Below are 57,671 nucleotides of genomic sequence, written 5' to 3' on the forward strand. Positions count from 1 at the left end.
CAGGGATGGTAAGGATTGGCGATTGGATCTCTTCATCCATGATCCGCTTGATGGCTGCTTCGATCTCATCAATCTCAGCCGTTAATTCCTGGATGAGTTTAATGGTATGTTTGAGTTCCAAAGACTTGGCAGGCATATGGGAACCGATGGAACTTCTTGCAGCGTCACGAAACATGACGGCAGTATCTTTCCCGTATCTGCCCTTAGAACTCTCAGAGAGCAGGTTGGAAAGTCGTGTGAGGTGTGCATTTGCAACAGCATCTGCACTTGGAAATTCAGAAAGCAAAGCATAAACGGATGCTATATGAAGTGTAGGAACGAGTTTTTCCAGTTCAGGAAAGAGAATACAGATTAGTCTTGAAACGGAACTTTTCAGTTTTGCCCGTTCCTTTACCTTATCAAAACGATAACGAGTAAGTGACTTTAATTCCTCGTTGTGGTAAGATGTATCTGAGTAGGACTTTAAATTCATATCAGACATCATCATAGTGGCAATGATACGGGAATCAACTTTATCCGTTTTCGTCTTTCTAAGGCTGAGACTTTTTCTGTAAAGATTGGTATGTAACGGATTGATAACGTAGGTGGTCAGACCTTTATCAAGAAGAAATCCCAGAAGATTGTAACTGTAGTGTCCGGTGGCTTCTAGTCCTACTTTTACTTTGGTTAAATCATCTGAAACGGATTCGACTCTTTGAAATAAGGCTTCAAACCCCTCACGATTGTTAAGTATGGTAAAAGATTTGAATAATACTTCACCATCTGAATTTGTGATAAAGCAGTCGTGCTTATCTTTGGCAACATCAATTCCAACGTAAATCATAAGAAATCTCCTTTGAATAAAATTGATACTGTTTAGAGCCACAGGTACTCTTTGCGATTGTAACCTCGTTCTAAATAAACCGTCATGCGGTATCTAACTGATAAACAACTATACAAAGAGACTGTGGTTGTAGCCTTTCGTAAACCATCGAATGGTAGGAGGTTTTAAACAATCCACAGTATCTCCAACAGTATAGCATATAGACCTTGGAGAGGGTCTATAAACACTACTACTTTATAATACGAGGAGAATTTAAAGATGGAAGAGTCAAAAAAGATGGCGAAAATAGCCTGTGCAGCATTAGCTGATAAAAAAGGAGAAGATATCAAAGTCATTGATATCTCAAACGTATCAGTTTTGGCAGATTATTTTATTATCGCAAACGGAACCAATGACAGCCAAGTACATGCTATGGTAGACAGTGTAGAAGAAGAGCTTGAGAAAGCTGGATTCGCGTTAAAACAAAGAGAAGGCTATGGACTTGGAAGCTGGGTATTATTGGACTTCGGCGAAGTGATTGTACATGTCTTTGATAAAGAAAATCGTCTTTTCTATGATTTGGAAAGAATCTGGAGTGATGGAAAGATGATAGATATTGAGGAATTGTAATTTATAAACGGCATCTGAGAAAACATCTGCTCAGATGCCGTTTATTTTTAATTAATATTGATTACAGTCACTTTTTCACGTGTCATAGATTCAATACTGCGACGAACACCTTGTGTTCCCATACCAGAGCCTTTTGTTCCAATGAATGGGAAGTGGTCTGGTCCGCGTTCAGTTCGACCGTTAATCTGTACAGAACCTGCTTGTATCTTTTCTGCAATTGTGAATGCCTGATCAATATCTTGAGAAAAGATACTTGCCTGCAATCCATATTCCGATTGATTGCTCATCTCAATGGCTTCATCGACTGTTTTTACACGGATGATCGGTAATACTGGACCAAATGGTTCCTCCCAGGCTAAACGCATATTTGGTGTCACATGGTCAAGTAGTGTAGGATAGATCAAATTCCCTTCTCGCTGATTTCCGGTAATTAATGTTGCATTTTTCTCAAGTGCATCATCAATCAAACTCTGCACAAAATCAGCTGATTTCTGATCAATTAATGGTACAATCATTTTATTTTCTTCTGGAGAACCAATTGTTACATTTTTTAATTCTTCAGATAATTTGTCAATTAATTCATCTGCGATCATCTCATCAGCGAAAACACGTTTAATAGCAGTACAGCGCTGACCAGAGTAAGAAAATGCGCCGGATATAATTTGTTTTACCGCCAAATCTAAATTTGCATCTTTTACAACAATTGCAGGATCCTTTCCGCCCAATTCCATGACAAGTGGAATCATGTTTGCCAGCTTTGCGATACGTTTTCCTGTATCACTTCCACCTGTGAAAGAAATCATATCAATTCCTTGATGTTCAATTAAATAATTTCCTATCACAGAACCATGGCCTGTCACTACATTTAAAACACCTTTTGGCAGACCAGCCCGATCTAGCGCTTCAATCATTTTGATTCCGCTGATCGCACCTTGTGTTGCCGGCTTGAATACAACGGCATTTCCACTGATCAGAGCTGGGGCAATTTTTGCTGCTGATAGGTTAACAGGGTAGTTAAACGGAGAAATGGCAAGCACAACACCTAGTGGAACGCGATGACTAATGGCAATTTTAGAGCGGTTTCCCCCAGGGAAATTTTCTCCCAGCATACTTTCACCATATAAATGAATTGCTTCTTCAATTGTAAAACGAATCAAATCGATTGTACGCTCCACTTCTTTGACGGCATCTTGAAATCCTTTACCGACTTCTTGCATGATCGTTGTTGCAATATCTTCTTTTGACTTTTCAAGCTCTTCAATCCAATGATATAAATAGTTACCGCGATCTCTGATAGAAAGTTTCTCCCATTCCTTTTGTGCAATTTTTGCGCTTTGGATAGCTTTATCTGCCTCGTCCTTTGAAATTGCCTGTACCGTACCGACAAGTTCATCTTTATAAGGTGACATGATTTTAATCACTTCTTTGGTTTGGCTTTCTTCCCACATACCATCAATATAAAATCTATAGTTTTTATTCAAATAAATCCCTTCTTTCATTTTATTTTTTCTTTGAGTATATTTTAATAATAGTAATCATTATTAGTCAAGAGGGAAATTTTAGAGTGATAAGACAAGGAAGAAACAACTTATGAAAAAAATATATATTATTTAGAAAATCGGCAAAGAATTTTTGACTATTTACAATAAAAAATAAGATGCAACCTAAAAATCTCATAGATTTTTAGAATTTTTATGAGAATTGTAAAATAATTTTGGAAATATGAATAAATAAAAAATCAGGGGGAGAGATAAAAAATTAAATGAATCATGTGATAGTAGACTGACAGATGATTTCTCTGTCAGTCTACAAAGATATTTTATTCAAAGAAACGAAATACACCAATCACTTTTCCCAAAATCTCTACTTCTGATACAATAATAGGTTCCATTGTATCATTCTCAGGCTGCAGACGATATATACCTTCTTCTTTATAAAAAGTTTTCACTGTTGCGCTGTCGTCTACAAGTGCAACAGCCATATCACCGTTAGAAACAACAGAAGTAGATTCTACCAATACCATATCACCATCTAAAATACCAGCATTGATCATACTTTCTCCCTTTACAGTTAGTAAGAATGTCTCATTATTCGGCATAAATTCTACCGGAATAGGAAAGTAGTTGGTAATGTTTTGTTCTGCAAGAATTGGTTCTCCTGCAGCTACTTGACCTACAATCGGAACATTGACCATCTCTCGCCTTGTGAGATTAAATGTATCATCCATAATCTCAATTGCACGTGGCTTGGTAGGGTCTCGTCTGATATATCCATTCTTTTCTAAAGTTTCAAGATGAGAGTGGACAGATGACGTCGATTTCAAATTCACCGCTTCGCAAATTTCACGCACGGCAGGAGGGTAGCCGATTCTTAATATCTCTGATTTTATGTATTCTAATATTTCTAATTGTTTTTTACTTATTTTTCCATATGCCATTTAGACGACCTCCTAGAATGAAGTTATTTTAATTACAAGTATTTTACCATAAATGTACGAAAAAAGCAAACAAATGTTTAGAAAATATGTTCGCATTTTTCTTTAAAACCTATTGACAAACGTTTGTTCTTGTTTTATAATCTGATAAAAGAACGGTTGTTCGAAAAATGTGTTTGTATATAGTGGAAGAGAGGTATATGAGATAATGACAAAAGAGAAAAGACCTTATGAAAAACAGCGCTTTGCACAAAGGAGAATGTGGATGCTTTTGGCAACTATTTTATTTATAACCATTGGAAGTGCTATATTTGGAAGTTCCTTTTCCGATGCACATGGGAATGCACAGGAAAGTCCAATTACTTATAAGTACTATAAAAGTATTGTAATTCAACCTGGAGACACTCTTTGGGATATCGCGCTTGAATATAAAACAGATGATTACGGAAGCACTCAGGAATATGTAGATGAATTGAAAGAAATTAATTCCTTAGAATCTGATTCTATTCAGGAAAGCAAATATTTGATGATTGCATACTACGACGAAGAGTTTCGATAAAAAATGCCATGCCGATATAGCAGCGAGTCTTTTATTAGTAGTCAAAATAGACGCTATATCGGTCTTTTATAATAGAAATATATCTATACGACAAATACTGATTTTTCCAAAAGATATAGACATTTACTGTCGTATAGTGTAAAATATACTTAAAATCCAGTATTTACGAAAGGAATCTTGTTTCATGGCTAAAGACATAAAAACATATTATGAACAATCTTATATTGACAATACACTTCGATTACGTGAAGTTTTACAGACATTACCATCGTTTACAAAAGATTATTTTCGTGCTGTAGAACCGACTACATCGGCTAAGACAAGAATTTCTTATGCTTATGACATCCGTGTATTTTTTCATTTTTTAATTGAGAACAATCCGATTTATCACGATTATACGACAACCCAGTTTACCCTTCAGGACTTAGAACGTGTTGAACCAATCGATATTGAGGAATATTTAGAATATTTAAAGGTATATAAGGCGGATGATAATCAAGTGATCACAAATGGAGAAAAAGGACTTGCACGAAAATTTTCTTCTCTTAGAAGCTTTTACCGGTATTTTTACAGACACCAGATGATTGAAAAAAATCCGACTATTTTTGTGGATATGCCAAAGTTACATGATAAAGCAATTATACGTTTAGATATTGATGAGGTTGCTTTGCTGCTTGATTATGTAGAAAATTGTGGGAAAGAATTGACGGGTCAAAAGAAAGTTTATTATGAAAAAACAAAAACTCGCGATTTGGCTATTTTGACATTATTGCTTGGAACGGGGATTCGTGTTTCAGAATGTGTAGGTCTTGATATCAATGATATTGATTTTAAGAATAATGGCATTAAAGTGACTAGAAAAGGTGGAAGTGAGATGGTTATCTATTTCGGTGAAGAAGTACGCAATGCTTTGGAGAATTATCTTGAGACAACAAGAGCCAGCGCTACTCCCCTACCCGACCATGAAAATGCTCTTTTTTTATCGACACAAAGAAAAAGAATGGGAGTTCAGGCAATTGAGAATATGGTGAAAAAATATGCCAGACAGGTGACTCCAAACAAAAAAATAACACCTCATAAGCTTCGGAGTACCTATGGAACGTCCTTATACAAGGAAACAGGCGATATTTACCTTGTAGCCGACGTATTGGGGCATAAGGATGTAAATACGACAAAAAAACACTATGCAGCTATCGATGATATGCGACGAAGACAGGCAGCCAGTGCTGTAAAATTAAGAGAAGAGCGAAATTAACTCTGCTCTTCTCTCCTGAATCTACAAATGGTCAACAGCTATTCTTACTTTTGGTTACATACAATCAGAATCCAATATGATTGTGAATGGCCCGTCATTAATCAAGCTTACTTTCATGTCCGCCCCAAAACTTCCCTTTTCAACAACTGGTACATTTTCCTGGCATTTGGAAATAATATATTCATAAAGTTCTTTCGCTAATGCAGGATCTCCAGATTCAATAAAGCTTGGACGGTTTCCTCTTTTACAATTTGCATATAGTGTAAACTGTGAAATCAATAAAAGCTCTCCATTCACATCAGCAAGTGAAAGATTTGTTTTTCCGTTTTCATCTTCAAAAATGCGAAGTCCGATCATTTTTTTTATCAGTTTGTCCGCAATTTCTTTTGTATCCTCTTGTCCGACTCCAATTAGTACCATAAATCCTTTTCCGATTTGTCCGATTATTTTATCATCTACTTTTACAGATGATTCTGTAACACGTTGTATCACAAATTTCATGTTCTTCCATCCTCCTAAATCTCATTTAAAACTATTCTACATGATTCTGATAGATTTGTGAAGTTGTTTATTTTCCTATTGTAAAAATAAGAAAAATATAATAGTATTAAGCAGGTAGAAACAGCAAAATAGAATGTAAGAAAGGATTTTATAGATGAAATTACAACAGTTATTGAGTTTTACGAGAAAAGCAGTGGATGAATACCAGATGATTCAGGAAGGAGATCATATTACAGTTGGAATCTCTGGCGGAAAAGACAGTTTGACACTGCTCTATGCACTTCATGGATTAAAACGGTTCTATCCAAACAAATTTGAATTGAGTGCCATTACAGTTGATTTAGGATACGAAGAATTTGATTTAAGTCTAGTACATGAATTATGTCAAGAACTCGGTGTGCCGTATAAGGTAGTAAAAACGGATATTGCTCACATTTTATTCGAAGAGAGAAAAGAAAGCAATCCTTGTTCTCTTTGTGCAAAGATGCGAAAAGGTGCACTAAATGACGCTGTAAAAGAAATGGGCTGCAATAAAGTTGCTTATGCACATCACAAAGATGATATTATTGAAACAATGCTTCTTTCTCTGATTTTTGAAGGAAGATTTCATTCATTTTCACCAAAAACATATTTGGATCGTATGGATTTGACAGTTATTCGTCCAATTATGTTTGTAGATGAAGCAGATGTCATTGGATTTAAGAATAAGTACAACCTACCGGTTGTAAAAAGTAAGTGCCCGGTTGACGGCTATACCAAACGCCAATATGCAAAGGAACTTGTAAAACAATTAAATACTGAGCACCCAGGGGCAAAAAACAGAATGTTCACTGCCATTTTGAACGGTGATATCGAAGGATGGCCAGAAAGAATCTTACATAAAAGATAATTTTACAAAACAGGGACATGAGGAAAATCCCCATGTCCCTACCATTTATAATTTTGCATCTGTAATATTGTTTCTAAGTGAAATATAATCTTTGATGGCTTTTGCACTTCCTTCTACACCGAGCTTTCCGCTGTTTAGACATAAATCATAACTCTTCGCTTCTGCCCATTCTTTATTCGTGTAATAATTGTAATAGCTTGCTCTTTTTTTATCCGTTTTTAAGATCATATCTTTTGCTTTGGCATCAGTCAAGTTATAGAGTCTTGCAATTCTTCTGACACGAATGTCCAAATCAGCATAAATAAATACATTTACAACATTGTCATAGTTTTCCAATGCATAATCTGCACATCTGCCGACAAGAACACAAGGGCCTTCATCTGCAATCTTTTTAATTGCATCAAATTGAGCTAAAAAGATCTTGTGATTAATCGGCATATCAGAATAGCTTCCAGAAGAATATCCAAGAGAATACGTATCCATCACTAAAGAATAGAGAAAACTGCTCGTAGGTTTTTCATCATGTGTCTCAAATAACTCTTCACAGATACCGCTTTCTTTGGCTGCTCTTTTTAACATTTCTTTGTCATATAGTTTGATTCCGTAATCTCTAGCAATGACATTCCCAATCTCACGTCCGGCACTTCCAAATTGTCTTCCGATTGTAATAATTGTATTAAATTTACTCATATCTGTCACTCTCCTTTAAGTCTGAATACAAATTGTTTTAATATATAATTATTATACAACAATTTGTATGAAAAGTATATATTTTTATATGAATTTTACAGTTTAAGACATCTGTTTCAATTTATTTAGTAATGAAACAAAGTAATCTGGAAGTGGCGCATCTACTTCTATGTATTCTTTGGTTCTTGGATGAACAATACCTAACGTTTTTGCATGTAATGTCTGACCTTGCAATTTGAAAGGACATTTTGCAGGCCCATAGCCAGCGTCCCCAACTAACGGATGATGTATGTGTGTCATATGTACACGTATCTGGTGTGTTCTTCCTGTCTCCAACTGACATTCTATATATGTATAATTTTTAAAGCGTTGGATTACTTTATAATGAGTGACGGCATGTTTACCGTTTTTATAATTGACACTCATTTTTTTTCGATCAATCGGATGCCTTCCAATCGGAGCATCAATTGTCCCTTCTTCTTCTTTTATAACTCCATATACGATTGCATGATATATGCGTCTTATGGAGTGTTCTTTTAACTGTTCTGCCAAATCCTGATGAGCAAAATCATTTTTACAGACAAGCAGTGAACCCGTTGTATCCATATCTATTCGATGTACAATTCCGGGTCTCATGATACCGTTGATTCCGGATAATTGATCTTTGCAATGATACATCAGAGCATTTACAAGCGTACCTGAATAGTGACCCGCAGATGGATGTACAACCATTCCTTTTGGTTTGTTTACAATCAAAATATCCTCATCTTCATACAAAATATCAATGGGAAGATTTTCGGGTACAATATTCGGTTCTTGAAGTTCTGGTTCATCCAATACTAAAATATCAGATGGGCTTAATTTATAATTTGCTTTGATTACCTTCCCATTTGCCGTTACATGTGTATCTTTTATCAGTTTTTGGATATAAGAACGCGAGAAGTCTGGAAATTGTTCCGAAAGAAATTTGTCAGCACGTATTCCTGAAAATTGTTCTTCTACATGGATTGTTCTTATCATAACGCTCGCTCCTGCTTCGATCCGTTGTTCTTTTTGTGCGAAAACAGATGAAACATCATCTCTAAATCTGCTTCTTTATAATAGAATAAAATCAATAAGATAAGAAAGATTGCAGCTACTGTCACGTAAATATCTGCAACATTAAAAATTGGAAAATCTATCAACTCAAAATAAAAGAAATCAATGACATAATTTAAGCGTATACGATCTATCATGTTCCCGATTGCTCCGGATGCAATCATAAGCATACAGATTCGCAGTGGAATAAATCGTCTTTCATGTGGCACCTTCAAATAAAAAAAGAATACAACAACTAAAATAATAATGCCGATCACAACAAAGAAAAGTTTTTGATCTTGCAAAATACCAAAGGCTGCTCCTCGATTTTCCAAATAATGCAGTTGAAAAATATTGTCTATAATATCAATAGGCTTCTGATCCTTTAAATGTTTCACTGCAAGTAACTTTGTGTACTGATCCAAAGAAATTGCTGCAATCACACTTAAAATTGCCAATAAATAACCAAGATAATAATTTATTTTCTTTTCCATAGAATTCTCCTTTTTCATTATATATATAAATGTATTGTCACAAAATAACGTCTCTTTTTCGTCTGTGAAACCATTCCCTTATACTGAAAGCGTCCAAGTCCTCGAACAGAAATAATATCACTATCTTTGATCTGATATCCATTTGAAGTGATTAATTTCCCATTCACAAATACCTTTCCATTTTCAATATATGCCACCAATTTTGTGCGAGATGAAGAAAAGGCAAGTGCCAGAAGACTATCTAGTCTCAGCGAAGAAACAGTACCTTTCTTTTCTTCTATTTTAGGACTGTAAGAGAAGTCCTGAAAATTTTCTACTTCTGTAATAACGGAAGTATGGCGTATTCGCTTTAATTCGTCTTGAACAAAGGATTCTAATGACTGGTGGACAAACAGAATAGCAAAATCGTCTTGAACAACAATATCTCCTATTTTGCTCCGTTCAAGACCAAGATTCAAAATAGCGCCTAAATAGTCTCGATGAGAAAGCGTCTCAGAAAATTTTTTCTGCAACGGTCTGATTTTTAAAACAGAAATTGGATAGAAATACTCATAACAAAGAGCATCAGGTAGAAATGCAACCATCTGACGCTCCGAGAAATCATAGCCGCCAAAAACTTTGTATGTTGTATATAATTCTGTCTTTGGCATCGTATGAAGAATATTTAATTCATTTAAATTTAAAAAATCAGAATATGTAACAATTCCCCGTTGATAAGATAATCTTGAAAGCTCAATCAATCTCTTTTGTAACATAAGTTCTTCTTTTTTCATAATGCTTGTCCTAATATCTTGTCTTAATGGAAGGTACATCAAAAGATGTATTCAATAAATCCTGCAAATCACCCGAGATGTCCACTGTTGTCGGAGTAATCAGAAAAATATAATTTGAAATCTTTTGAAGATTTCCATCAATTGCGAATGTTGCACCAGAAGTAAAGTCAATAATTCTCTGAGCCGCCTCCAAATCTAACCCCTCTAAATTTAAGATTACAGTACGACCACTTAATAGAGTTTCGGTAATCTCTCTGGAATCATCAACATTCGTTGGTTTAATCACACAGACCTCCATTCCGGTAGCCTTCCTTGCTGGCTGACGCATCGGAGTTACTTTATTGCTTGTGGATCTGGCATATTGATTATGCTTTTCTTCAGGAACACCATACTCATCATCCTCTTCCTCAAAATGCTTTTCTTTCTTGAAAAAGTTCTTTTTCGGCTTTGATTCTATATCATCGTATTCTTCATCATCAAAGAATTCTTCATCGTAATCTTCGTCCTCATCACTCAATTTCAAGATGTCCAAGAATTTGTCTAATACACCCATAATTATTTAATCTCCTATCTTACTTCTATACTGTAGTATAATTTCGTTCCCCAAAAATTCCGGTTCCAACACGAATCATAGTTGCTCCCTCTTCTATTGCAACCTCATAATCATTGGTCATTCCCATCGAAAGAATACTCATATTAACATTATCAATGTTTTTTGCGTCAATGTCAACAGATAATTTATGCAAACGTCTAAAAACAGGTCTGTTTTCTTCTGGATTTTTCACATATGGAGCGATTGTCATAAGGCCTTTGATATGTATGTTAGGAAACAATGCAATTTTTTCAATAAAAGGAATCACATTATTTATATTTAACCCAAACTTACTTTCTTCCTCAGCAACATTGACTTCAATCAAAATATTGGCGATCACATCTTTTTTAAGAGCCTCCTGATTAATTGTTTCGACTAGACGAAGTGAATCAACAGAATGAATCAGCTCTGTTTTATTGATAATATACTTCACCTTATTTCTTTGTAAATGACCAATCATATGCCATTTGATATCAGTTGGGAGCTGATCATACTTTTCGGTCAGCTCCTGTACTTTGTTTTCCCCAAAACAGCGAATTCCTTCCTTATAAATTTCCTCTAACATAGAGATTGGTTTTGTTTTACTTACAGCAATTAAGGTCACTTCATTCCGCTGTCTGTTTGCACGCTTACATGCATTCTCAATTCGTTGTTCTACTTGTCTTAAATTTTCTGCTAACATGATTTCAAAACTCCTTTAAAAAACAATATCATTTTCTTTAATTCCAGTACTGTCTAAAGCAATACGGTCATAATTGGAAAGTCCATAGCTGTTTCCTTCTTCTACAATATAATACTCTTCGCTTTCGCATAAGACATTAATCTGCTTAAACATTGCATATCCTTTATTAATATTATAGACACCTTTTAATGGTTTTGTCTCTCTCAATGTATATGTTTCTGTAGATTCCGGTTTGATAATTATGTCATTCTTCTGAAATACATTTGGGTCTAAATACACGCTTTCCTCTTCTTCATAATAGATATTTACTGGTAAAAATTCCGTAATCTGTTCTCCGTTTTTATTGGTTGTCTGTTTTAGAATACCTTGTTCCAAGCTATTACCACCTTGCGTAATATAGGACTTTGGTACAACATAAAAATCTTTTTCTGTCTCTGCAGATTTTGGAATCTTGAGTCCAGATTGATCCTCTAAAATCAGTTCAATATCCAAATAACGTTCGTTTACATAGCGAATCATGGAATTGTCAAAGCCAAGATATGCCAAAATGTGACCATTTATCTCTTTCATTTCCAAACTCCCCCATAAAGACTGATTATCTTTTGTAAAACGAACTTTTACTGATTTTTTCTCTTTTAGTGAATCGTATGTTTCTTTTGAAATTTCTGTTACTAATGTCCACGATTCATCCGTAATCAGCTTATAAACAGGATCGCCGGCATTCACTTTCGTATTGTTCGCAAATTCTGTTTTCCGGTAATTACTCTTATCAAGCGATTCCAAAGTTACCGTGTCTTTTGTCAACCCCTCCATCCCATCTACAGAATAGACGACAATTCCATCATCAGCAGTCGAATAGAGATTCATATCAGAAAGGGTTCCATTGTTCAAAGCGCTATTCAGTTGATCCATCTTACTTTGATTGGAAATACTCTGCAGAGAACTTTCCAGTTCATTCTTAAACAAATACATGTCTGAAAAAGAAGCATCTTTAAAACTTTCACTAAATGTCTGCATTTTTAAAGACAAGGCATTTTTTTGTTCTTCACTTAATGTGATATTATCCTCCGCAGAACCATTAGAAAATGATAGTTTTTCATTGGATAATGTATAAATATTTGTTCCTGCACGTACTTTGCTATTGTCAGTCGTATAATAGTTGATGTATCCTCCATAATCAGAATTGACTACGACCTCGTTGCGAATGGCGATTCCCGTATATGCATTATCCTTTAAAATGGAGCCTTCCCGGACTTCATAAGGGGTAATACGAGGAGCAGTCAAATACAAAACGATGGTTATAATCAGATACAGGAAGATAATTCCAAAAATAATCAATCCAATATTTATATATTTCTTTTTTCGATAAGTTCTGATATTTGATGTATGTGATGACAAAACCAATCCTCCTAAGATAATTTTTTCATTGCACTTCCATTAAGATAATTGAAATATTTTCCTTGATAAGACTTCTGTTCAATCATTTTAGCTATCACTTCATCTTGAAGCTTCCACCAGCTTGTATTCCAGTTAGAAAAAATAGAATCCTTTTCTGGAACACGGCTAAATAAACGCTCCACTACAATTTCTGATGATAAATGTTCTAAAAAAGCAATGAGTCTTTCCACGTATTCTTCTTTACTGCATATTTTAATTGTACCATTTTCATATTCATAGGACAACTTTGTATTTTTTGCAATATATAAAGAATGAATTTTGACAATATCTATTTTCAAAGCAGATAATATTTTAGCATTCTCAATCGCATCCAGCATCGAATCATTTGGAAGATTCAAAATAATATGTGTACAGATCTGAAAGGAATATGGCTGTATCATAAGCACTGCATCAATATATTCTGCTAAACTGTGACCACGGTCAATCGTATCTAATGTATGATAATTGACTGTCTGTAGCCCTAATTCAATACTAATTGCAATCTGGTATTCTTCACTCACACATTTCAAGATATCCAAATACTCTTTTTGAATACAGTCAGGTCGCGTAGAAATTGAAATCTCTACAATGTCTGGAAAGGATGCCGCCTCGTAGACATAGTTACGAAAATCTTCCAATTTCATGAAAGTATTTGTATAATTTTGAAAATACGCAATATATTTTTGGGCTTTGTATTTTTTCGCAATGAGAGACTTTGTCTGTTCAAGCTGTTCTGTCACAGATATTTTTGCAGCAAGTGCCTCAAATCCAGTGCCAATCTCTGAACAAAAACTGCATCCTTTGCCATTGAGCCGGTTTGGACATGTGATTGGGAGGTTAATAGGCAATTTATAAACTTTTTCACCATATTTTTGTTTTAAGTAATCTGAGTATTTATAGTATAATCTTTGTTCATTCATATTTAAATAATTCCTTTCCGTTTGTATATTTCTCCATGAAAAGCTAATACTACTGTATAGATAATAAATACGAGGAGGAAACATACATGAAATGGTTTGATAACACGAGCTTGACACTTGTTATTATCGGCGCAATCAACTGGCTTTTAATTGGCATTTTTCGATTTGATTTAGTTACATTTCTTTTTGGAAATTTGAGCTGGATTTCAAGAATCATCTACACGATCATTGGTCTATGCGGTCTGTATCTGATCAGTCTTTACGGCAGAATTGGTAATATGGAAAATGACTAATTATATAAAAGAGGGCTCTCACTGGGAGAGCCCTGATATGGTAGATAATAGCGAATCCATTGTATTATATAATGCATTTTTTGATTCTGCCCCCATAACAATAGAAATATATGGACGAGACTGACTATCCTGCTCATATAAAACAAGACAAGCCCCAGCTTCATCTGTGGTTCCGGTCTTTCCGCCAATTACTGTCACATTTTCCGGTGCCGTTCGAGTTCCATTTACAAATAAATTGGATTGTTTCCATGTCACGCTTCTAGTAGAACCATCCGGCTCTTTGATATCTGTAGTATAAGTCGCTGAAGATATGATATCAATAAATTTCTGATTCAAAATTCCCTGATTAAAAATCAAATATAAATCGTATGCGGTTGTATAATGATTCTCGTCATGATATCCATGAGGATTCACAAAGTGCGAATTTGTAGCACCTAAAGCATTCGCTTCCTTATTCATCAACTCTACAAACGCATCTACACTTCCTGAAATATGCTCTGCGATTGCCACAGCGCTGTCATTCCCTGACGGAAGCATCAATCCATACAATAAATCTTCTAGCGTAAGCTGCTCTCCAGAGCGAAGACCCGCAACAGAAGAATCCGATGGAACAGCCACCGCATTGTCGCTCACTGTAACGATGTCTGAAAGCGTACCATATTTTAATGCTAAATATAGCGTAAGAATTTTTGTTGTGCTAGCTGGAAAGAGACGGTCGTGAATCTGTTCAGAATAAAATACTTTCTGTTGACTCATACCAAATAACGCCCCCGCATGTAAAGAGGAGGCTGCCTCAAAATCATTTAATGGAACGTTCGTGTCTGAGACGCACAACTGACTTGCGAATAATTCTCCCTCATACAGATAGGTATCATAATTTGTAGTTTCATATTCTGTTACAAGTTTTTCTTTTTTTGAGATACACCCAGCTGACAATATCGCAATGATAAGAATGATGGACAGCAGGCGCCTTTTTTTATCTATACATCTCACGCCAGTCTAAATCTCCTCTGTCAAGTGCAAGTACGATCAATTCAGCTGTCGCCAAATTTGTCGCCATAGGAATGTTATGCATATCACATAGACGAACTACATCATTTACATTGGGCTCGTGCGGTTTTGGTGCCAATGGATCTCTTAAAAAAATCAAAGCATCGATATCGTTCTGACCAATCTGACTTCCAAGTTGTTGCATTCCGCCAAGAGGTCCGGCTAAATATTTATGAATCGACAAATTAGTCACCTCTTCAATCAGTCGCCCCGTTGTCCCAGTTGCAAATAGACTGTGCTTACTTAAAATTCCTCTGTATGCAATACAAAAATTCTGCATTAAAGTTTTTTTAGAATCATGTGCAATTAATCCTATATTCATATTTCCCACTCCTTACTGGTATTTTTTCGGTTGTAATCCTACATTTAAAACAAATCCAATTCCCATATAAAAACATACAATAGATGTTAAACCGGCACTGACAAACGGAAGGGAAAGCCCGGTATTTGGCAATACTCCTGTAGCCACACCGATATTGATAAAACTCTGAATCGCTATCAGTGCGGCAACTCCCCCGCAAATAATCTGCCCTGCAAGGTTCTGGGCTCGAAGCCCTATTAAAATGCATTGTATTACAATTAATAATAACAAAATTATGACAATACAACAACCCACAAATCCTAATTCTTCACCAATAATTGCGAAAATAAAGTCTGTATCCGCCTCTAATAAAAATTTTCCATTTTTTACAGAGGTTGTTGTATTATTATTCAATCCTTTTCCTTTTAACTGTCCTGAACCAATCGCCATAATAGAGTTCTGTTGCTGATAGGCGGTGTCATCTGCATACTTTTCCGGTTCCAGCCAGGCAAGAATACGTTTTTGCTGATATTTTTCCAAAAACGGCTGGTTTGGCATGACAGCAATACTGACAACAATAATTGCTGCCGGAATCGCGATTGCAAGTGCAGTGGCAATGAATTTGTAACTTAATCCACCGATATACATCAAAATACAAAACAATGCCGCAATACAAAGTGCATTTGAAAGGTTTGGCTGTTTATAGATTAAAAGCAGAGAAGGTGCAATCAGCAAAACAGCTTTTACAATAGTAAGTGGTTCTTTCATACGTGCTTCATGATTCATCAAAAATTTTGCAAAAAACAAAATCATAAAAATTTTAGTAAAATCAGAAGGCTGCAATGTTGTAAAACCGAATAAATTGATCCACCTCTTTGCACCATTTAATTCCATTCCAAAAAAGTGTACATATAACAATAAAAACAGATTAAAACCATAAATCAACCAATATAGATTTAATAGCCATTCATAATCAATCATAGAGATTACCAGCATAGCAATAATCCCTATTATGATACCAATAATCTGTTTCATCTGTGATGAGGGCTCGGCACTTCCGACAGCTAAAACGCCAATTATAGAAAGTGCAAGCACCGACAACACTAATAAAAATTTAAAATCTTTTATATGATAGGGTTTCGATAGTTTCACGATTCTTCTCCTGTAAGTTTAATAAATATTGTTGAACGTGTAAATTGAACGTCAAACGTCTCCGGAGTTACTTCAATGTATTTTGAAATCGTCTTATACAATTCCAATTGTACTTTTTCTAGTGCATCGGGTGTACAGTTTACGCGGTCTGAAACAAGTAATATTTTCAGCCTGTCTTTTGCAATTAAAACGGAAGGTTTTCTCTTGATTGTTTCAAATACGCTCATCTTTACAACACCTCCTAATGCTTTTGAAAAATACGGGTAAGTTTTGTAAAAAGTCCAGAATTAGAATCTAAATTCAGGAATGGAACATCTTCGCCTAAAAGTCGTCTGCAAATATTAAAGTATGCTTTTCCAGCTATAGAGTCAAGCCCAATGACCGGTTCTCCTTGATTTGTTCCAATTACAATCTTTTCATCGTCTGGAATTGCTCCTAGAAGGTGGACTGCCAAAATTTCTGTTACATCCTCTACAGACATCATATCTCCCCTCTTGACCATGTCCATTCGAATACGATTTATGATTAAATCAATTTTGTTTATATGATTTTTTTCAAGTAAACCAATAATCCGGTCCGCATCACGTATTGCAGATACTTCTGGAGTTGTTACAATAACTGCACGGTCAGCTCCCGCGATTGCATTCTGAAATCCCTGTTCAATTCCAGCGGGACAATCCAAAAGTATGTAATCATATTCTTCCTTTAACTCTTCTGTCAGCTTTTTCATTTGCTGCGGAGAAATCGCAGACTTATCTTTTGTCTGTGCCGAAGGCAGAAGATAAAGATTATCATACCGTTTATCCTTGATTAGTGCCTGTTTCATGCGACAATTTCCTTCAATCACGTCTACAAGGTTATATACAATACGATTTTCAAGTCCCATGACAACATCTAAATTTCGAAGTCCCAGATCAGTATCGATTACCACAACCTTTTTATCTAATTTTGCAAGTCCTACCCCTAAATTTGCGGTTGTCGTTGTTTTTCCAACGCCTCCCTTTCCTGATGTAACTACAATAACTTCACCCATTTTAAATTCCTCCTACATGCATTTTTTATAATCCGTGGGTCTGTCTGACATTTTTCTTTTGTGCTTTAAAAAGGGTTCTGAAAGTATTCTCCTGTTAATCTCCTCGTATTTCTGAACCAAGTGAAGAAGCGGTTCCGGTTACAAGATCTGAGTCATCCGCAAGGTTAAAATATTTTCTAACCATATCCCGCCCAATCTCAGCTGGATAACCAGAGTTATAGCCATACGCAATACGTGCACTGACTGCAATCTCCGGCTGATCTGCCGGTGCATATCCGACAAATAAAACATGATCGGCATGAGCCTTACTATGCTGTGCGGTACCGGTTTTTCCTGCCATCTTAATTCCACCGTCACGTACACTCTTGAAACGGCTATCTCTTTCTACCATCTGCTCCATACCTTGCTGAATCAGATTAAAAGAAGTACTGCTGATTTCACTTTTTTCGATTTGTTTATATAAGGTAGGCTCAAATTCTTTCACCAGATTACCATCAACATCTTCTATCTTACTTAAAAGTGTAAGATCATATACGGTGCCGCGATTCGCGATAGCTGTTACATATTTTGCAAGCTGACTTGTTGTAAACAAGTTTGTTCCCTGTCCAATTGCAGAACGCACAGCATCTTCATCACTGAGTCGTGGTTCGGATTCTGGAATTTCAAGACCGGAAGTCTCTCCAAGTCCAAACATCTGAGCATATTTTGCAAGTTTATTTGTTCCAACATCTGAAGAGTAATTTCCTTCTGATGACAGACCCAGTCGATAACCTACATCAAAATAAAAGTTATTACAAGAGTGGGCAAGCGCACCAGTTACGGTCAAGTTGCCATGTCCACCAGGATAAATCCAACATTTTGGACTAGGTGTAACATTTTTATATGGACCATAACAGCCAATCGTTGTGCTTCCGGTAATAATACCTTCTGATAGACCAGCGGCAGAGGATACCATCTTATAAGTGGAGCCAGGTGCAGTTGTCTCCTGAGTAGCCTTATTGTAAAAAGGCTGAGAAAGATCTACATATAGTTTATTGTAATAATCAGAATCCATTGTGTTGGCAAGTCTATTGTTATCATATCCAGGATAAGAAACAAGTGCAAGTGCCTTACCAGTTGCAACTTCAGTCATGACAAATGATCCAGTAGAAGGTTCCACACCTAATTGTCCAGGTGTAATCTCCAAACTTGTAATCTTACTTCGAATGAAGTCATACGCAGATACGGCTCCTGCTGAAAGACGATTATATTGCTCTTCGTCAAATGGAAGTACATTCTGCTCATATAACATCATACATACCTGACTGCCTCGAAGAGTACCATCCTTGATCATATATTGGTAAATGAGTTTCTCAAAGCTACTCTCCGTTTTCAAGTAATCACTGATGAATGTCAGGATACCCTGATACAATTCTCCAGCATTGGAATATTTTTCATCGGAAGATACATAATCTTGTATGACAGAAGTATCAATCCAATTCTTTGAGATCGCATAATTCAAATACTGATTCAGATTGATAGACTCATCTGTTTTCCACGCTTTATAGGTCTCGTCATTTGTGTCAATCTTATCCTTCACAATGATTCCTGTTTTGGATGTAAGTAAATCTGCCTCGATATAATTCATATATGCCTGCATTTCTTTTGACAGATCTTTATATGGCTTCGATGATGAAGACTGTAGTTCTGCTATAATTTCATTAATTGCAGAATCAAGACGTTCACTGTACGCCGCGTAGACTGCCTGTTCAGTTGCTTGTGCCTCACTAGTTGCAAAATGGTCAATATCCAAAATCTCATTTGCAAAGAAGGCGTTGTAGATATCTCCAACCGGAATAATAATATCTGAGTTTCCTTCCGGATCTCTCGTATAATCCAATGCCGTAGTCATTTTTTTTAAGATAATACCAGCTAATTTTTCTTCAATCAGATTATAAGCTGTAATCTGCAAATTCTTATCAATGGAAAGATAAAGGTTATTCCCCGCCTTTGGTTCCTTATCTTTCTTACTTTCAATAACTTTTCCTACACTGTCTACATATACTGTTTCTTTTCCTTTTTCACCTTGCAAATATTCATCCATTGTCTGTTCAATACCTGATTTTCCTACAATATCTGTCAGAGAATACGATTTTTGTTGTTCCTCGCTCAACTCGTCATACTCTTCCTGCGAAATCTTTCCGGTGTATCCTAAAATGGATGAAAAATATTTACTATCCGGATAAACTCTCAGCGATTCCTCTCCAATACTAATTCCTTGAAGATCAGATAGATTTTCCATGATGACCGCCACTGTCTCGTCACTGACATCAGAAGCAATGGTAGTTGGAATGTACTTCTGGAAACTGTTCAGATGCATCCCATATCGAATTGTCACAAGCTGAAGCACCCTAGATTTTTCATATTTTTCCTGATCGATTCCAAATCCCCAAGACTTTCCGCGCTTATTTGCACAAAGAAAATCCATTACTTCCTGCGGAGTAGAATTCTTTTCTTTTTCCGACAATTTATCAATAGTTGTGTATCCATAGATATCGGCAAGAAATCGCAGCCTTCTGGTACCTTCAGCATATAGAAATTCATATTCATTATTAGAGTTTAGAATAATTCCAAAATCATTTACGATCGAATCTCCATTCTTTTCCACCATATCAATCACACTATTGATCGTTTTATTTATAAGTTTATTCTTCTGTTTAGTATCCTCATAAGAACCATTGTCTTCAATCTGTACAGAGTAAGCAAGCTTATTTGTAGCAAGCACTTCTCCATTGCGATCAAATATGACTCCTCTCGTTCCCTGTATGTTTTTGGTTTTTTTAATTTTCAGCTTATAATTGTTCAGATAATCTTCTCCTTTTACAATTTGTAAATAGAATACGCGCTGAACTAATATTGCAGACAAAATACAAAAAACAACAATCAGAACAAATAATCTTGATTTTAATACTTCTAGAATAGAATCTTTTAGACGATTAAACAAATTTACTTGCACTCCTTTTTTCTTCTGCTTCTAATTTTTGGTTAATATGCAAAATAAGTTGGTATAAAATTAATGTTACTAAAATAGTATATATTAATTCCGGCATAATAATATGGTTCAAGTAGTAGAGGTAATTGAACCGACTTCTAACAATGAAGAGGAATATATATACAATATGTGCATAGATAAAATCACTTGCCGCAATTAAAATCAACGGAAGTTTGATATCCTCGGCGTAAAAAATCCGTTTAAAAAAACCGTTTACATACCCAATCACCATAAAAATTAATGCATAAAATCCAATCAGCTCGTTAAAGAAAATATCGACCAACAGACCGGACAGGAAGCCGACAAACATTCCTTCCTTTTTTCCTCGCATAAACCCAAATGCTGATGTGATAATAATCAAAAGATTTGGGGTGATAGATGCAAATGCAATTTTTTGAAAAACGGTGCACTCTAATAAAAAGCATACGACGATAATAAAAACGGTGATGACTCTTCTTTTCAAAGCAGTACTCCTTTCTACTATTCTTCCTTCTCTAACATCTCCTCTTTTGTAGTTGTAATGACAAGCACTTCCTGCAAATGTTGAAAATCGACAGCAGGTGTAATATATCCAGATCTTGTAAGGTTATTCGCATCCGTCGTAATTTCACTGACATATCCGATGAGAATACCCTGAAGATATTTGCTGCTGATGTGTGAAGTGACAACCTGTTCCCCTTCTTTTATTTCAGAACCATTATTTGCAAGTTGCTCAAAACGAATCTTTCCATCATTCATCAGCGTCAAATCTCCTTTTACAATACATTTATCTGAAGTTGACAAAATTAATGCGCTGACATTGCTAGAATCATCTATAATCGAACGCACACGCGCCCAATTGGGTCCCACTTCTGTCACAATTCCAACAAGACCAGTTCCAGCCATAACATTCATGTCCTTTTTGATGCCATCTTGCTCACCTTTATCAATTGTAAAAGAACTGAACCAATTACCAGAGTCATTCGCGGTAACATGTGCCCCTACCTTTTTATAATCTGCATAATTTTGGTCTAATGCATAAAGTTCTTGCAGGCGCTCTAATTCATAGCGCTCTTGCTGCAAACGGTTATTCTCAATCGTAAGCTCATCTACTGTTTTCTGCAATTCTTCATTTTCATTTTTTACTTCTGTTAATGTTTCGAAATTTTTTGTCAGATCGCTCATCCACAATCCGATATGATTAATTCCTTTCTGCATCGGAACAATCGTGTAATTTGCTACTGTTCGGAGCGGACCATTCACTTTGTCTGTCACAAGTGACAGGCCCATCAAAATAATACAAATCATTGAAAGAATCAATAACCAGTATTTACTTGCTAATGTCGTTTGATTTTTTGTTTTCATATTATCCCATCCACCTATAATTTTCATCTAACATTGAAAATGTCAATTTTCTCAATTCTTTTGATTGAATGATCTGTTTGAGCCCCTCTACTACACAAAGATCTGGATTCTTAACGGCCTGTGCTTTAATTCCGGTTCTTCCCTCTATGTATTCGGCAAGTCCTTTCATACGAGCAAGTCCGCCTGTGACATAAATTCCATTCTTTTCAATAGATCTTCTCACCTCGGGCGGAGTTCTCTCCAACAGAAAATGAATCTCGCGAATGCATGTCGCCAAAGGTTCTTTCACTGCTGCCCTTACAAGATTGACTGAAATCTCTTTCTGTTGAGGAATACCTGTGATTAAATCTCTTCCGGCAACCTCCATAGAAGTATCTGTTTTTTCATCAAAGATATTAAAATGCTGTCGTAACTTTTCAGCAGTCAATCGCCCAATCAAAAAGTTCGTGTTGTGGCGAACAAGATTGCTGATAGCGTTATCAAATATAGTACCGCCAATCTTTACAAGTTTATTGAAAACCATTCCTCCTGATGCAAGAACAGACAGTTCTGTCGTCTCACTGCCCAAATTTACAATACAGATTCCAGGAGAATTTTGGATATCCAAACCTATTCCAATCGCATCTGCCACTGCCCGCTCTACAACATTCACTTCTTTTGCCTTTGCAGTCGAATGTACGACAAGATCAAAAAATGCCTTTTTTTCCACTTCTGTCACATCTGTCGGAACAGCAACGACATATTTTGAGCCGCGTGCAAAGTGACGCTCTTTTTTTAACAGATTATTCAGCAAATACTGCATATCATAAAAACGTGAAATAACGCCCTCTTTCATCGGAAAGACTACTTCAATATTATCTGGTGCTTTTTCAAACATCTCATATGCTTCGTCACCAACAGAAAAAATCTCCTCTTCGTTTGCAATCGCAATTACATTTTTTTCTTTCCATATTGTGTTCTTTTTTTTATCATAAACTTTAATCTCATAAGTGCCAAGATCCAGCCCATATATATTTCCAAACATTTTATATCCTTTCGATTGCTATAAAAGCCGCTGTTCTGCAAAGCTGATATAACAATTATTACCAATAATGATGTGATCTAACAATTCAATTCCAATCAGATTGCCTGCATCTTTCACTCTTCTAGTCAGCAGTATATCATTTTTGCTTGGTACTGGATCACCACTTGGATGATTATGCATTAGTATAATGGAAACTGCATTCTTTTCAAGAGCTTCTATAAACAATTCTCTTGGCGAAACCAAGGAAGCATTGACTGTTCCCTTCGAAATATCTGTCTCTCCAATGAGCTTTGATTTCGTATTCAGCATCAGAAGTTTCATATGTTCCTGCTTCCGATGACGCAGATCTTCCATATAATAATCTGCGATTGTAGACGGATCTGTAAAAACCAGATTTTTCTTTGCACTCGCTTTCGAGAGACGCTTTGCCAGTTCCGAAAGGCATAAAATCTGAGCTGCTTTTACCGATCCAATTCCTTTTATTGCCTGCAATTTCTCTAATGTAAGCTGATGGACTGCCAAAATATTGTCCTCTTCCTGCTCTGATGCGCGCAGAATAGTTCTTGCCATCTCCAAAGAGTTCATACCTTTCGTTCCAGTTCTTAGAAGAACCGCAAGCAGTTCTGCATTTGACAGTCTCTCCACTCCATAGCGGAGACATTTTTCATACGGCCGCTCATCTTCCAACATTTCTTTTATTGTGCATGTTTGATTCATTCTCTTGTACAGACTCTTTTACATGATAGCGTTGCTATAAGAAGCGATAAATAATTGCAGATATAACAAGTCCAATAATGCTTGCAATTGTTATATTGATGTTCAGTGCGAATGTAATAACCAATATACCGAGATTTAACACAATTGGACTGTCAAATCCAAAAGACTGTCCATAATTTAGCCAAGCAAATCCAGGCATATCTGCTGTAAGCGTTCCTATAAACCCGCCAAGAACAATCCCTGCCAGCATTAAGAGAAATAATGCCCAGGAATTCTTTCCTTTTGCACTCTTCATTTGTACTCCACCTCGTTTCTTACTCCACAAACTTTATTCATTTTACCACAATTTAAAATTGGTGTACATAGTTAACACATTAAATTTTTCTGAATAAATTGTGACGAATCAGTCGAAAAATGTAAATTCCTTCGCGATCACTTCAGCCACTTTTATCCCATCCATCGCCGCAGAAGTAATTCCACCTGCATATCCAGCACCTTCTCCACACGGATAAATACGCAGATTTTCAAGGTGAAGTTCCTGATTTCTGGGAATTCGAACAGGAGAAGAGGTACGGCTCTCCACGCCAGATAACACCGCGTCATCTTTTGCAAAACCATGTATTTGTCTGTCGAACGTTTTTATTCCCTCTTCAATAGAATCCCCGATTTCTTTTGGAAAAATTGCACGAACATCCGCAAATGTGTACGCTCCCTTTATCTGAGGTTCAATCTTTCCAAAATGCTCTGTAACTTTATTCTTACAAAAATCTCCAAAGCACTGTACCGCAACAGCGCCTTTTCCCGCCTGATACGCCCGTTCTTCCAGCAATTGCTGAAATCTAACGCCAGCCAGCGGATGCTCCCAACCATAATCTTTAGGTGTTACCGTCACAATGATCGCACTATTTGCATTTTTGCCATCCCGCGCATGATAACTCATTCCATTTACGGCGAGCCGCCCCTCCTCAGAAGAAGCATTGACGACATACCCTCCCGGACACATGCAGAACGAATAAACACCTCTTCCGTTTTCCAAATTTGCTGCCACTTTATATGAAGCGGCAGGGAGATCATACGGTACATTTTCACCATACTGAGCACAATTTATCATTTCCTGGTCATGCTCCACTCTGACACCTACCGCAAATGATTTAGCGCTCATCGGAATTTGTCTTTCATAGAGCATGGAAAAAGTGTCTCTGGCGCTGTGCCCGATTGCTAGTACAAGTATCTCTGCCGGGCAGCGGATACTTTCAGCATCAGTTGTCACCGTGATTGCCGTAAGCTTGCCGTCTTCCACATGAATATCCGTCATCTGGCTGTGAAAGTGTACTTCCCCGCCCCAATCTAAAATCCGCTGTCTCATATTTTTTACAACTGTAATCAAAAGATCGGTTCCAATATGTGGTTTATGACTGTACAGGATGTCCTTTGGCGCACCGTTTTCCACAAAGATTTCCAGCACTTTCCGGTTCCTTCCAATTGGATCTTTGACAAGTGTATTTAGTTTTCCATCTGAAAATGTTCCTGCACCGCCCTCGCCGAACTGTACGTTGGAGTTTGGATTCAGAACCTGTTCGTTCCAAAATCGTTCCACATCTTTTTTTCGTTCCTCTACAGAAGCGCCACGTTCATACACAACCGGACGATATCCATGCTCGGCAAGCAAATATGCGCAAAATAGTCCTGCCGGTCCGCTTCCGATGACCACCGGTCGGTGTTCCATCTTCTTGATACCGGAATTTGGAAAGTCATAAGGTGTCTCGTGGATGAGTGTCACCTGATTTCCTTTTTGACGTCTCATAATCTTTTGCTCATTTGAAACCTCCACATCCACAGTGTAGACATACATAATATTTGGTTTCTTTCGGGCATCAATGGACTGTTTGCGAATTTTTAAAGATAGTATCTCTTTTTCAGAAATACGAAGTATTTTTGCTGCCTTTTGTGTCAACTCCTCTTTGCCCTTATCTGGAGTCAGTTTTATCTGATTGATTCGAATCATCTTTCCATTCCTTTCGCTGCGTGTTTCCCGGCAAGAAAACCAGTTGCCCACGCCCATTGTAAATTATATCCTCCGCAGATTCCGTCAATATCCATCAGTTCTCCTGTGATATATAAGTCTTTCACAAGAACAGACTCCATCGTAGCCGGATTTATGCTATCTGTGCGGACGCCACCGGCACAAACCTGTGCCTGTTCAAAAGGATTTGTCTCCTCAATCTCCACCTGAAAATGCTTACACAGAGAAAACAATTTTTCCCATTTATCAGATCGGATTTCAGAAGCTTTTATATGCAATGGAATATATGCCTGTTTTAAAAACAACTCGCTTAGCTTACGATTAAATATCCCTACAAAGAAATCCTCTGCCGTTCTATCAGCATGGTGTCGTTTTCGTTCTTCCATCAATATGCAAAACTCGTTGTCATCAGCCTCAGGGAAAAAATCAATCTCTGCTTGCACCAACTTCTTCTCTTTCAGCGCCTTTGCTGCAAATCTGCTGATCTGAAAAACAGGAATGCCGGAAATACCGTAGTTTGTAAGCTGAAGCTCTCCTGTGTCAGCAGCCTGACAATCTCCATCGACCAGCACGGATACCTTCGCATTTGTGCGAACGCCCGCCACCTGTTTAAAATAGCTGCCTTTCCCGCGAAGTTGTACAAGTGCAGGGACAACCGGAGAAATCGTATGACCAAATTGCTTTGCCAATGCATAGCCGCTTCCGTCAGACCCCAATACCGCGGCCGCCTTACCACCTGTCGCCAAAATTACCGCATCCGCACAATATTTTTTGTTTCCCGCCACAACTGTAAATTGCTCTTTTTTTTGTGAAACGGAAGTCACATGCTCATTTAGAACAACATCGACTGAAAGTTTTTCCAATTCCATCACAAGCACATCCAACACTGCGGATGCCTGTTCTGAAATAGGGTAGATATAGCCCTGTCTGCTTTTGGTGAGAACACCTAACGACTCAAAAAAGGAAACTGTCTCTTTATAGCCAAATTTTTTTAACACAGTGTCGACAATCGAGAGATCTTCACCGCGGAAACATTCTGCTGCCATATACTCATTGGTCAGGTTACATTTTCCGTTTCCGGTAGATAAGATTTTCTTGCCGAGTTTATTCTGGTGTTCTATAATTGTCACCTTCGCGCCTTCTCTTGCAGCCGAAATTGCAGCGACCATTCCGGAGGCTCCTCCGCCTACGATGATTACATGTCTTTTTTTCATAACTGTACGATTCCTTTTCTCACTAAATGTTCCAAAGACATGAGAATCCCAAGTTTTGCGTGTGGCCAGGTAAGTCCTCCCTGAAAATAAACTGCATATGGAGGTTTGATCGGTCCGTCGGCACTTAGTTCAATAGATGAACCTTGTACAAATGCTCCGGCAGCCATGATCACATCACTGTCATATCCAGGCATTGCCCAAGGTTCCGGTGATACATAGCTGTCAACTGGTGCGGCAGCCTGAATTCCCTGACAGAATGCGATAACACCTTCCGGTGTGCCAAGTTCCACTGCCTGTATAATGTCATGCCTGCTTTCTGTGCTGTTTGGAATCACAGAAAAGCCAAGTTTTTCATAGATGTTTGCCGCAAAAATGGCGCCTTTTAATGCGCTTCCGACAACTGTTGGTGCAAGGAAAAATCCTTGATAAAAAGACTGCATCACCCCAAGTGAAGCCCCGACTTCTTTTCCAAGTCCCGGCGACGTCAAACGATAAGCACAGTTTTCAATGTATTCCTCTTTACCGGCTATGTAACCGCCAATCGGCGCCAGTCCGCCACCCGGATTTTTAATAAGTGATCCGACAATCAAATCTGCCCCCACATCACTTGGCTCGATTGTCTCCACAAACTCTCCATAACAGTTGTCGACCATACAGATTACATCTGGTTTGATTTTCTTCACAAATGCGATCAATTGTCCAATCTGTGCAACGGAAAAGCTTGGACGTGTCTGATATCCTTTCGATCTCTGAATTGTGATCAGTTTTGTCTTCTCATGAATTGCTTTTTTGATATTTTCATAGTCAAATGTGCCATCCGCTAACAGATCTACCTGTCGGTATATGATTCCATATTCTGCAAGAGAACCCTTTGATTCACGGATTCCAATTACTTCTTCCAGTGTGTCATACGGTTTTCCAACCGGAGAGAGTAATTCATCTCCCGGTCTTAAATTGGCGCTCAGTGCAAGTGCAAGTGCATGTGTCCCACAGGTAATCTGCGGACGTACCAAAGCAGACTCTGTGTGAAATGTTTTTGCATAAACTTCTTCCAGCGTGTCACGTCCCTGATCATTGTATCCGTATCCGCTTGCATAATGAAAGCAGGCTTCATTGACACGACTTTCCTGCATCGCGCGAATCACTTTCAATTGATTAAATTCTGTCACCTTGTCAATCTGCTCAAAACGATCTTCCAGTGACTTTTCTATTTCTTTTCCAAACTGACATACTTTTTCTGAGATTCCAAGCTCTCTATACATCTCTGTCATTTCAAACATATATAAGGTATCCTTTCTTCTATTTTCTTAATCATCGCATCTACGACTTTGGCTTCATTATGATCATATTGACTTTTATCAATCCAGATCACATCACGTTCTCTTCGAAACCAAGTGAGCTGCCTCTTTGCAAAATGCCGTGTGTCTCGTTTTAAAATATAGACCGCTTCCTCAAGTGCACAATTGCCGTCAAGATAGTCCAAAACCTCTTTATAACCAAGTCCTTGCATGGAGACCATATCTTTTGTATATCCCCGTTCTTTTAACGACTGAACTTCCTCCAATAATCCATCCTGCACCATCTGATCCACACGCAGATTGATGCGGTCATACAAAAGTTTTCGATCATCTGTCAAAACGAAGTAGCAGAAATCATAAGGCGACTCCTTTGCCCGTTCTGTCTCATTATGCTCGGAGATTTTCTGTCCGGTCTGCTTGAAAAACTCCAATGCCCGAATAACACGTTTTACATTGTTTGCATGAATCATTTCAGCAGATTTTTCATCCACCTTTCGAAGTTCTTCATGGAGATATTCGGCACCTTTTTCTTTTGCAAGCCGCTCTAATTCTTCTCGGTAAAAAGAATCTTCATTGCTTTCTGTAAAGTCAATGTCATAGAGCAATGCCTGAATGTAAAATCCGGTTCCACCTACCACAATTGGAATATGTCCATTTGCGTAAATCTTTTTCATTGCCTGTTTTGCCATCTCCTGAAAACGCACTACATGAAATTCTTCATCCGGTTCTAGCTCATCAATCAAATAATGAGGTACTCCCTGCATCTCTTCTGAGCGGATCTTGGCGGAACCGATGTCCATGTATTTGTAAACTTGCATGGAATCGGCTGAAATGATCTCCCCACCGATTTTCTTTGCAAGCTCGATAGACGCTTTTGTTTTGCCGACTGCCGTCGGCCCTGTTAAAATAATAATTGGTTTCTTCATAGTTATCCCTACACAATTCTTTTGAATTTCTTTTCCAATTCTCGTTTTGTCATGGCGATAATTGTCGGTCTTCCATGCGGACAGTGATATGGGTTTTCAAGCTCCAAAAGTTCACCGATCAAGGTTTCTACCTCAGCGGCAGATAGACGAGAATTTCCTTTCACCGCTGCTTTACAGGACATCGATGCAACTTTTTCAGCAATAATATCCGGTGCAAGAGACGAATGAATTCCGTCGACAAGCTGATCAAGCATCTCTGTAAACAATTCTTTTTTTGCAATGCTAAACAGATTGTCCGGAACTGCTCGAATTGCATATGAATCTCCGCCAAATGGCTCAATCTCAAATCCGATATTTGTAAAAATATCTATATGTGTATTCAGTGTTTCTTCCTCCTGCATCGAAAGATTCAAGATGATAGGAGGGCTTAAATATTGAGAAGTAAACTCCCGGTCTTTCATGCCGCGAAGCGTCTTTTCATACAATACGCGTTCATGGGCGGCATGTTGGTCAATGATATAAAGCTGTTCATGAAACTCCACAAGCCAGTATGTTTCAAATAATTGTCCAATGATTTTATATTCCTGTACCGCCTTTTTGGTAAGCAGTTTTTCTTCGAAGAAATCCAACTGCTTTTCTGTTACAACCGACTTCTTCTCTCTTGTCGCAATCGCCTGTTCAGGCATTGGTTCTTTTGGAACTGTCAGTTGTTCAGGCGCTGGTTCACTTACAGCTATCGGTTGGCTTGCAGGCAAAGCTTCATAGTTGACGCTTTCTTGAACGACTGATGGCTGAGGAGTTGGCTTCACTTCCACCGCTTGCTGGTGGTATGCAGTCACCCTCTCCCGCATTTTTTTCATAAAATAATCCAGATTTTTTTCTTCCTCTATAACCGGTGGTTTTCTTTCTTCTCTGACTGGCGTCATTGGTTGCTCTTGTTTTTGCTCGACAATTTTTTCTGCTTTCACAGGAACTTCTTTTGTCTCAGGAAGTTCCACCCTTGGAATCAGTTCCGGTTCACTTAATGTCTGCTTCAGAGCATTGTAGACAAAATTGTACACGCCCTGCTGATTGCTGAAACGAAGCTCCATCTTCGTCGGATGCACATTGACATCCAAATCAGTTCCATCCATTGTAAAATGCAGTACCGTAAACGGATACTTGTGCTGCATCGTAAAGTCTTTATAGGCATCTTCGATTGCCTTTGCAATAATGTTACTTTTGACATAACGTCCATTGATAAAATAATTCTCGTAATTTCGATTTCCGCGGGAGATAATCGGTTTTCCGATGAATCCCTGTACCTGCATTCCGTCAATCCTTTCGTTGGTTTCCAATAGATTATTAGCAATATCCCGTCCGAACACATGATAAACAATATCTTTTAATTTCCCGTTTCCGGAAGTGTGCAGTTTTTCCTGACCATTGTTGATGAATTGTATAGATACCTCCGGATGAGACAATGCAAGTCTTGTCATCAGTTCACTGACATGACTTGCCTCCGTCATCGGCGTTTTTAAAAATTTTCTTCTTGCAGGTGTATTGTAAAAAATCTGATGTACAAGAAATGTCGTTCCATCCGGTGCACCAGTGTCTTCTATGGCTTTTTCTGCACCGCCCTCAATCCGATAACGGGTTCCGGTCACTTCATCTTTTGTCTTTGTAATCAGTTCTACCTGTGCGATCGCAGCAATACTTGATAGCGCTTCCCCTCGGAATCCAAGTGAAGCGACCGTGGTCAGATCGTCTACTGAACGGATTTTGCTGGTAGAGTGGCGCAAAAACGCAAGCGGAACTTCTTCTTTTGGAATGCCGCATCCATTGTCCGTAATCCGTATAAAAGAAATACCACCCTCTTTAATCTCGACAGTGACCGCACTCGCCCCCGCATCAATAGCATTTTCTACCAACTCTTTTATAATAGAAGCAGGACGCTCAATCACCTCTCCCGCCGCAATTTTATCGATTGTAATTTGATCTAAAACTTGAATATTTGCCATAAATACTTCCTCTTTTCACAATTACCATCTGTTCTTCAGTTTGTTCTGCAAACGATAAATCGTATTCAGTGCATCCATCGGAGTCAGATGTGCAACGTCAAGCTCTTCTAGTTCTTTTAAGACATCATCATCCTTTACCGTGTCAAACAGCGACATCTGTGCCAAATCCACCTCATCGTATTTTTTCATCTTCTTTTTCGTATCCCCAGACTGCACGGAAATGTCGCGTACTCTTGTTGTGATATCAGCCTCACTTAGTTCACTTACAATTTCTTTTGCCCGTGCAATAACAGATTCCGGCACGCCGGCAAGCTTTGCAACTTGAATTCCATAGCTTTTGTCTGCTCCACCTTTTACAATTTTTCGCAGGAAAACAATATCGTCTCCTTTTTCTTTGACGGCGATACAATAGTTATTCACACTGTCAATCTTTCCTTCCAGCTCTGTCAGTTCGTGATAATGTGTTGCAAAAAGCGTCTTTGCCCCCAACAGTTTACCGTTACTGATATGTTCCACAACTGCCCAGGCAATACTAAGACCGTCAAAAGTACTTGTCCCACGCCCGATTTCATCTAGGATTAAGAGACTTTTACTTGTGGCATTTCGCAAAATATTTGCAACCTCTATCATCTCCACCATAAATGTACTCTGTCCGGATGCAAGATCATCAGATGCTCCCACACGGGTAAAAATACGATCTACAATTCCGATATTCGCTGTCTCCGCAGGCACGAAAGATCCAATCTGCGCCATGAGAACAATCAGCGCTGTCTGACGCATATAAGTGGACTTTCCTGCCATATTCGGTCCTGTAATAATGGACACACGATTCTTTTTATCATCCAGATAAGTGTCGTTTGCAATAAACATATCATTTGGAATCATCTTCTCCACAACCGGATGACGTCCGTTTTTTATGTCGATGACGCCCTTTTCGTTAATCTTCGGACGCACATAATTGTTGCGTTCTGCGACGAGTGCCAATGATGCAAACACATCGATCTGTGCGATTGCCTTCGCTGTCTTTTGAATTCGAACGACCTCATCTGCAATCGTGTCTCGAACATTGCAATACAGTTCATATTCCAACGCATACAGCTTATCTTCCGCGCCTAAAATAGTATCTTCCAATTCTTTCAATCTCGGAATGATATAGCGCTCTGCATTGGCGAGTGTCTGTTTTCTTGTATAGTAATCCGGGACAAGTTCCTTGTAAGAATTCGTCACCTCTAAATAATAACCAAATACTTTATTGTACTTGATTTTTAAATTTTTGATGCCTGTCTTTTCCCGCTCTTCTGCTTCCAGTTCAGCAAGCCAGGTCTTTCCTTCCGTCTTTGCATTGCGAAGCTTATCTACATCCGGGTGATAGCCTTCTTTGATAATACCGCCCTCTTTCATTGCAAGCGGCGGTTCCTCGCAGATTGCATGCTGAATTAACTGGCACAACTCTTCAAGTGTATCCAGTTCTTCATATAATTCTTTCAAAAGTGGAGTCTTCATATCTCCCAAAATATATTTGATATGCGGAAGCATCTCCAAAGAACTTTTAAATGCAATCAAATCTCTTGGATTTGCTGACTGGTAACTGATCTTACTGATCAGACGTTCCAAGTCATATACCGGTGTTAAATATTCCCGGATCTCTTCTCTGGAAATCGCATCATCTTTTAGCTCACCTACTGCATCTAGTCGCTTTATGACCTCTTCTTTATGAATAAGTGGTTGTTCCACAAAACTTCTAAGTGTTCTGGCTCCCATTGCAGTCTTCGTCTTATCAAGCACCCATAACAGAGATCCTCTTTTTTGCTTTTCACGCAAAGTCTCACACAGCTCCAGATTTCGTCTGGATGAGCTGTCAAGCAGCATGTATTTTCCGGTTGTGTAACTGATGATGCCTGTCAGATGTGCAAGTGAAGTCTTCTGCGTCTCATACAGATATTGAAGCAGTGCTCCGGCAGCGATCAGACCACAGTTATAATCTGTCAGTCCAAGCCCTTCCAAAGAAGATACTTTAAAATGATCTTTTAATACTTTTGTACACATTGCATCATCAAAATACCATGTATCTAACGAATAAATCGTAATCCCCAGCCGATTTTTCAGATCCTCAAGATCCAATCCGCTCATATAAAGGGATTCATTGCAGATGATCTCAGAGGGAGAAAATTTTGCAATTTCATCCCCAAGCTTTCTCCCACTGTCGAGTTCTGTCACAAAATAATCTCCGGTAGACACATCTGCTACCGAAAGTCCATAGCGGTCGGCAATGTAAACGATACACATAATATAATTATTTTTTGTCTCATCCAACGCTTGTGTGTTAATATTGGTTCCCGGTGTCACAATGCGGACCACTTCACGTTTCACGATACCTTTTGCAAATTTTGGTTCTTCCACCTGCTCACAGATTGCTACTTTATAACCCTTTTGTACCAGTTTTGTAAGATATCCTTCCACAGCATGATAAGGAACGCCGCACATCGGTGCCCGTTCCTCAAGTCCACAGTTTTTTCCGGTTAATGTAATGTCCAGCTCCTTTGTGACGGTAAGCGCATCATCAAAGAACATTTCATAAAAATCGCCTAATCTATAAAATAAGATGCAGTCTTTGTACTGTTCTTTTGTCTCCATATATTGCTGCATCATAGGGGTTAATTCTGCCACGTTGTTTCTCCTTTGTATTCTGTCATTCTAATGATACAGAGTAAAGTATAGCGGAAAATCAAAAAAAATACAAATGGAAAACCAGATTTTTTACAGCACATGATATTTCGGTTTCTCCTCTCCATAAATCCAATGTAAAAGATAGCCACTCAAAAAAATCCCAAGTGCACATAGACCGGAGAAAATAATTGTAAACGGAAGACAGATTTGACCGAACAGCTGAAATGGCTGATCACTGTAATCCCAGACAGCCCAACCAAGCCATTTATTGACGATTATTCCTGTGATGAACTCTCCCGCAGTCACGAATATCGTGCATCGGAGTACCTGCATCCAAAGAGGATCACTCCATTTTACTGCCATCCCCTGTACTCCAAAAAACAGCAGACAAAATCCTCCAAGCAAAAACATAGACCAATGCGAAAAACCGCGAAAAATCATTTCAAACGTGTAGTACAGAGTCCCTCCAAGCGTCCATAAAAATAAATATTCACTGAGTTTTTTCATTAAAAAACGTCCTTCCCATGTAATTTCCATATTACATAGTTTGGACGCTTTTTTTTAAATTATAGTTGGAAGTTATTTCATTTCTCCAAGATAATAAAATCCTTTGCATTCTTTCAGATTCACATCAACAATTTTCCCGATAAGGCTTTCATCCCCCTTAAAATGAACCAAGATGTTATTGCTCAGACGACCTGTCACAAGTGAGTCATCATGATCATTCATAGATTCGACCAAAACAGGCTGTGTGGTTCCTTCATGTACACTACACACCTCTGCGGAAATCTCCTGAACTTCTTTTAGCAGACGGTCAAAACGACCTTTCACAACATCATCAGGTATCTGCTCCTCCATAATGGCAGCAGGTGTTCCAGTACGTTTGGAGTAGATGAAGGTAAATGCACTGTCATAACGAACCTTTTTCACAACATCCATTGTCTCTAGAAAATCTTCCTCTGTCTCTCCTGGGAATCCGACAATGATATCCGTTGTCAGCGAGATATCCGGCACAGCTTCTTTGATTTTGCGGACTAACTCCAAATACTGCTCTTTTGTATAATGCCGATTCATCTTTTTCAGAATCTCAGTACTTCCTGACTGAACCGGAAGATGTAAATGTTTACAGATCTTCTTAGAGTGGCGCATCACCTCAATCAATTCATCGGATAAATCTTTTGGATGAGAAGTCATGAAACGGATTCGTTCCAATCCTTCAATTTTTTCAATTTCCTGCAAAAGCTCAGCAAAAGTCATCGGCTCATCCAGATTTTTCCCATAAGAATTGACATTTTGTCCAAGTAGCATCACTTCCAAAACACCGTCGGCAACAAGCGCTTCAATCTCCCGAATAATATCTTTTGGATTTCGGCTCCGCTCACGCCCACGGACATATGGAACGATACAATAACTACAGAAATTATTGCATCCAAACATGATATTGACTCCGGATTTGAATGAGAACTTACGCTCACTTGGAAGATCTTCTACAATCTTATCCGTATCTTTCCAGATATCAATGACCATTCTCTCCGATTCAAAACGAGTGGCAATGAGTTCTGCAAATTTATAAATATTATGTGTTCCGAAAATCAAATCTACAAAACGATAACTTTTCTTTAATTTTTCTACAACTTCCGGTTCTTGCATCATGCATCCGCAAAGTCCGATCATCATGTGTGGATTGGACTTTTTGACATGTTTCAGCTGACCGAGACGTCCGTAAACACGCATATTTGCATTTTCACGCACCGTACATGTATTATAAATGACAAAATCCGCTTTGTCTTCATCCGGCTCCTCCACATATCCAATCTGTTCGAGCACACCGACAAGCTTTTCTGAATCTCTTGCATTCATCTGACATCCAAATGTTGTCACACAAAACGTCAATGGTCTTTGCAGCTCATCTGATACCTGTTTCACATAGGCACGTGCTTTTTTCATAAAATAGTATTGACGCTCCGGCTCATTAACCGGTGCCTCTTTTGTCATATCGATTTTCTCTAAATAAGTCTCTATATTTTTCAATGTATATGTATCCTTTCGTAATTTATTATATGAACCGATTTTGCTCCGGGTCATATTCATAGTCAATCTCCGCAAGTCGCTTTTTCAAAGTCTCACTGTCAATCTGAAGTTCCTCACAAAGCAAATCCAAATTTGGGTAATAATCTCTCAATTTGGTGTTGATTACACTCAACAGAAGCATAGGGTCTTTCGGTAATTCTTCAAACATAATAATTTTCCTCCGTAATAATTCCGTCCGGTCGCATATCATAACTGTCTGTGGGAATGGAATCCACTACCTGAAATTCAAATGCAAGAGCAAGTGTTCGATATTGCTGATGCTTTATGAGATATTTATCATAAAATCCTTTTCCGTATCCGATCCGGTTCCGATTCTGGTCAAACGCACTTCCAGGTAAGAGCACAAGCACCGAGTCACCTTTCGCCTTCTTTTTCGTGACAGGTTCCCAAATACCAGAATATCCTTTTTCCAGCTCATCAAACCTTTGCACATAATAGAATTCCATATCATCTCCTTGTACTTTGGGAACAGCAGTCTTTTTGTGCAGTTCCCATGCCTTTTCTATGATACGGCGTGTTCCGACTTCATGGCGATAATCCATGTAGCAGTAAATCTCTCTTGCCTCCAAAAAGAATGGATGTTCTGTCAGGCGCTTCAAAATGAGGTTACTTTTAAACTCCCATTCTTCCTGTGTCATATGCGCTCGCTTTTCTAAAATGCGTGCTCTAATGTCCTTTTTTATTTCCATATTTTTCACCAAGATTTGTAATCGAACCGTCCAATTCCTGGATAGAGATATTGTCTAACTGTCCACGCAGATTTCGCTTGAAAGAATCAACAAATTCTCTTCTTAACACTTTTTGTTCTTTTTTTTCTGCATCGGTCAGTCCGACTGTTTTAGATTTTTTATATAATTCATTAATTCTTTGAATTTTTTCGTCTGTCATTTTCTTTTGTCCCTTCCTTCTAATACTTCTCTTATATTACACTATATTCTTTTTGAAGTCCACTGTTGATTCCTGCACAGAATAACCTTTTAACTGGAATAATTTTCTAAGAACCCATAAACTTGTCCTACAGTATCTGCCTTTTTTCCCTTTTTTACTTCTTTTTGAATTTCTTCTGGAAGATACTGTGTTTCAATTGTCGTATATTCGTAGACAGTTTTTCCATCTGATAAGTATACAATAATATAACCATCTTTTTCTTTGATAATATAACCATCTTCCTTTTGAGCAGAACCTTTTGTCTCTACTACATGTTCCTGCTTTTTCTGGATATCTCTCTGTTTTGCCTCCAGTTTACGCATTGCTCGATCATAACTTAACTGATATGCACATACAAGGACTAATGTAAACACGATCATTCCAATCAAAAAACCAATACCATATCTTTTTTTCATAAGGACAACTCCTTTTTTATTATACAGTATTGGTTTTCTTTTTTATTTTATACAAGCATATGAAGATTTCGCTCTATAATCAAGCCTTCTCGATCTTCGTAATCATAACGATCACTCTCCTGCATACATGCATATACAAATTGATGCGCAAGCTCTAATGCCTCTGCAAGCGTGTGTCCATTCAAGTAAGCTCCGACAAACACACCATCAAACGTGTCCCCGGTTCCATGATATTCACTAAAAAGACTTTCTTTTTCAAACAGCTGAAACTGTTCATTTTCGTAAAGCACAATTCCTTTTTTTCCAAAAGAACAGGGAACACTTGTCATAACAATTTTTTTCGCTCCGAATTTTTCTAAATCCTGACAGATTGCAAGAAGAGTTTCCTGTGTCATGTTTTCTGAGTAGAAATCTCCAGTAAGAAGACATCCTTCTGTGATATTAGGCAAGATAATGCTTGCATACGGAAGCAGCCGCCTCATCGATTCGCCATAGACACTGTCAAAATTTGTATAATATCTGCCATGATCTCCCATGATCGGATCAAGAATCACTTCTGCATCTGGAAAACAGGAAAGAAAATATTCTACTGCTTCAATCATCCCTTCGCTTCCCAAATATCCTACAAAAATCAAATCAAATGTCACCTGATTGGCAACATAGTGTTCTGCACATTCACGGATATAGGTTGTGGATATTTTTTCCATAGCCGGCTTCCCATAGCCACCCGTATGTGTCGACAATAAGATTGTCGGGATTGGACAAGCTTCAATTCCCATAACACTCAAAACAGGAACCATATTAGTTAGTGCCGCCTTTCCGACACCACACAAATCATGTAACAACGCTACCTTTTTTACTGGTCTCATTTTATGCATACTCCTCTTTTACCAAATGTAATTTTCGAAACAACGAAAGCAGTGTGCTTCCTTTTGGAAGTGCCAAGATCTCTTCAGAAGAAAGCCCGCCTAACTTTAGAAGAGACACAGCATATATAAGCACAGCCACAATTAAGGCAATAATCACAGCGACATTTTGACTTATCACAAGATTACATAAGAAATAAATCACAAAAGCCGCCCCTCCCATAACAATTGATGCAATGGACGGTATAAGAAAAGTATTCTTTACCTCCTGACGATAACCTGCATCATGTTTGAGAGAACGGGCATTTAAAATACACATAGAAAGTGAAAAAATAATATTGCTTGCTACAACTGCGTAGATTCCCATTTTAAAAATTACAAGCATAATGAGAAGCCCCACTAAATGGATACCAAGCGAAATCGCACCATGTTTTACAGGTGTTGTCATCTTATTTAATCCCTGTAAAATTGCATTTGTAACTGTAGACATACAATAAAATACAACCGTGATGGCACCAAGACGCAGCATATTTGCTGAAATGTCAATATTTCCGTTGAATAAAAGTGCCAAAATCGGATTTGCTAATACGAGAAATCCAACAAAACTTGGGATTGCAATCATCATAGAAAAGCGAATAGCCATTGCAATCTTACTGTGAATCTGTTTTTTATTTCCAACTGCCACGGCTGCTGTAAGGCTTGGAATTAAAGACGCTCCAAGGGCATTTGCCACTGCCAAAGGAATGTTGATTAACACATTATAATGACTGCTGAATCGTCCCAGCAGATCTGAGCGTTCTTTTAAAGAATGTCCCTGTGCTGACATAATACTTCCGAACATTCCGATGTCGATTGTCTCACTGATATTGTAGATTGCCGTGCTCAAAATAACAGGTGCGATGGTCATTAAGAGAATCATATAAATCTCACGGTAACTCTCTCTTTTTTTACTGTGGTCTCGCTTAAGTTGTTTTTTGATTGTCGGTGAATAGATCTTCATGACAAACAGTAAGAACAATAAGCCAAACAGCGCACCACAAACTGTTCCAAGTGTTCCTCCTGCCGCTCCATACGCATACGCTACAGAGTCATTGTTCGCTTTTTCCGCTGCTTTTTTCCCCATCTCAAGCAGATAACTCGCCCCGATGATACTGACGACGGCATTGACAATCTGCTCTAAAATCTGCGAAATTGCAGTTGGCATCATTGTTCCCATTCCTTGGAAAAATCCACGTAAGACTCCCATTACAGCTACAATCAGAAGTCCTGGTGCCAACACGCGAAGCGCATAGGCGCTCGGAGCCATCGACATGATTGTTTTCGCAATAAAATCCGAAAAAAAGAAAACAATGCAGGCGACAGCACTTCCCACAATAAAAGCAAACCAAAGTGCACCTTTAAAAATACGCATGGCGTTTTTTCGTTCACCTTTAGAAACTCTTGCAGAGATTAGTTTGGAAACTGCTAACGGAAGACTGTAGGAAGTCAAAAGTAGTGCGATATTGTAAATAGAAAATGCAGTGGCATAAAATCCTTGCCCTTCTGTTCCCAAAATATTGGCGACCGGAATACGATATACGATCCCTATGATTCTTGTAATAATTCCTGCAACAGCGAGAATCATTCCCTGCATTAAGAAACTATTGTTTTTCTTTTGTTTTGCTACCATAAATTTCCTCACTACCTTCTGCTAACGCAATATTTGCAGACCTTCTAATATCTCCGCCTGCTTTCTTTCCATCACAGCCCGCTCTTCTTCTTCCATATGATCAAAACCAAACAGATGAAGCATACTGTGCGCAATTAAAAAAGCGTATTCCCGCTCAATGGAATGTCCATATTCTTCTGCCTGTGAAATTACTTTTTCTTTCGAAATCACAATGTCTCCAAGCATCAGTTCTCCGTTCTCCGGATTAAAATACTCAATAGCATCTTCCAAGAAAGAAAATGATCCAGCCGTCTCATAGTCTACCATCGGGAAGGAAAGTACATCCGTCGCGCGATCAATTCCACGAAAATTACGGTTCATCTCCTCAATCTCATCATTCATTGTCAAAAGCAAATTCACCTCTGCCTCATATGGGCATTCTACATAATCCAAAGCCATCTCAATTACTTTTACCGCAAGTTCCTCGCAAGGAAGTGAAAGCTTCAAACTGCCCTCTTCTTCAAATAATAAAGTCATTATTTTCTCCTTTTGTCTCTCGGACGTTCTTTCTTTTGTTCAAATTCTTCGTACGCTTTTACAATCTTCTGGACCAAAGGATGTCTGACAACATCTTTGCTGGACAAATTACAGATTGCAATATCATCAATGTTGCGAACTACTTTTGTCGCAATATCCAACCCAGACACCATTCCGGACGGAAGGTCTTTTTGTGTGGAGTCTCCTGTAATTACCACTTTTGAGCCAAAACCGATTCTGGTCAGAAACATCTTCATCTGAGCTGGTGTCGTATTTTGTGCCTCGTCCAAAATAATAAATGCATTGTCAAGTGTACGCCCTCTCATGTACGCCAAAGGAGCCACTTCAATCAACCCTTTTTCTGAATTTTTGATAAAACTGTCTGCTCCCATAATTTGATACAGCGCATCATACAATGGTCTTAAGTACGGATCGATCTTACTTTGCAGATCTCCTGGAAGGAAACCAAGCTTTTCTCCCGCTTCAATAGCCGGACGTGTCAAGATGATTCTTCCCACTTCGTTATTCTTAAACGCCGTAATCGCCATCGCCATCGCAAGATATGTCTTTCCGGTTCCGGCAGGTCCAAGTCCGAATACGATCATCTGTTTTCGGATTGCATCCACATATTTCTTCTGCCCGAGCGTCTTTGGCTTAATTGGTTTTCCTTGCAGTGTATGACAGATAATGTCCTTGTCAATCTCTACGATTCCCTTTTCATTGTCCTCAAAGACCAGGGAAATCGCATAGTCTACATTTTGTTCTGTGATGGTGTTACCCCGCTTTGACAGCTCCACAAGCTGCTCCATCACTCGTTTTGCCTGATTCACACGCTGCGCTTCTCCTAAAATCTTCGTATGCCCATCCCGTGCGATTAATGTCACTTGTAAAGTACGCTCTATCTTCTTTGCAAATGCATCAAACTGCCCGAATATATTCTTTTCATGTGCAACAGGTATTTCTATGAATTCTTCCAGTATACTCATTTGCCTATCCTTTCTATTTTCATAATCTTTTTTATTGTATCACAGAAAATCACTAGAAATCAATCTTTTCCGTTTCTTTATGTTCCCCAATTTTCTCTCGTACTCGAAGCGTCCCTTTTGCCTTTGCACTATTTTTTTGTAAATAAATCTTCACATCTTTTTGCAATATTTCGATCTTCTTTTCTTCTAGTTCCTTGCAGAACAACTGAAACTCCTCACTTAAAAGTATCCTCATTTCTTCTTGCGTGTATACTTTTTCTTTTGATTCGTATTGGCGGATTTCTCTGATTCCCCAGGATATGGGAAGATAAAAATGTTCCCCGATTTTTAAGCGCCTCTCACTTGTGTAAATCTCTGCTTCCTGATAGCGGTTCTTCCACCCTCCCAAAGTGCCCAAATAGTTTCCAACTCTGAGATAAAAAGCTTTTTTCTTAACATCGGTATACTTTTTTTCCGAGTGAGAAAAACGATGCTCATTTTCATATTCCAAAGTAGTCTCCGCCTCAATATCTGCATCTGCATTCTGATAGTGGTAATTGACAATTTCCCCTGCATCATTTTTTACTTCGACTTTTCCTGAGACTAATATGTCCCCTTTTTTTACTTCATCGCCCGGCTTGACACAAGGAACCCCATTTCTTGTGACGATACTAGTAATCCGTCCGTCTTTGTCTGCCACAATGTCATTCGGCGGCTCTTCTTTTGCAGCCTCCATCGGGAATGTGTCTGTATTTTCTTTAACCTGAATCATCAGTCTGGTTCCGGTCACATATGCGGACACCCACACAATATCATCAAATTCTTTTCTGATATCTTTTACGATACGCTCACAATTCACTTTCTTTTTTAACATTCCGTGTTTAATGTGTTTGGACTCCAGAAACTCCAAAATGACCTCATCTGTTCTTGTGAAATTTCCTTCGATATGTATATTCCATACAAATAAAGACATGACATAAATGAATATCAAACAAAAGAGTATCCCGAAAAAAAACACTTTCCGTTTTCGATATCTGTGAAAAAAAAATGGCAGTCCAAGCCGATTTAAAATCGTCACCTTTGTCCTTGTCTTTTTCAGGATCGGTTTTAATTTTCTAAATCCCCGGATAGTAATAAACATCTCATAGCTGTTTTCTTTTGGCTCAAGCCCCCACAGATAGATTTGCTTACGGCTGCACAAATTTAAGAATCGCTCCGGGGAATATCCGGTTACCTGTATAAGCAGATACCCTTGTATATATCGAATGATTGTATTTAACACGCCTTATCCCCCTTAATGATATTCTATTGAAGTGATACGACCGGTAATTTTCATCTCATCGTTTGTGTAATAGTCAATTTGAAGTGATTTCCCAATAATTTTAATCTGACCGATTTTTGTCTGTATGCGAATTAATAAGTCGGTGTATTCAATAATACCTCTATAATTTTCCACACTCACTTCGTTCTGTCCGGTCATGGTGAGAATCGGGACACCCAGCACTACATCTTTCGGCATATTTGCCGCATCTGCCATGCGATTTATGAATGTTTTCTTTTCCATAAAAATGCCACACATATACTTTTATAGTAGTATATGTGCGGCTCCTGAAAAATATCTATTTTTTCATAAAATGATAATAGAGAAACCCGACTGCATCTGCAAGGAACCACCCAATTGGGATTGCCCACCAGATACCCACAATTCCGACTGCCGGGATTGCAGAAAGGACGTATGCCAAAAGGACACGTGTCCCCAGCGAAATTATCGTCAATACAATAGAAAACTGTGGTTTCCCAATTCCTCTGTAAAGACCATACAGTAAAAATAAAAATCCGATCAGACAGTAAAAAGGAGATACAATCCGCAAATAGCGAACTCCTTCGAAAATGACCTGTGTCTCAGATCCATCAATAAATAAACGCATGAGAGGTCCCGCAAACAGGACAACCAGCGTGGAAATAGCCACACAGGAACCGACAATCAATTTCAATGCAGAATTTTTCCCTTTTTCAATACGTTCCATCTTTCCTGCTCCACGGTTTTGTGCCACATAGGTGGAAAATGCATTCCCAAAATCCTGCACCGGCATGTATGCGAAACTGTCAATTTTCACAGCAGCTGCAAAACCAGCCATGACAATCACGCCGAAACTGTTCACCAAACCCTGTACCATCAAAATGCCGAAATTCATAATCGACTGCTGCACGCTTGTCAAAAGTGACTGATTCACGATCATACAGAACAATTCTCTCTCGCCTTTTAGCATCCGTTTGGAAATACTTACCTCTTTTACCTTCCACAGTGTATAGACTGCAATTCCTGCTGCCGATACTGCCTGCGCGATGACCGTGGCATAAGCTGCTCCGGATACTCCCATCTGAAACGGAACTACAAATATATAATCCAATACGATATTGACCACCGATGAAATCACCAAAAAAATCAGTGGCGTAAACGAATTTCCCATACTTCTAAGTACCGCAGTGAAATAATTATATAAAAACACAAATCCCATGCCACAGATAATGATAAATAAATATGCTCTTGTCATCTGGAAGATACTCGATTCGATATTCAAAAGATACAGCAGCTGATCAAGAAATACAAGACTTGCACCCGTGATCATTACAGTAACCGCCAAAATAAACAGAAAAGACTGAAACATACTTTGTTCCAGCTTTTCTCTCTGTCTTGAGCCGTAAAACCAGGAAAATACAATCCCGCTCCCCATACAAAGTCCGATAATGATCGAAGTAAGAAAGTTCATCGTCATATACGAAGAACCGACTGCGGCCAGCGCATCTGCACCGATAAATTTCCCCACGATCATCGTGTCCATCAAATTATATAACTGTTGAAATAAATTGCCTGCAATCAAAGGCAGTGCAAATACTACAATCGCTCTCATCTCATTGCCTGTTGTCAGGTCAATTGCCCCTGTTTTTTTCCTCATGTCTCTTTCCTATCTCATCAAATTCCAATCTTCCAAGCCGTACCTCATTCATCAGTTCTGCCATCTCCTCTGGGAGACTTTCAAACAGATAGTGCGATGCACTCTGTGGGCGGTTCAGGTGTTCGTTTCGAATCTCCTGATTGACTGTCAAAATTTCTTCCAAAAGCCCTTTAGCTGAAATTCGTTGTGCACCCTGCCCAAGAATGATCATCTGCTCTAACGCATCCGATGTCGCCACAGTCACATGATATTTCTTTCCGATCTCCTGCACTGTTTTCTCAATATACTGGTCCGCTGTCTCTGCCTCTTTGGTATACACTACATGAATGTTATGATATTTTTGTACTTCTCCTACATTTCCCGGTACTTTGTAGGCATCGAACACTAGAATCAAGGTCTGCTTCTTATATCCCTGATAATTGCTCAGAATATCCATCAGTTTCATCCTTGTAGCCTCGATGTTAATCTCCGACAATTCTTTTAAATCTTCCCACGCAAAAATGATATTGTATCCGTCTACCAGCAGATATTCCTTCTCCTTCACTTGTTTTTTCGAACGTCTTATGACTGTCTCAGGCGCCTGCACACGTTTTGAAAAAACATTCCGTTCTCTTTTGACAGGTCCATATGTTCGCTCAAAAATCGCTTTTAACTCTTCTTCATCGATGACCGGAGGCAATTCATAACTATTTCTCTGCTTTTCTTTTTCAACTGCTTTTTCCCGACTTTCTGTGTGCATATAGTCTTCTACCTGATCCCAGCCAACGTAAAACCCTGCGCCATGCGAACAAAATACGGAACCAGTTGGATTTTCTGTATCTGCCTCTGAATCATACCCATAAGCTGCAATAACTTCCTCGGTATTGTGGCACGGTTCGTATCCTTTCAATGTACAAAACAGCCTGCCGCACCCCCTTGTGTATGCAACGACCTCTCTTGGATAATCTCTCATCGCAGCAACGGGTGCTGTGCCAGTCAAAACGGCCATATCCTGCTCCATCTTCGGCGGATCAAATGCAGCTGACATTCTCTGCAAATCTGCCATCGCACGTCCGATCTGATCCGTCGGGACCTCCAATTGATATTCGTATACCGGCTCAAGCAAAACACTCTTTGCTTTTTTTAAGCCCTGTCTGACAGCCCTGTAAGTTGCCTGTCTGAAATCGCCTCCTTCAGTGTGTTTTTGATGTGCTTTTCCGGTAATCAGCGTAATTTTCATGTCAGTAATCTCAGACCCGGTCAGGACACCACGATGCGCCTTTTCTTCTAGATGTGTCAATATCAGCCGCTGCCAGTTGCGGTCTAAGATATCTTCACTGCAGTCGGTCTCAAAGACAAGTCCGCATCCCTGTGGGAGCGGTTCTAACAGCAGACGTACTTCCGCATAATGACGGAGCGGCTCAAAATGTCCGGCGCCCTCCACAGGCGCAGAAATCGTCTCTTTATATACAATATTTCCGGCGCCAAACTCGACCGCAGTCTGAAACCGTTCCAAAATCACACTTTTTAAAATCTCAATCTGCACCTCTCCCATCACCTGTGCGTGAATCTCATTGAACTGCTGATCCCATACAATATGAAGTTCCGGAATCTCTTCCTCCAACTGTTTTAATTTCAAGAACATTCCGTGCACATCACATCCATCCGGAAGCAGAATCTGATAATTTAATACCGGGGTAAGCATTGGGGCAGCCGCAGGCTTTTCTGCACCAAGACCATCACCGGAGTAGGTTTTGGACAGTCCCGTGACCGCACAGATTACCCCCGCCTTTGCTTCATTGACACTCTGATAAGAAGCCCCTGAATAAATTCGAATCTGATCTGCTTTTTCCTCTTCTTTCAAAAGCATCTTCACTTTTAATGTACCGCCTGTAACTTTCATGTGCGTGAGACGCATTCCTTGCGGATCTCTTGAAATCTTATATATTTTTGCTCCAAATTCTTCCGGATACACAGGACAGACCGTATAGCGATCCAGTGCATCCAAAAAAGTGTCCACTCCTTCTAACTTCAACGCAGAACCAAAATAGCATGGGAATACTTCTCTTCTCTGGATTGCAGTACAAATTTCTTGCTCTGTAATTGCCTCTCCTTCCAGATATTTTTCCAATAGACTCTCATTACACATGGCGACTGCCTCAAAAAAGGCATCGGAATCTTTCGGAAGGGTAAAATCGACACAGGATGGATCCAACCGCTTTTGAAGTTCTGTAAGCAGTTCTCTTTTGTCCGTCCCTGGCTGTTCCATCTTATTGACAAAGAGAAAAGCTGGTATCTTATATCTCTTTAGCAGACGCCACAGAGTCTGAACATGTCCCTGCACTCCATCCGCGCCGCTGATTACAAGCACTGCATAATCCAGCACTTGAAGTGTGCGCTCCATCTCCGCCGAAAAATCAACGTGTCCCGGAGTATCTAAAAACGTTACTACTTTGTCTTTTAATGTAACTTCAGCTTGTTTTGCAAAGATTGTGATTCCTCTTGAACGCTCTAATTCGAACGTGTCAAGATAGGCACTGCCGTGATCCACCCTCCCAAGTGTTCGAATGTTCCCACTTAAATATAATATACTTTCCGCAAGTGTTGTCTTTCCCGCATCCACATGGGCCAACAGACCCGCGCAAATATGTTTTTTTACTTTTTTAGGCTCCTCTTTGCCCATAAAAACGCCTCCTATTCCATTTTATGAGCTGACAGCTTTTGACCTCTTAACAACAAGAATAAAATAATAAGTCCTACAGCGAAAATGATCAGTGTTTTGCTAAGCATTCCCGCAGTCATAGCTGACAGATGAAAAAGAAACGGAAGTATATATAATACTCCAAACGTCCCAACGACCATTGATACGCAGATAAAAGTTCTTAATTTCGTAAACGGAATACAACTCTTTATCACTGCTGACATAGTTGTGAAAATGAGTAACAGATACATGACTGTCTGCGTCTGTTGTGTCGGAAGATCCAAGAACAATCTTACAGACATGATCATACCGATTATCACAAGTGCGAATGGCATCGCATTTGAAATTGCTGTTTTCAAGAAACGTCCTTTTACTTTTCTTGTGTCTGACTCAAAGATTGTAAGGAAAGATGGCCATGCTTCCATAGCAGCATCAATCAATGTGATCTGTATCGGAATAAACGGAAACGGCATATTGATCACAAGACAAAAGATAGTAAGCAAAACAGAATAGATTGTCTTAATAAAAAAGACACCTGCTGTTCTTGTTACGTTATTGATTACCCTTCGTCCCTGCAGAACAACCTGAGGTAAGTGCGTAAAATCAGACTCCATCAGTACAATCTGCGAAATCTGTCTGCTTGCATCGCTTCCTTCTGCGACCGCTATCGAACAATCCGCCTCGCGAAGTGCAAGAAGATCATTAACGCCATCTCCGGTCATTGCAACATGATGCCCCTTTCGCTTGAGTGCCATGACAAGCTGCTGCTTTTGTTTCGGTGTCACTCGTGCAAATACAGAATAATTTTCACATAATTCATCATAATCAACTGTTCCCTTCAATTCAGACATATCTATAGCCTTCTGCCACGTATGAAGACCTGCCTTTTTCGCCACCATAGAGACCGTCTTTACATGATCCCCTGAGATTACCTTGACATCTACCCCTTCTTTGTAGAAGTATTCCAATGTCTCTTTCGCATTTTTTCGAATACCATCTTCCAGGGAAATAAGATATAGTGGTTCTATACCTTGCGGAAGTTCTTCTTCATTTTCCCATTTCCCCCTATATAAGCCCATAGCGATTACTCGTAATCCCTGCTTGAGCATCTCTTCTGCCGCTTTGCACTCCTGCGTTAAAATTCGCTCCGGCGCACCGATAAAGACCGTTCCAATCCCCTCAAAACAGATTGCACCCCATTTTCTCTTAGATGAAAATGCGATTTTTTGTATCGCTGAAAAATTGCTGGCTGAAGAAAATTTACTTCTGAGCGCCTGCATTGTCACATTGTTGTCATCACTTTCTGCTATATAGGCATGTAACAGTTGTTCCGCCATCTGTTTCGTCATACCACCATCTTGCCTTTTTGCATTATTTTCCAGATAAACGAGATCTTTTACCTGCATTTTCCCATCGGTGAGTGTTCCTGTTTTATCCAGACATAACACATCGACATGCGCCAACGTCTCCAATGCATAAATATTCTGCACCAATATATTTTTCTTCGACAGATAAATGACACCATTCGCAAGTGATACAGATATCAAAAGAACTAACCCCTTCGGAAGCATACCAAGAAGAGCTGCGGATGAAGCTACCACTGAATTTTCCAAAGAGCTGCCACGAAGCAAATATGCTTCCAAAAACAGCAATACACCGAGCGGAACAATTAAATAGCTCGTGAACTTTGTCACCTTTTGCATAGAGCCCAAAAGCTCACTTTCTATCTTTTTCTCTTTTTTCACTTCCTCTGCCAGCTTTGTAGCATAATTTTCACTTCCGACATGTGTAACTTTTGCATAACATTTACCTGAAATGACAGAACTTCCCGAATATAGTTCACCGCCTTCTTCTTTTACTACAGCATCACTTTCGCCGGTAAGCAACGACTCGTTTACTTCGATCATGCCCCAAATCACTTCCGCATCGTTGCAGATCTGTTGTCCGCTTTCCAGTGCGAGGATATCATCTGAGACAATTTCTGACAGTTCTACTGTTTTTTCTTCTCCGTCCCTCAGCACCTTAATATGCGGACGATTCAATATCGATAAGTTGTCAACCAGTTTTTTCGCCTTGCATTCCTGTATAATCCCAACCGCTATATTTATCAGAATAATTGCAATAAAAACCATGTTGGAATATGCACCTACTGCAAAAAGCATAACTGCAATAATAAAGTTCAGAAGGTTAAATAGTGTAAAAATATTTTCTTTGAATATCTGTGTAGTTGTTTTTGTAATGGATTGAGGCATCGCCTGCCCCTGACCAGCCTCCTGCTTTTGTTTTACTTCTTGCTCTGTAAGACCTGTTATTGTTGTTTTCATACTGTTCCTCCTTATTTTTGTCCCCCCAGCATCTTACCACTTTATTTTTGCCTGACTATCATACCACAAAAAGCATTCGTATATCTCATTTTTTTATCTGTGAATAGTTTAAATTTCTATTTTCCATACTGTAAGATAATCCGGTCGATCATTTTGGACGCTTCACTTCTTGTCAATTCCTCAATCTTTTTTTGGGAAATGATTCTATGTTTCAAAAGAAGTGTATCCAAATAATTCTTTTGTTTCGGAGTGATTGGCTGCACCTTTTTTGGACGGTACAGCAATTGCTCCGGCTCAAATAATTGGGGTTCTGCCGGTTCAAAATAATGTGCCAGCATATGATAAATTTTTGCAGTCGCCAAGGCATCGTGATAAGCTCTGTGTGCCGCATTATTTACAATTTGATAATGTTCACACAGAGCTCCAAGGCTTTTGGATTCCATATTGTTATGTACTTTTCTTGCAATTTTCAGTGTATCAATTCCCTTTTTTTCGAATGTCTCACCATATTGATGCGCATATTTTTTTGTAAACTTATAGTCAAACATGATATTGTGCCCGACCAATACATGATCCTCACAAAAGTTTACAAAATCACGAATAATCTCCTCCGTATTTCTTGCATCTTTTACCATCTCATTTGTGATGCCTGTAATACCTGTGATCATTGGAGAAATCGGTTCATCCGGCTTTAGAAATTCCATAAATCGTTCCACAACTTTCCCATCTTGTACCTTCAATGCACCGATTTCAATAATATTGTCATTCTCTACATTCAATCCGGTTGTCTCCAAATCAAATGCCACATATGTCTTTATCATTTTTCGTACCCTTTTTGTAATTGTTCAATCACCGTTTTCGTCTTTATAAGACGGTTGTCAAACTGTGTATAAAAATCGTTCTTCATATCATATGGCTCAATAAAAAATGACTGTAGCACAAACAAATTAATCTTTTTGACACAGTCTTCATCCGTCATTTTCATAAGCTGCTCCTGCAATTCTATCACAAAATTATGCCAATTTAAAATATATGTTTCATTTTGTTTTAAGTCCGGAGTATCAATCCACTTTTTCACCTTCACTTTTGTGCGATTCTCTTTCTTACATTCGTGTATCTGTAGGAAATACTGAAAACCGCCATTTTCATAATATCTTCCAAGCGGAAACAAACGGCAGATACCCGGTCGGAAACTGTGGATGCTGCATCTTCCTTCTTTGTCTAAAAATGCACATCTTTCATGTGTACCACTCATTTTTAAATTGGGCAAAATCAAGCCATCTACCACATTCAGTTCAATCTTATCAGCCAAAAGTTCTTCAAATGTCACTTTTAAGTTTCCAGTCAATCTGTAAATATCCAGCGGATCCAAGAGAATAGACCGCCCCATTCCCTGACAACAGTCAAAGCAGCCGTGGCAATCACCACAGTCTGCTTTGACAAGATCATTTGGTCCATATAATTTTCCGTCTGATATTTCTTTCATATCTATTTCACGTTTCATAAGTACCTCATTTCTATTAGTTTTTCAAGTTAAAATAATATCGGTATGCGACAAACACTTCAATCAATACTCCGATGACAACAACTGTAATCTCCGCCGGGCTTCCAATATCTTTGAACCGCATTACCGAAAGTACAATACAGATGCTCGCAATGATAATAATCGGAAGGAACTTGTGCAAAATGCTCAGCTTCTTATATTTTTCTTTTGAAAGTTCCGGCGGAATGATCTCATCCGGATACTTCATCTGACAGCATACTACCGCACCATATCTGGAAAATTCTCTAGCTGCCTCATATTCGATTCCATCAATCGTAAATTCCGGATACATGCCTTCTTTTGTTATGACAAGATTCAATTTATTCTCATTCGCATATCGGAATAATTCATCCGTAAATTCCGATGGTGTCAAGCACATGGAATTGGGTACAAAACGGAATTCTCGCATTGCTTCCAGTTTTGCCACTGTTTTATAGTCATCCAACAGATTTGCAAATACAGCGCCATTTTCTTCCGCCTCTTCCATCTTTATCAGATAACTGTCCACATCAAACTGTTCTAATTCTGATTCATTGATCCGGTTACAGAAATCCAATGCATCGGACAGGCGGTCTCTCTCCTGTGTCAACCTTTCTTTTTGGAACTCCACCGCATCAGACAAAGTAATGTCATGATTCAAAAGCTTCCGGATCTCCTCAATTGGCATATCAAGCTTTCGCAAGACTTTGATCACTTTCAGTTGATTGATGTCTTTATCAGAATATTCTCTGTAATCATTTTCCGGATTCCGGTTTGGTGAAATCAGTCTCTGTCTTTCATAATAACGTATATTTTGTTTTGTGATTCCTGTTAATTGTTCTACTTCTTTGATGCTTAGCATAATCATCGCCTCCTCTTACCTCTTTTGTAAGGGATATAGCAGGTATAAGGTCAACCTTTTTTTATATTTTTTGTAAAATATCTAATGTATGGGCTGATGCTCCAAGAAGTTCCGGTCTTTCACAAGTAGATAAATGATATTCTATAAAAAGGCGGTAAGTCTCCTCATCCATTGCATTTAAAATCTGACGCATGTAATTTGCCGGTCCATCTGCCGCAATCAATTGTAATCGTTCTAAATTTGCAGCTTTTCGAACTGCATCAATATCTTCAACTCTTACATAATCATATAAATCTTCAGGTTCTGCAACAACATGAAATGCTGAATCTACTTTTCCGTTCTTCATGCTCTCACAAATGTGATTTTCTTTGAATCCATAGGTGAGTATACTATATTCATTCATACAATATGCAACAAGAATGATGCCGTCTTTTTTTGTGACGCGTTTTGCTTCTTTGAGCGCCTTCACCTTGTCTTCAAATGTATAGAGATGATACATAGGTCCAAAGACAAGAGTCATGTCAAATGAATCCTTCTCAAAACGCGACAAATTCAAAGCAGTTCCCTGATAGGCTTTCACATTGCTTCCCTTTGACTTTAGAATTCCGAGATTATATTTGACCAATTCCACTGCTGTGACATCGTATCCTTCCTCGGCAAGCTGAACGGAATAACGCCCGGTTCCAGCACCTACATCTAAAATTTTTGCATCTTCTTTTCCTTCCAAATACTTATGAATGTATTTCATGGAAGTGACATACTCCACATGCCCATGGCGTCTTGTCAGACGCTTTTCCTCACAAAATTTATTATAATAGTTCTCTAATTCTTTTGACATATCTATATATTATACCTTTTCTTTTTGTTTTTCACAATGCTTTTTCCAATCGACGACTAAGTCAATTTTTTCAATAATTTCTTTATATCTTGGAGTTCATCTCCAGAATAGACAATTCCATCAATCATAATGTTCGGTGCTGTTTTACATTTTTTCAGACAATTTCGTGTCCGCAATTCAAAAGCTCCATCTGCAGACATTCCGTTTTTCTGAATATCAAGTTCGGTTTTTAGTCTCTTTAAAAGAAGCATTCCATCTTTTCTTCCACAGCGTTCTCCCGTGCAAGCAATAATCTCATGCACAGCATTTGATTCCTTCAGACTTGGATACATGCGAATCAGACATTGCAAGAACTTTTCTGAAGTTCCAGTTGTCTCAAGCACTCTGTGTTTTAAATCCGGAGTCAGACACCCTGAGACTTCCTGAAGCTCGCGTAAAAGCGCTACAATCATCTCTTGACTGTTCTTATCTCGCTGCCTGCCATAATAGGAAAAAATCTCTTCTATTTCATCTTTTTTATTCTGCTCGTCCATCAATATACAACACTCCTAACGTTCCCGGTCCGCAATGACTTGATATCACACCTCCGGCTCTGGTGATTAAAATTTCCTGAAATACATTCAGACTTTTTAAATATTCAAAAATCTCATTTATTATTTCTTCGCTACATCCTGAATGTGTTATGAAAACACGCTCTGTTTTTGCACGTTTCAGTTCTTCTTCCATCTCCTGAGCATAGTTTAAAAGAACCTTTCTCATCTTCCCGCGGTACTTTTTGGTTGGCTGCATTTTACCATTTTCTACTACAATCTTTGGATGGAGCTTTAAAGCGCCGCCTGCCATTGCAGCAACTCCGCTGCACCTTCCGCCTCTATAAAGATAAGTCAATGTATCTACTACAAAACTTGCATGGACAAAAGGTTTTAGCTTTTCTATCCTGTCTACGATCTCTTTCGCACTTCTTCCATTCTGCGCCATAATTGCAGCTTCTATCACGAGCAGACCGATACCTGTTGATAAATTTGCCGAATCCACTACAAAGATATGTTCTTGTGCCTCCAAATCGCTTGCAGCCAAACGGAACACATTGCCGGAAGTAGACATCTCGCCTGAAATTACAAAGCAAACAACCTCCTGATTGTTCTGTGCATATGGCTTTAACATCTCTATTGCGTTGTCTAATGACGGAGCAGATGTCTTTGGTGTAGTCTTATGCTCATCGGACCAGTGGTAAATTTCATCCGGTGTAATATTCTTACCGTCTTCACATTCCTTGTCTCCCAATAAGATATGCAATGGCAGAATTGACACATCATATTTTTCTAGCAATTCTTTGGATAAATCACATGTGCTGTCCGAAATAATTTTAACCATTTTTATTACACTCCTTTTATTTATGATAAGGTGCTCCCTCGATAATTCGATATGATCGGTACACCTGTTCTAACAAAATCACCCGCATAAGCTGATGCGGAAAGGTCATCTTAGAAAAACTCAGTCCATAATCAGATCGTTTAAGCACATCTTCGCCAAGTCCGATAGAACCGCCAATAATGAATATAATATGACTTTTTCCCTGTACTCCCAATGTTTCTATCTTTTTTGCAAATGCAACCGAGTCCAACATAGTTCCTCCAATCTCTAAAGTGATCACATACGCATCTTCTTTCACATAGCGAAGAATTCTCTCCCCTTCTTTCTTGCGAATCTGCTGTTCTACATTCTCGCTTGCCTGATCGGGCGTTTTTTCATCTGCCACTTCGATAATCTCTAATTTACAGTATTTACTCAAACGTTTACTATATTCTGCAATTGCATCTTTCAAGTATTTTTCTTTGATTTTCCCAACTGTAATCAATGTAATTTTCAATCTTTGCTCCCCCTATCCGATATAAAAATCCATCACTAACATTGTGATGAAACCTGCAAGCAGTGAATAAGTTGCCATCCGCTCATATCCATGACTGTGCGTCTCCGGAATCATCTCATCACTCACAACGTAAATCATCGTTCCGCCTGCAAAAGCTAACGCGAACGGCAGGATTGCCTTTGCCACGGAAACAGTTCCAAATCCAATCATTGTTCCGATAATTTCAATCACACCGGTAAAGCAGGCAATGAAAAATACACGCTTTTTTGCAACCCCAGCCATAATCAGCGGTGACACAATAATCATTCCCTCTGGAATATTTTGCAAAGCAATCCCAAGCGCAACCGTAATCGCGTTGTTTATATTTTCACTTCCAAATCCAACTCCCGCTGCAATTCCTTCCGGAAGATTATGAATTGCAATCGCCATCACAAACAACATAACCTTATTTAGATGATTTTGCCGGTCGGCGTGCGCTTCCTGATCCATTCCTGTGATATGATGCAGATGGGGTGTCAACTTATCCGCCAGATTCAGAAAAATTGCACCAACAAGGATCCCGACTGATGTTACCCATACATTTCCTTCCTCAAGAGATGGGATGATCAGTCCCAAAATTGCTGCTGAAAGCATGATTCCTGCTGCAAATCCAAGAATCGCATCGTTAAATTTGTGTGGTACTTTCCGAAAAAAGAAACCGATGATAACACCAGCAATAGTTGCACCACCTACGCCAAAAGCCGAAATAAGTGCCAATTTCATAAAATAAAACCTCCTGATAAAATCTATTCGTAGGAGGTATTATAACATATTTTTTACAATTTGGGGACGTAGTAAAATTCAATTTTACTACGTCCCCAAATGAAGTTTATTTATCTTTTAAGTACTCATGAATACCTCGTGCCCCTGCTTTTCCTGCTCCCATAGCAAGAATAACTGTCGCAGCACCTGTCACGGCATCACCGCCGGCATAAACGCCTTCTTTTGTTGTTTTCCCAAATTCTTCATCGGCAACAATACATTTCCATCTGTTTACTTCTAATCCTTCTGTAGTAGAAGAAATCAATGGATTCGGCGAAGTTCCAAGCGACATGATGATTGTATCCAGTTCCATCTCGAACTCAGAACCTTCAATTACAACCGGGCGTCTTCTTCCAGAAGCATCTGGTTCTCCCAGTTCCATCTTCACACATTTCATACCTTTTACATAGCCATTTTCATCCACAAGAATTTCTGTCGGATTTGTTAATAGATCAAACACAATTCCTTCTTCCTTTGCATGGTGGACTTCTTCTACTCTGGCAGGAAGTTCTTCTTCACTTCTTCTGTAAACAATATGTACATCTGCACCAAGACGTACTGCTGTTCTTGCGGCATCCATCGCAACGTTACCGCCGCCGATGACAGCTACTTTCGTACCTGCAACGATCGGTGTATCATAAGAATCATCAAATGCTTTCATCAGATTACTTCTTGTCAAATACTCATTTGCAGAAAATACGCCGTTTGCATTTTCCCCTGGAATTCCCATAAATTTCGGAAGTCCAGCTCCGGATCCAATAAATACTGCCTCGAATCCTTCTTCTTCGATCAGCTGATCAATTGTCGTAGATTTACCAATCACAACGTTTGTCTCAAATTTTACGCCGAGTTCTTTTACTTTTTCGATCTCTTTTGCCACAACTTTATGTTTTGGAAGACGAAATTCCGGAATACCATACACAAGAACGCCTCCAAGTTCATGTAATGCTTCAAACACAGTTACCTCGTAACCAAGTTTCGCAAGGTCTCCGGCACAAGTAAGTCCTGCAGGACCAGAGCCAATTACAGCTACTCTATGCCCATTTGTTTTTTCTGCTTTTTCCGGTTTGATGTCATGCTCCAATGCATAATCTGCGACAAATCGCTCCAATTTACCGATGGAAACAGGCTCTCCTTTGATTCCGCGGATACACTGACCTTCACACTGAGATTCCTGTGGGCATACACGTCCGCAAACTGCCGGAAGTGCAGAGGATTTTCCAATTACTTTATAGGCTTCTTCGATATTTCCTTCTTTTACTTCTTTGATAAATGCCGGAATATTGATAGAGACTGGACAACCCTGAATACATTTTGCATTTTTACAATTAATACATCTTGTAGCCTCGTCCATCGCTTCTTCCTGATTGTATCCAAGACACACTTCCTCAAAATTCGTTGCACGTACCTTCGGATCCTGTTCTCTTACAGGTACTTTTTTTAATACATCAGCCATTAGTTGTCACCTCCACAATTTCCGCATCCGCCGTGATGTGTAGTGCCTTCCTGAAGTTTTAACATTGCACGGCCTTCTTCTGTTTTGTACATCTGTTGTCTTTTCATTGCCTGATCAAAATCAACTAAGTGTCCATCAAATTCTGGTCCATCTACGCATGCAAATTTGATCTCATCTCCAACCTGAAGTCTGCATGCCCCGCACATACCGGTTCCATCTACCATGATTGGATTCATACTTACAATAGTTGGAATCTCCAATTTCTTTGTTAAGAGACAGACAAATTTCATCATGATCATCGGACCGATTGCCACGCAGACATCATACTTTTTGCCTTCCTCTTTCACTAACTGCTCAATCTTTGTTGTAACCATTCCGGCATGTCCATAAGAACCGTCATCTGTACAAGGATAATAGTTCCCAGCAACTGCTTTCATCTCATCTTCCAGAATCAACATGTCTTTTGTCTTAGAACCAACGATAACATCCGCTTCAATTCCGTGCTCATGGAGCCATTTCACCTGCGGATATACAGGAGCTGCACCAACACCACCGGCAACAAACAACATCTTCTTGCCTTTTAAACTTTCTATATCTTCATGAACGAACTCAGAAGCACATCCAAGAGGTCCTGTGAAATCGCGGAAACTGTCTCCTGCTTTTAATTCTGCCATCTTTTCTGTAGATGCGCCAACTGTTTGGAATACAATAGTAATCGTTCCTGCTTCTCTATTATAATCACAAATTGTGAGAGGGATTCTTTCACCTTTCTCATCCATCTTTACAATTACAAACTGTCCCGGTTCGCAATGCTTTGCTACTCTTTTTGCTTCTACATCCATGAGAAAAATTTTGTCTGCTAACTTTTCTGCTTTTTGTATCTTATACATTTTACGCCTCCCATTTATCTTTATACTTCACTATGATAAAGCAAAACTTTAAAAATTTCAAGCGGTATTCTCAATTTTGCTTCACTCTCTATTATACTAGATAAAAAGCGAGTGCACAATACACCCGCTTTTTGTAAATATATGTATATTACTTCTAGAAGTCTACTTCTGTTCCATAGTAAACGCATGTAAATAGTCTTTCCATAGTAGCCG

Annotated in this window: 60 protein-coding genes (1 of these 60 running past the window's edge); 5 read left to right on the forward strand and 55 right to left on the reverse strand. The window is 38.7% G+C overall.

Annotated features, from left to right (window positions below; all coding sequences use genetic code 11):
• Window positions 1–823: IS110 family transposase (locus tag ACTQXY_RS05460; protein WP_441658636.1), on the reverse strand; the 823-nt coding region annotated here is incomplete at its 3' end.
• A 258-nt stretch (window positions 824–1,081) separates the two neighbouring features.
• Here ACTQXY_RS05460 and rsfS point away from each other — a divergent pair.
• A complete protein-coding gene (gene rsfS / locus ACTQXY_RS05465; protein ID WP_441658637.1) occupies window positions 1,082–1,432 on the forward strand; it encodes a ribosome silencing factor in 351 nt (116 codons plus the stop codon).
• A 47-nt stretch (window positions 1,433–1,479) separates the two neighbouring features.
• Here rsfS and ACTQXY_RS05470 read toward each other — a convergent pair whose 3' ends face one another.
• Both ACTQXY_RS05470 and lexA read right to left on the reverse strand, forming a co-directional pair.
• Window positions 1,480–2,931 carry an aldehyde dehydrogenase family protein gene (locus tag ACTQXY_RS05470; RefSeq protein WP_441658638.1) on the reverse strand — a complete coding sequence of 484 codons (1,452 nt, stop codon included), beginning with the start codon at window positions 2,929–2,931 and terminating at the stop codon, window positions 1,480–1,482.
• Between the two features lie 320 nt (window positions 2,932–3,251).
• Window positions 3,252–3,869: a transcriptional repressor LexA gene (lexA, locus tag ACTQXY_RS05475; RefSeq protein ID WP_441658639.1), complete on the reverse strand. Its 618-nt coding sequence runs from the start codon at window positions 3,867–3,869 to the stop codon at window positions 3,252–3,254.
• Window positions 3,870–4,074: 205 nt separating this feature from the next.
• Here lexA and ACTQXY_RS05480 point away from each other — a divergent pair, with 205 nt between their 5' ends.
• Complete coding sequence (locus ACTQXY_RS05480; RefSeq protein WP_441658640.1) at window positions 4,075–4,425, forward strand: LysM peptidoglycan-binding domain-containing protein; 351 nt, start codon at window positions 4,075–4,077, stop codon at window positions 4,423–4,425.
• A 184-nt stretch (window positions 4,426–4,609) separates the two neighbouring features.
• Window positions 4,610–5,680, forward strand: a complete 1,071-nt coding sequence (locus ACTQXY_RS05485) for a tyrosine-type recombinase/integrase (RefSeq protein ID WP_071143984.1) — start codon at window positions 4,610–4,612, stop codon at window positions 5,678–5,680.
• Window positions 5,681–5,734: 54 nt separating this feature from the next.
• Here the strand turns inward: ACTQXY_RS05485 and dtd are convergent, their stop codons facing one another.
• Entirely contained in the window at window positions 5,735–6,181 is a 447-nt protein-coding gene (gene dtd, locus ACTQXY_RS05490; RefSeq protein ID WP_441658641.1) for a D-aminoacyl-tRNA deacylase, read from the reverse strand.
• A 154-nt stretch (window positions 6,182–6,335) separates the two neighbouring features.
• On the opposite strand from dtd, the gene ACTQXY_RS05495 reads away from it, so the two are divergent.
• Window positions 6,336–7,070: a PP-loop family protein gene (locus tag ACTQXY_RS05495; protein WP_441658642.1), complete on the forward strand. Its 735-nt coding sequence runs from the start codon at window positions 6,336–6,338 to the stop codon at window positions 7,068–7,070.
• Window positions 7,071–7,115: 45 nt separating this feature from the next.
• On the opposite strand, the gene ACTQXY_RS05500 is transcribed toward ACTQXY_RS05495, so the two are convergent.
• The 8 genes from ACTQXY_RS05500 to ACTQXY_RS05535 all read right to left on the reverse strand — a co-directional run bounded on the left by ACTQXY_RS05500 (window position 7,116) and on the right by ACTQXY_RS05535 (window position 13,735).
• Complete coding sequence (locus ACTQXY_RS05500; RefSeq protein WP_441658643.1) at window positions 7,116–7,760, reverse strand: cytidylate kinase family protein; 645 nt, start codon at window positions 7,758–7,760, stop codon at window positions 7,116–7,118.
• Window positions 7,761–7,862: 102 nt separating this feature from the next.
• Complete coding sequence (locus ACTQXY_RS05505) at window positions 7,863–8,780, reverse strand: RluA family pseudouridine synthase (protein ID WP_441658644.1); 918 nt, start codon at window positions 8,778–8,780, stop codon at window positions 7,863–7,865.
• The gene (gene lspA, locus ACTQXY_RS05510; RefSeq protein ID WP_441658645.1) at window positions 8,777–9,331 is read right to left on the reverse strand and encodes a signal peptidase II; all 555 of its coding nucleotides are present in this window, start codon (window positions 9,329–9,331) and stop codon (window positions 8,777–8,779) included. Before lspA ends, ACTQXY_RS05505 begins: the two co-directional genes overlap by 4 nt.
• A 17-nt stretch (window positions 9,332–9,348) precedes the next feature.
• Complete coding sequence (locus ACTQXY_RS05515; protein WP_441658646.1) at window positions 9,349–10,104, reverse strand: YlmH family RNA-binding protein; 756 nt, start codon at window positions 10,102–10,104, stop codon at window positions 9,349–9,351.
• A 10-nt stretch (window positions 10,105–10,114) separates the two neighbouring features.
• Window positions 10,115–10,657 carry a cell division protein SepF gene (locus ACTQXY_RS05520; RefSeq protein WP_441658647.1) on the reverse strand — a complete coding sequence of 181 codons (543 nt, stop codon included), beginning with the start codon at window positions 10,655–10,657 and terminating at the stop codon, window positions 10,115–10,117.
• A gap of 25 nt (window positions 10,658–10,682) precedes the next feature.
• Window positions 10,683–11,378 (reverse strand): YggS family pyridoxal phosphate-dependent enzyme, encoded by a 696-nt coding sequence (locus ACTQXY_RS05525; RefSeq protein WP_441658648.1) that lies wholly within the window; start codon window positions 11,376–11,378, stop codon window positions 10,683–10,685.
• 15 nt (window positions 11,379–11,393) lie between these two features.
• Window positions 11,394–12,776: an HlyD family efflux transporter periplasmic adaptor subunit gene (locus ACTQXY_RS05530; RefSeq protein ID WP_441658649.1), complete on the reverse strand. Its 1,383-nt coding sequence runs from the start codon at window positions 12,774–12,776 to the stop codon at window positions 11,394–11,396.
• An 11-nt stretch (window positions 12,777–12,787) separates the two neighbouring features.
• Window positions 12,788–13,735: a tRNA modification radical SAM protein MnmL/YtqA gene (locus ACTQXY_RS05535; RefSeq protein ID WP_441658650.1), complete on the reverse strand. Its 948-nt coding sequence runs from the start codon at window positions 13,733–13,735 to the stop codon at window positions 12,788–12,790.
• 86 nt (window positions 13,736–13,821) lie between these two features.
• On the opposite strand from ACTQXY_RS05535, the gene ACTQXY_RS05540 reads away from it, so the two are divergent.
• Window positions 13,822–14,028: a DUF378 domain-containing protein gene (locus ACTQXY_RS05540; RefSeq protein ID WP_441658651.1), complete on the forward strand. Its 207-nt coding sequence runs from the start codon at window positions 13,822–13,824 to the stop codon at window positions 14,026–14,028.
• 18 nt (window positions 14,029–14,046) lie between these two features.
• On the opposite strand, the gene ACTQXY_RS05545 is transcribed toward ACTQXY_RS05540, so the two are convergent.
• From ACTQXY_RS05545 to ACTQXY_RS05755, 43 genes are all read right to left on the reverse strand, one after another.
• Complete coding sequence (locus ACTQXY_RS05545; RefSeq protein ID WP_441658652.1) at window positions 14,047–15,021, reverse strand: D-alanyl-D-alanine carboxypeptidase family protein; 975 nt, start codon at window positions 15,019–15,021, stop codon at window positions 14,047–14,049.
• Entirely contained in the window at window positions 15,005–15,400 is a 396-nt protein-coding gene (locus ACTQXY_RS05550) for a methylglyoxal synthase (protein WP_441658653.1), read from the reverse strand. Before ACTQXY_RS05550 ends, ACTQXY_RS05545 begins: the two co-directional genes overlap by 17 nt.
• Before the next feature lie 12 nt (window positions 15,401–15,412).
• Complete coding sequence (locus tag ACTQXY_RS05555; RefSeq protein ID WP_441658654.1) at window positions 15,413–16,531, reverse strand: FtsW/RodA/SpoVE family cell cycle protein; 1,119 nt, start codon at window positions 16,529–16,531, stop codon at window positions 15,413–15,415.
• Complete coding sequence (minE, locus tag ACTQXY_RS05560) at window positions 16,528–16,758, reverse strand: cell division topological specificity factor MinE (RefSeq protein ID WP_441658655.1); 231 nt, start codon at window positions 16,756–16,758, stop codon at window positions 16,528–16,530. Before minE ends, ACTQXY_RS05555 begins: the two co-directional genes overlap by 4 nt.
• A gap of 14 nt (window positions 16,759–16,772) precedes the next feature.
• Window positions 16,773–17,564, reverse strand: coding sequence for a septum site-determining protein MinD (minD, locus tag ACTQXY_RS05565; protein WP_441658656.1), 792 nt, complete (start codon window positions 17,562–17,564; stop codon window positions 16,773–16,775).
• Between the two features lie 94 nt (window positions 17,565–17,658).
• Complete coding sequence (locus tag ACTQXY_RS05570) at window positions 17,659–20,559, reverse strand: penicillin-binding transpeptidase domain-containing protein (protein ID WP_441658657.1); 2,901 nt, start codon at window positions 20,557–20,559, stop codon at window positions 17,659–17,661.
• Complete coding sequence (gene mreD, locus ACTQXY_RS05575; RefSeq protein ID WP_441658658.1) at window positions 20,540–21,058, reverse strand: rod shape-determining protein MreD; 519 nt, start codon at window positions 21,056–21,058, stop codon at window positions 20,540–20,542. The genes ACTQXY_RS05570 and mreD overlap by 20 nt, the downstream gene beginning before the upstream one ends.
• A gap of 17 nt (window positions 21,059–21,075) precedes the next feature.
• Entirely contained in the window at window positions 21,076–21,939 is an 864-nt protein-coding gene (gene mreC / locus ACTQXY_RS05580; protein WP_441658659.1) for a rod shape-determining protein MreC, read from the reverse strand.
• A gap of 1 nt (window position 21,940) precedes the next feature.
• Complete coding sequence (locus ACTQXY_RS05585; protein ID WP_441658660.1) at window positions 21,941–22,963, reverse strand: rod shape-determining protein; 1,023 nt, start codon at window positions 22,961–22,963, stop codon at window positions 21,941–21,943.
• A gap of 18 nt (window positions 22,964–22,981) precedes the next feature.
• Window positions 22,982–23,680, reverse strand: coding sequence for a RadC family protein (gene radC, locus ACTQXY_RS05590; RefSeq protein WP_441658661.1), 699 nt, complete (start codon window positions 23,678–23,680; stop codon window positions 22,982–22,984).
• Between the two features lie 34 nt (window positions 23,681–23,714).
• Window positions 23,715–23,975, reverse strand: coding sequence for a DUF4321 domain-containing protein (locus ACTQXY_RS05595; RefSeq protein WP_441658662.1), 261 nt, complete (start codon window positions 23,973–23,975; stop codon window positions 23,715–23,717).
• A gap of 108 nt (window positions 23,976–24,083) precedes the next feature.
• Complete coding sequence (locus tag ACTQXY_RS05600; protein ID WP_441658663.1) at window positions 24,084–25,685, reverse strand: FAD-dependent protein; 1,602 nt, start codon at window positions 25,683–25,685, stop codon at window positions 24,084–24,086.
• Window positions 25,682–26,917 (reverse strand): aminoacetone oxidase family FAD-binding enzyme, encoded by a 1,236-nt coding sequence (locus ACTQXY_RS05605; protein WP_441658664.1) that lies wholly within the window; start codon window positions 26,915–26,917, stop codon window positions 25,682–25,684. The genes ACTQXY_RS05600 and ACTQXY_RS05605 overlap by 4 nt, the downstream gene beginning before the upstream one ends.
• A complete protein-coding gene (locus ACTQXY_RS05610; protein WP_441658665.1) occupies window positions 26,914–28,197 on the reverse strand; it encodes a methionine gamma-lyase family protein in 1,284 nt (427 codons plus the stop codon). The genes ACTQXY_RS05605 and ACTQXY_RS05610 overlap by 4 nt, the downstream gene beginning before the upstream one ends.
• On the reverse strand, window positions 28,185–29,141 hold the full coding sequence (gene miaA / locus ACTQXY_RS05615; RefSeq protein WP_441658666.1) for a tRNA (adenosine(37)-N6)-dimethylallyltransferase MiaA: 957 nt from the start codon (window positions 29,139–29,141) through the stop codon (window positions 28,185–28,187). The genes ACTQXY_RS05610 and miaA overlap by 13 nt, the downstream gene beginning before the upstream one ends.
• Before the next feature lie 8 nt (window positions 29,142–29,149).
• Window positions 29,150–31,141 carry a DNA mismatch repair endonuclease MutL gene (gene mutL, locus ACTQXY_RS05620; protein WP_441658667.1) on the reverse strand — a complete coding sequence of 664 codons (1,992 nt, stop codon included), beginning with the start codon at window positions 31,139–31,141 and terminating at the stop codon, window positions 29,150–29,152.
• 21 nt (window positions 31,142–31,162) lie between these two features.
• The gene (gene mutS / locus ACTQXY_RS05625; protein WP_441658668.1) at window positions 31,163–33,808 is read right to left on the reverse strand and encodes a DNA mismatch repair protein MutS; all 2,646 of its coding nucleotides are present in this window, start codon (window positions 33,806–33,808) and stop codon (window positions 31,163–31,165) included.
• A 90-nt stretch (window positions 33,809–33,898) separates the two neighbouring features.
• Window positions 33,899–34,315: a putative ABC transporter permease gene (locus ACTQXY_RS05630; RefSeq protein ID WP_044987133.1), complete on the reverse strand. Its 417-nt coding sequence runs from the start codon at window positions 34,313–34,315 to the stop codon at window positions 33,899–33,901.
• Between the two features lie 72 nt (window positions 34,316–34,387).
• A complete protein-coding gene (gene miaB, locus ACTQXY_RS05635) occupies window positions 34,388–35,803 on the reverse strand; it encodes a tRNA (N6-isopentenyl adenosine(37)-C2)-methylthiotransferase MiaB (protein ID WP_441658696.1) in 1,416 nt (471 codons plus the stop codon).
• Window positions 35,804–35,864: 61 nt separating this feature from the next.
• Window positions 35,865–36,047, reverse strand: a complete 183-nt coding sequence (locus ACTQXY_RS05640) for a DUF4250 domain-containing protein (protein WP_441658669.1) — start codon at window positions 36,045–36,047, stop codon at window positions 35,865–35,867.
• Complete coding sequence (locus ACTQXY_RS05645; RefSeq protein WP_441658670.1) at window positions 36,040–36,588, reverse strand: 5-formyltetrahydrofolate cyclo-ligase; 549 nt, start codon at window positions 36,586–36,588, stop codon at window positions 36,040–36,042. The genes ACTQXY_RS05640 and ACTQXY_RS05645 overlap by 8 nt, the downstream gene beginning before the upstream one ends.
• Complete coding sequence (locus ACTQXY_RS05650; RefSeq protein ID WP_004612560.1) at window positions 36,566–36,787, reverse strand: DUF896 domain-containing protein; 222 nt, start codon at window positions 36,785–36,787, stop codon at window positions 36,566–36,568. Before ACTQXY_RS05650 ends, ACTQXY_RS05645 begins: the two co-directional genes overlap by 23 nt.
• An 89-nt stretch (window positions 36,788–36,876) precedes the next feature.
• The gene (locus ACTQXY_RS05655) at window positions 36,877–37,242 is read right to left on the reverse strand and encodes a hypothetical protein (RefSeq protein WP_441658671.1); all 366 of its coding nucleotides are present in this window, start codon (window positions 37,240–37,242) and stop codon (window positions 36,877–36,879) included.
• Between the two features lie 47 nt (window positions 37,243–37,289).
• Entirely contained in the window at window positions 37,290–38,111 is an 822-nt protein-coding gene (locus ACTQXY_RS05660) for a pyridoxamine kinase (RefSeq protein WP_441658672.1), read from the reverse strand.
• A gap of 1 nt (window position 38,112) precedes the next feature.
• Window positions 38,113–39,777 (reverse strand): oligosaccharide flippase family protein, encoded by a 1,665-nt coding sequence (locus ACTQXY_RS05665; RefSeq protein ID WP_441658673.1) that lies wholly within the window; start codon window positions 39,775–39,777, stop codon window positions 38,113–38,115.
• Window positions 39,778–39,798: 21 nt separating this feature from the next.
• Window positions 39,799–40,293, reverse strand: coding sequence for an rRNA maturation RNase YbeY (ybeY, locus tag ACTQXY_RS05670; protein WP_441658674.1), 495 nt, complete (start codon window positions 40,291–40,293; stop codon window positions 39,799–39,801).
• Entirely contained in the window at window positions 40,293–41,279 is a 987-nt protein-coding gene (locus ACTQXY_RS05675; RefSeq protein ID WP_441658675.1) for a PhoH family protein, read from the reverse strand. The genes ybeY and ACTQXY_RS05675 overlap by 1 nt, the downstream gene beginning before the upstream one ends.
• Before the next feature lie 52 nt (window positions 41,280–41,331).
• The gene (locus ACTQXY_RS05680) at window positions 41,332–42,540 is read right to left on the reverse strand and encodes a sporulation protein YqfD (protein WP_441658676.1); all 1,209 of its coding nucleotides are present in this window, start codon (window positions 42,538–42,540) and stop codon (window positions 41,332–41,334) included.
• A 12-nt stretch (window positions 42,541–42,552) separates the two neighbouring features.
• Window positions 42,553–42,837 (reverse strand): sporulation protein YqfC, encoded by a 285-nt coding sequence (yqfC, locus tag ACTQXY_RS05685; protein WP_004612552.1) that lies wholly within the window; start codon window positions 42,835–42,837, stop codon window positions 42,553–42,555.
• Window positions 42,838–42,877: 40 nt separating this feature from the next.
• Window positions 42,878–44,215: an MATE family efflux transporter gene (locus tag ACTQXY_RS05690; protein WP_441658677.1), complete on the reverse strand. Its 1,338-nt coding sequence runs from the start codon at window positions 44,213–44,215 to the stop codon at window positions 42,878–42,880.
• A complete protein-coding gene (locus ACTQXY_RS05695) occupies window positions 44,190–46,877 on the reverse strand; it encodes an NYN domain-containing protein (RefSeq protein WP_441658678.1) in 2,688 nt (895 codons plus the stop codon). Before ACTQXY_RS05695 ends, ACTQXY_RS05690 begins: the two co-directional genes overlap by 26 nt.
• 11 nt (window positions 46,878–46,888) lie before the next feature.
• Window positions 46,889–49,219, reverse strand: a complete 2,331-nt coding sequence (locus tag ACTQXY_RS05700) for an HAD-IC family P-type ATPase (RefSeq protein ID WP_441658679.1) — start codon at window positions 49,217–49,219, stop codon at window positions 46,889–46,891.
• A gap of 116 nt (window positions 49,220–49,335) precedes the next feature.
• Window positions 49,336–50,040, reverse strand: a complete 705-nt coding sequence (locus ACTQXY_RS05705) for an exonuclease domain-containing protein (RefSeq protein WP_441658680.1) — start codon at window positions 50,038–50,040, stop codon at window positions 49,336–49,338.
• The gene (locus ACTQXY_RS05710) at window positions 50,037–50,723 is read right to left on the reverse strand and encodes a YkgJ family cysteine cluster protein (RefSeq protein ID WP_441658681.1); all 687 of its coding nucleotides are present in this window, start codon (window positions 50,721–50,723) and stop codon (window positions 50,037–50,039) included. Before ACTQXY_RS05710 ends, ACTQXY_RS05705 begins: the two co-directional genes overlap by 4 nt.
• 16 nt (window positions 50,724–50,739) lie before the next feature.
• Window positions 50,740–51,603 (reverse strand): MerR family transcriptional regulator, encoded by an 864-nt coding sequence (locus ACTQXY_RS05715; protein WP_441658682.1) that lies wholly within the window; start codon window positions 51,601–51,603, stop codon window positions 50,740–50,742.
• A 61-nt stretch (window positions 51,604–51,664) separates the two neighbouring features.
• Window positions 51,665–52,441, reverse strand: coding sequence for a class I SAM-dependent methyltransferase (locus ACTQXY_RS05720; protein ID WP_441658683.1), 777 nt, complete (start codon window positions 52,439–52,441; stop codon window positions 51,665–51,667).
• Between the two features lie 56 nt (window positions 52,442–52,497).
• The gene (locus tag ACTQXY_RS05725; RefSeq protein ID WP_441658684.1) at window positions 52,498–52,974 is read right to left on the reverse strand and encodes an NAD(P)H-dependent oxidoreductase subunit E; all 477 of its coding nucleotides are present in this window, start codon (window positions 52,972–52,974) and stop codon (window positions 52,498–52,500) included.
• Complete coding sequence (locus ACTQXY_RS05730; protein WP_441658685.1) at window positions 52,958–53,815, reverse strand: DegV family protein; 858 nt, start codon at window positions 53,813–53,815, stop codon at window positions 52,958–52,960. The genes ACTQXY_RS05725 and ACTQXY_RS05730 overlap by 17 nt, the downstream gene beginning before the upstream one ends.
• 16 nt (window positions 53,816–53,831) lie before the next feature.
• Complete coding sequence (gene rlmH, locus ACTQXY_RS05735) at window positions 53,832–54,311, reverse strand: 23S rRNA (pseudouridine(1915)-N(3))-methyltransferase RlmH (protein ID WP_441658686.1); 480 nt, start codon at window positions 54,309–54,311, stop codon at window positions 53,832–53,834.
• A 12-nt stretch (window positions 54,312–54,323) separates the two neighbouring features.
• Entirely contained in the window at window positions 54,324–55,073 is a 750-nt protein-coding gene (locus ACTQXY_RS05740) for a ZIP family metal transporter (RefSeq protein ID WP_441658687.1), read from the reverse strand.
• Window positions 55,074–55,179: 106 nt separating this feature from the next.
• On the reverse strand, window positions 55,180–56,568 hold the full coding sequence (gene gltA, locus ACTQXY_RS05745) for an NADPH-dependent glutamate synthase (RefSeq protein WP_441658688.1): 1,389 nt from the start codon (window positions 56,566–56,568) through the stop codon (window positions 55,180–55,182).
• Window positions 56,568–57,458 carry a sulfide/dihydroorotate dehydrogenase-like FAD/NAD-binding protein gene (locus tag ACTQXY_RS05750; protein WP_441658689.1) on the reverse strand — a complete coding sequence of 297 codons (891 nt, stop codon included), beginning with the start codon at window positions 57,456–57,458 and terminating at the stop codon, window positions 56,568–56,570. Before ACTQXY_RS05750 ends, gltA begins: the two co-directional genes overlap by 1 nt.
• Window positions 57,459–57,612: 154 nt before the next feature.
• Window positions 57,613–57,671: the end of an iron-containing alcohol dehydrogenase gene (locus tag ACTQXY_RS05755; RefSeq protein ID WP_441658690.1), read on the reverse strand. It continues 1,123 nt past the right edge of the window; the window shows 59 of its 1,182 coding nt (coding positions 1,124–1,182); its start codon lies off the right edge, out of view; it ends in the stop codon at window positions 57,613–57,615.

This window comes from Faecalimonas sp. LCP19S3_D12, from assembly GCF_052121495.1.
In the GTDB taxonomy this organism is placed as follows: Bacteria; Bacillota; Clostridia; order Lachnospirales; family Lachnospiraceae; genus Faecalimonas.

What these genes read in the sequence shown, in the direction of transcription:
- rsfS (WP_441658637.1), top strand. Translation starts at nt 1,082, where the DNA reads ATGGAAGAGTCAAAAAAGATGGCGAAAATAGCCTGTGCAGCATTAGCT.
- ACTQXY_RS05470 (WP_441658638.1), bottom strand. Translation starts at nt 2,931, where the DNA reads ATGAAAGAAGGGATTTATTTGAATAAAAACTATAGATTTTATATTGAT.
- lexA (WP_441658639.1), bottom strand. Translation starts at nt 3,869, where the DNA reads ATGGCATATGGAAAAATAAGTAAAAAACAATTAGAAATATTAGAATAC.
- ACTQXY_RS05480 (WP_441658640.1), top strand. Translation starts at nt 4,075, where the DNA reads ATGACAAAAGAGAAAAGACCTTATGAAAAACAGCGCTTTGCACAAAGG.
- ACTQXY_RS05485 (WP_071143984.1), top strand. Translation starts at nt 4,610, where the DNA reads ATGGCTAAAGACATAAAAACATATTATGAACAATCTTATATTGACAAT.
- dtd (WP_441658641.1), bottom strand. Translation starts at nt 6,181, where the DNA reads ATGAAATTTGTGATACAACGTGTTACAGAATCATCTGTAAAAGTAGAT.
- ACTQXY_RS05495 (WP_441658642.1), top strand. Translation starts at nt 6,336, where the DNA reads ATGAAATTACAACAGTTATTGAGTTTTACGAGAAAAGCAGTGGATGAA.
- ACTQXY_RS05500 (WP_441658643.1), bottom strand. Translation starts at nt 7,760, where the DNA reads ATGAGTAAATTTAATACAATTATTACAATCGGAAGACAATTTGGAAGT.
- ACTQXY_RS05505 (WP_441658644.1), bottom strand. Translation starts at nt 8,780, where the DNA reads ATGATAAGAACAATCCATGTAGAAGAACAATTTTCAGGAATACGTGCT.
- lspA (WP_441658645.1), bottom strand. Translation starts at nt 9,331, where the DNA reads ATGGAAAAGAAAATAAATTATTATCTTGGTTATTTATTGGCAATTTTA.
- ACTQXY_RS05515 (WP_441658646.1), bottom strand. Translation starts at nt 10,104, where the DNA reads ATGAAAAAAGAAGAACTTATGTTACAAAAGAGATTGATTGAGCTTTCA.
- ACTQXY_RS05520 (WP_441658647.1), bottom strand. Translation starts at nt 10,657, where the DNA reads ATGGGTGTATTAGACAAATTCTTGGACATCTTGAAATTGAGTGATGAG.
- ACTQXY_RS05525 (WP_441658648.1), bottom strand. Translation starts at nt 11,378, where the DNA reads ATGTTAGCAGAAAATTTAAGACAAGTAGAACAACGAATTGAGAATGCA.
- ACTQXY_RS05535 (WP_441658650.1), bottom strand. Translation starts at nt 13,735, where the DNA reads ATGAATGAACAAAGATTATACTATAAATACTCAGATTACTTAAAACAA.
- ACTQXY_RS05540 (WP_441658651.1), top strand. Translation starts at nt 13,822, where the DNA reads ATGAAATGGTTTGATAACACGAGCTTGACACTTGTTATTATCGGCGCA.
- ACTQXY_RS05550 (WP_441658653.1), bottom strand. Translation starts at nt 15,400, where the DNA reads ATGAATATAGGATTAATTGCACATGATTCTAAAAAAACTTTAATGCAG.
- minE (WP_441658655.1), bottom strand. Translation starts at nt 16,758, where the DNA reads ATGAGCGTATTTGAAACAATCAAGAGAAAACCTTCCGTTTTAATTGCA.
- minD (WP_441658656.1), bottom strand. Translation starts at nt 17,564, where the DNA reads ATGGGTGAAGTTATTGTAGTTACATCAGGAAAGGGAGGCGTTGGAAAA.
- mreC (WP_441658659.1), bottom strand. Translation starts at nt 21,939, where the DNA reads ATGAAAACAAAAAATCAAACGACATTAGCAAGTAAATACTGGTTATTG.
- ACTQXY_RS05585 (WP_441658660.1), bottom strand. Translation starts at nt 22,963, where the DNA reads ATGTTTGGAAATATATATGGGCTGGATCTTGGCACTTATGAGATTAAA.
- radC (WP_441658661.1), bottom strand. Translation starts at nt 23,680, where the DNA reads ATGAATCAAACATGCACAATAAAAGAAATGTTGGAAGATGAGCGGCCG.
- ACTQXY_RS05595 (WP_441658662.1), bottom strand. Translation starts at nt 23,975, where the DNA reads ATGAAGAGTGCAAAAGGAAAGAATTCCTGGGCATTATTTCTCTTAATG.
- ACTQXY_RS05600 (WP_441658663.1), bottom strand. Translation starts at nt 25,685, where the DNA reads ATGATTCGAATCAATCAGATAAAACTGACTCCAGATAAGGGCAAAGAG.
- ACTQXY_RS05605 (WP_441658664.1), bottom strand. Translation starts at nt 26,917, where the DNA reads ATGAAAAAAAGACATGTAATCATCGTAGGCGGAGGAGCCTCCGGAATG.
- ACTQXY_RS05610 (WP_441658665.1), bottom strand. Translation starts at nt 28,197, where the DNA reads ATGTTTGAAATGACAGAGATGTATAGAGAGCTTGGAATCTCAGAAAAA.
- miaA (WP_441658666.1), bottom strand. Translation starts at nt 29,141, where the DNA reads ATGAAGAAACCAATTATTATTTTAACAGGGCCGACGGCAGTCGGCAAA.
- mutL (WP_441658667.1), bottom strand. Translation starts at nt 31,141, where the DNA reads ATGGCAAATATTCAAGTTTTAGATCAAATTACAATCGATAAAATTGCG.
- ACTQXY_RS05630 (WP_044987133.1), bottom strand. Translation starts at nt 34,315, where the DNA reads ATGAAAAAACTCAGTGAATATTTATTTTTATGGACGCTTGGAGGGACT.
- miaB (WP_441658696.1), bottom strand. Translation starts at nt 35,803, where the DNA reads ATGACAAAAGAGGCACCGGTTAATGAGCCGGAGCGTCAATACTATTTT.
- ACTQXY_RS05640 (WP_441658669.1), bottom strand. Translation starts at nt 36,047, where the DNA reads ATGTTTGAAGAATTACCGAAAGACCCTATGCTTCTGTTGAGTGTAATC.
- ACTQXY_RS05645 (WP_441658670.1), bottom strand. Translation starts at nt 36,588, where the DNA reads ATGGAAATAAAAAAGGACATTAGAGCACGCATTTTAGAAAAGCGAGCG.
- ACTQXY_RS05650 (WP_004612560.1), bottom strand. Translation starts at nt 36,787, where the DNA reads ATGACAGACGAAAAAATTCAAAGAATTAATGAATTATATAAAAAATCT.
- ACTQXY_RS05655 (WP_441658671.1), bottom strand. Translation starts at nt 37,242, where the DNA reads ATGAAAAAAAGATATGGTATTGGTTTTTTGATTGGAATGATCGTGTTT.
- ACTQXY_RS05660 (WP_441658672.1), bottom strand. Translation starts at nt 38,111, where the DNA reads ATGAGACCAGTAAAAAAGGTAGCGTTGTTACATGATTTGTGTGGTGTC.
- ACTQXY_RS05665 (WP_441658673.1), bottom strand. Translation starts at nt 39,777, where the DNA reads ATGGTAGCAAAACAAAAGAAAAACAATAGTTTCTTAATGCAGGGAATG.
- ybeY (WP_441658674.1), bottom strand. Translation starts at nt 40,293, where the DNA reads ATGACTTTATTATTTGAAGAAGAGGGCAGTTTGAAGCTTTCACTTCCT.
- ACTQXY_RS05675 (WP_441658675.1), bottom strand. Translation starts at nt 41,279, where the DNA reads ATGAGTATACTGGAAGAATTCATAGAAATACCTGTTGCACATGAAAAG.
- yqfC (WP_004612552.1), bottom strand. Translation starts at nt 42,837, where the DNA reads ATGTGTGGCATTTTTATGGAAAAGAAAACATTCATAAATCGCATGGCA.
- ACTQXY_RS05690 (WP_441658677.1), bottom strand. Translation starts at nt 44,215, where the DNA reads ATGAGGAAAAAAACAGGGGCAATTGACCTGACAACAGGCAATGAGATG.
- ACTQXY_RS05695 (WP_441658678.1), bottom strand. Translation starts at nt 46,877, where the DNA reads ATGGGCAAAGAGGAGCCTAAAAAAGTAAAAAAACATATTTGCGCGGGT.
- ACTQXY_RS05700 (WP_441658679.1), bottom strand. Translation starts at nt 49,219, where the DNA reads ATGAAAACAACAATAACAGGTCTTACAGAGCAAGAAGTAAAACAAAAG.
- ACTQXY_RS05705 (WP_441658680.1), bottom strand. Translation starts at nt 50,040, where the DNA reads ATGATAAAGACATATGTGGCATTTGATTTGGAGACAACCGGATTGAAT.
- ACTQXY_RS05710 (WP_441658681.1), bottom strand. Translation starts at nt 50,723, where the DNA reads ATGAAACGTGAAATAGATATGAAAGAAATATCAGACGGAAAATTATAT.
- ACTQXY_RS05715 (WP_441658682.1), bottom strand. Translation starts at nt 51,603, where the DNA reads ATGCTAAGCATCAAAGAAGTAGAACAATTAACAGGAATCACAAAACAA.
- ACTQXY_RS05720 (WP_441658683.1), bottom strand. Translation starts at nt 52,441, where the DNA reads ATGTCAAAAGAATTAGAGAACTATTATAATAAATTTTGTGAGGAAAAG.
- ACTQXY_RS05725 (WP_441658684.1), bottom strand. Translation starts at nt 52,974, where the DNA reads ATGGACGAGCAGAATAAAAAAGATGAAATAGAAGAGATTTTTTCCTAT.
- ACTQXY_RS05730 (WP_441658685.1), bottom strand. Translation starts at nt 53,815, where the DNA reads ATGGTTAAAATTATTTCGGACAGCACATGTGATTTATCCAAAGAATTG.
- ACTQXY_RS05740 (WP_441658687.1), bottom strand. Translation starts at nt 55,073, where the DNA reads ATGAAATTGGCACTTATTTCGGCTTTTGGCGTAGGTGGTGCAACTATT.
- gltA (WP_441658688.1), bottom strand. Translation starts at nt 56,568, where the DNA reads ATGGCTGATGTATTAAAAAAAGTACCTGTAAGAGAACAGGATCCGAAG.
- ACTQXY_RS05750 (WP_441658689.1), bottom strand. Translation starts at nt 57,458, where the DNA reads ATGTATAAGATACAAAAAGCAGAAAAGTTAGCAGACAAAATTTTTCTC.